Source organism: Microlunatus ginsengisoli, from assembly GCF_039537205.1.
GTDB classification, from domain to species: domain Bacteria; phylum Actinomycetota; class Actinomycetes; order Propionibacteriales; family Propionibacteriaceae; genus Microlunatus; species Microlunatus ginsengisoli.
Genome location: NZ_BAABAB010000014.1, coordinates 186,119 through 243,284, shown reverse-complemented (window position 1 = coordinate 243,284; position 57,166 = coordinate 186,119). Strand labels below are relative to the sequence as shown.

General features: G+C 69.9%; 52 protein-coding genes (2 of these 52 cut by a window edge). 31 read left to right on the top strand and 21 right to left on the bottom strand.

Annotated elements, in window-relative coordinates; all coding sequences use genetic code 11:
• Positions 1-2,914: the 5' portion of a PLL family lectin gene (locus ABD747_RS10425; protein ID WP_344804127.1), read on the bottom strand. Its footprint begins 476 nt before the window's first position; the window shows 2,914 of its 3,390 coding nt (coding positions 1-2,914); its start codon is at positions 2,912-2,914; its stop codon lies off the left edge, out of view.
• A gap of 224 nt (positions 2,915-3,138) precedes the next feature.
• On the bottom strand, positions 3,139-3,978 hold the full coding sequence (locus ABD747_RS10420) for an NAD(P)H-binding protein (protein ID WP_344804124.1): 840 nt from the start codon (positions 3,976-3,978) through the stop codon (positions 3,139-3,141).
• Between the two features lie 97 nt (positions 3,979-4,075).
• Here ABD747_RS10420 and ABD747_RS10415 point away from each other — a divergent pair, with 97 nt between their 5' ends.
• A complete protein-coding gene (locus tag ABD747_RS10415; protein ID WP_344804122.1) occupies positions 4,076-4,351 on the top strand; it encodes an Lrp/AsnC family transcriptional regulator in 276 nt (91 codons plus the stop codon).
• Positions 4,344-4,499 (top strand): hypothetical protein, encoded by a 156-nt coding sequence (locus tag ABD747_RS10410; RefSeq protein ID WP_344804120.1) that lies wholly within the window; start codon positions 4,344-4,346, stop codon positions 4,497-4,499. The genes ABD747_RS10415 and ABD747_RS10410 overlap by 8 nt, the downstream gene beginning before the upstream one ends.
• 57 nt (positions 4,500-4,556) lie before the next feature.
• On the opposite strand, the gene ABD747_RS10405 is transcribed toward ABD747_RS10410, so the two are convergent.
• Both ABD747_RS10405 and ABD747_RS10400 read right to left on the bottom strand, forming a co-directional pair.
• Positions 4,557-5,411: a rhomboid family intramembrane serine protease gene (locus ABD747_RS10405; RefSeq protein WP_344804118.1), complete on the bottom strand. Its 855-nt coding sequence runs from the start codon at positions 5,409-5,411 to the stop codon at positions 4,557-4,559.
• A complete protein-coding gene (locus tag ABD747_RS10400) occupies positions 5,408-5,923 on the bottom strand; it encodes a peptidylprolyl isomerase (RefSeq protein ID WP_344804116.1) in 516 nt (171 codons plus the stop codon). The genes ABD747_RS10405 and ABD747_RS10400 overlap by 4 nt, the downstream gene beginning before the upstream one ends.
• A gap of 149 nt (positions 5,924-6,072) precedes the next feature.
• On the opposite strand from ABD747_RS10400, the gene ABD747_RS26695 reads away from it, so the two are divergent.
• The 3 genes from ABD747_RS26695 to ABD747_RS10380 all read left to right on the top strand — a co-directional run bounded on the left by ABD747_RS26695 (position 6,073) and on the right by ABD747_RS10380 (position 8,810).
• Complete coding sequence (locus ABD747_RS26695) at positions 6,073-7,350, top strand: DUF5324 family protein (RefSeq protein WP_425562507.1); 1,278 nt, start codon at positions 6,073-6,075, stop codon at positions 7,348-7,350.
• Positions 7,351-7,528: 178 nt separating this feature from the next.
• Positions 7,529-8,092, top strand: coding sequence for a hypothetical protein (locus ABD747_RS10385; protein WP_344804114.1), 564 nt, complete (start codon positions 7,529-7,531; stop codon positions 8,090-8,092).
• Positions 8,093-8,135: 43 nt separating this feature from the next.
• Positions 8,136-8,810 (top strand): A24 family peptidase, encoded by a 675-nt coding sequence (locus ABD747_RS10380; protein WP_344804112.1) that lies wholly within the window; start codon positions 8,136-8,138, stop codon positions 8,808-8,810.
• Here ABD747_RS10380 and ABD747_RS10375 read toward each other — a convergent pair.
• Entirely contained in the window at positions 8,777-9,202 is a 426-nt protein-coding gene (locus ABD747_RS10375) for a pilus assembly protein CpaE (RefSeq protein WP_344804110.1), read from the bottom strand. The two genes, ABD747_RS10380 and ABD747_RS10375, sit on opposite strands and share 34 nt — an antisense overlap.
• Before the next feature lie 93 nt (positions 9,203-9,295).
• On the opposite strand from ABD747_RS10375, the gene ABD747_RS10370 reads away from it, so the two are divergent.
• Complete coding sequence (locus tag ABD747_RS10370) at positions 9,296-10,249, top strand: DUF2510 domain-containing protein (protein WP_344804108.1); 954 nt, start codon at positions 9,296-9,298, stop codon at positions 10,247-10,249.
• Between the two features lie 40 nt (positions 10,250-10,289).
• On the opposite strand, the gene trpD is transcribed toward ABD747_RS10370, so the two are convergent.
• Together trpD and ABD747_RS10360 are read right to left on the bottom strand one after the other, a co-directional pair.
• Positions 10,290-11,324 carry an anthranilate phosphoribosyltransferase gene (gene trpD / locus ABD747_RS10365; protein ID WP_344804106.1) on the bottom strand — a complete coding sequence of 345 codons (1,035 nt, stop codon included), beginning with the start codon at positions 11,322-11,324 and terminating at the stop codon, positions 10,290-10,292.
• A gap of 25 nt (positions 11,325-11,349) precedes the next feature.
• Positions 11,350-11,781 (bottom strand): DNA-binding transcriptional response regulator, encoded by a 432-nt coding sequence (locus ABD747_RS10360; protein WP_344804104.1) that lies wholly within the window; start codon positions 11,779-11,781, stop codon positions 11,350-11,352.
• A 247-nt stretch (positions 11,782-12,028) separates the two neighbouring features.
• Between ABD747_RS10360 and ctaE the strand changes: the two genes are divergently transcribed.
• From ctaE to ABD747_RS10330, 6 genes are all read left to right on the top strand, one after another.
• Positions 12,029-12,742, top strand: coding sequence for an aa3-type cytochrome oxidase subunit III (gene ctaE, locus ABD747_RS10355; protein WP_459077224.1), 714 nt, complete (start codon positions 12,029-12,031; stop codon positions 12,740-12,742).
• 135 nt (positions 12,743-12,877) lie between these two features.
• Positions 12,878-13,693 (top strand): cytochrome bc1 complex diheme cytochrome c subunit, encoded by an 816-nt coding sequence (qcrC, locus tag ABD747_RS10350; protein WP_344804102.1) that lies wholly within the window; start codon positions 12,878-12,880, stop codon positions 13,691-13,693.
• Positions 13,690-14,832: a cytochrome bc1 complex Rieske iron-sulfur subunit gene (gene qcrA / locus ABD747_RS10345; RefSeq protein ID WP_344804100.1), complete on the top strand. Its 1,143-nt coding sequence runs from the start codon at positions 13,690-13,692 to the stop codon at positions 14,830-14,832. The genes qcrC and qcrA overlap by 4 nt, the downstream gene beginning before the upstream one ends.
• The gene (gene qcrB / locus ABD747_RS10340; protein ID WP_344804098.1) at positions 14,832-16,628 is read left to right on the top strand and encodes a cytochrome bc1 complex cytochrome b subunit; all 1,797 of its coding nucleotides are present in this window, start codon (positions 14,832-14,834) and stop codon (positions 16,626-16,628) included. The genes qcrA and qcrB overlap by 1 nt, the downstream gene beginning before the upstream one ends.
• 172 nt (positions 16,629-16,800) lie before the next feature.
• Positions 16,801-17,637 carry a hypothetical protein gene (locus tag ABD747_RS10335; protein WP_344804096.1) on the top strand — a complete coding sequence of 279 codons (837 nt, stop codon included), beginning with the start codon at positions 16,801-16,803 and terminating at the stop codon, positions 17,635-17,637.
• Between the two features lie 491 nt (positions 17,638-18,128).
• Entirely contained in the window at positions 18,129-19,160 is a 1,032-nt protein-coding gene (locus ABD747_RS10330; protein WP_344804094.1) for a LacI family DNA-binding transcriptional regulator, read from the top strand.
• A gap of 99 nt (positions 19,161-19,259) precedes the next feature.
• Here the strand turns inward: ABD747_RS10330 and ABD747_RS10325 are convergent, their stop codons facing one another.
• From ABD747_RS10325 to ABD747_RS10295, 7 genes are all read right to left on the bottom strand, one after another.
• The gene (locus ABD747_RS10325) at positions 19,260-19,898 is read right to left on the bottom strand and encodes a LutC/YkgG family protein (protein WP_344804092.1); all 639 of its coding nucleotides are present in this window, start codon (positions 19,896-19,898) and stop codon (positions 19,260-19,262) included.
• Positions 19,895-21,388 (bottom strand): LutB/LldF family L-lactate oxidation iron-sulfur protein, encoded by a 1,494-nt coding sequence (locus ABD747_RS10320; protein ID WP_344804090.1) that lies wholly within the window; start codon positions 21,386-21,388, stop codon positions 19,895-19,897. The genes ABD747_RS10325 and ABD747_RS10320 overlap by 4 nt, the downstream gene beginning before the upstream one ends.
• Positions 21,381-22,130, bottom strand: a complete 750-nt coding sequence (locus ABD747_RS10315) for a (Fe-S)-binding protein (RefSeq protein ID WP_344804088.1) — start codon at positions 22,128-22,130, stop codon at positions 21,381-21,383. The genes ABD747_RS10320 and ABD747_RS10315 overlap by 8 nt, the downstream gene beginning before the upstream one ends.
• A gap of 4 nt (positions 22,131-22,134) precedes the next feature.
• Positions 22,135-23,595, bottom strand: a complete 1,461-nt coding sequence (locus ABD747_RS10310) for a rhamnulokinase (RefSeq protein ID WP_344804086.1) — start codon at positions 23,593-23,595, stop codon at positions 22,135-22,137.
• An 87-nt stretch (positions 23,596-23,682) separates the two neighbouring features.
• Positions 23,683-25,719 (bottom strand): bifunctional aldolase/short-chain dehydrogenase, encoded by a 2,037-nt coding sequence (locus tag ABD747_RS10305; RefSeq protein WP_344804084.1) that lies wholly within the window; start codon positions 25,717-25,719, stop codon positions 23,683-23,685.
• Between the two features lie 216 nt (positions 25,720-25,935).
• Positions 25,936-27,102, bottom strand: coding sequence for an L-rhamnose isomerase (gene rhaI, locus ABD747_RS10300; RefSeq protein ID WP_344804082.1), 1,167 nt, complete (start codon positions 27,100-27,102; stop codon positions 25,936-25,938).
• Between the two features lie 160 nt (positions 27,103-27,262).
• On the bottom strand, positions 27,263-29,536 hold the full coding sequence (locus tag ABD747_RS10295; RefSeq protein ID WP_344804080.1) for a family 78 glycoside hydrolase catalytic domain: 2,274 nt from the start codon (positions 29,534-29,536) through the stop codon (positions 27,263-27,265).
• A gap of 89 nt (positions 29,537-29,625) precedes the next feature.
• Here ABD747_RS10295 and ABD747_RS10290 point away from each other — a divergent pair, with 89 nt between their 5' ends.
• Positions 29,626-30,411, top strand: coding sequence for a nucleotidyltransferase domain-containing protein (locus tag ABD747_RS10290; RefSeq protein WP_344804078.1), 786 nt, complete (start codon positions 29,626-29,628; stop codon positions 30,409-30,411).
• Positions 30,412-30,429: 18 nt separating this feature from the next.
• On the opposite strand, the gene ABD747_RS10285 is transcribed toward ABD747_RS10290, so the two are convergent.
• The 4 genes from ABD747_RS10285 to ABD747_RS10270 all read right to left on the bottom strand — a co-directional run bounded on the left by ABD747_RS10285 (position 30,430) and on the right by ABD747_RS10270 (position 35,340).
• Entirely contained in the window at positions 30,430-31,263 is an 834-nt protein-coding gene (locus ABD747_RS10285) for a carbohydrate ABC transporter permease (RefSeq protein ID WP_344804076.1), read from the bottom strand.
• A complete protein-coding gene (locus ABD747_RS10280; protein WP_344804074.1) occupies positions 31,260-32,180 on the bottom strand; it encodes a carbohydrate ABC transporter permease in 921 nt (306 codons plus the stop codon). The genes ABD747_RS10285 and ABD747_RS10280 overlap by 4 nt, the downstream gene beginning before the upstream one ends.
• Before the next feature lie 121 nt (positions 32,181-32,301).
• Positions 32,302-33,645, bottom strand: a complete 1,344-nt coding sequence (locus ABD747_RS10275) for an ABC transporter substrate-binding protein (RefSeq protein ID WP_344804072.1) — start codon at positions 33,643-33,645, stop codon at positions 32,302-32,304.
• Between the two features lie 231 nt (positions 33,646-33,876).
• Positions 33,877-35,340 (bottom strand): cellulase family glycosylhydrolase, encoded by a 1,464-nt coding sequence (locus ABD747_RS10270; protein WP_344804070.1) that lies wholly within the window; start codon positions 35,338-35,340, stop codon positions 33,877-33,879.
• Between the two features lie 61 nt (positions 35,341-35,401).
• Here ABD747_RS10270 and ABD747_RS10265 point away from each other — a divergent pair, with 61 nt between their 5' ends.
• Together ABD747_RS10265 and ABD747_RS10260 are read left to right on the top strand one after the other, a co-directional pair.
• Positions 35,402-36,973: an apiosidase-like domain-containing protein gene (locus ABD747_RS10265; RefSeq protein ID WP_344804068.1), complete on the top strand. Its 1,572-nt coding sequence runs from the start codon at positions 35,402-35,404 to the stop codon at positions 36,971-36,973.
• A 37-nt stretch (positions 36,974-37,010) separates the two neighbouring features.
• Positions 37,011-37,667, top strand: coding sequence for a GntR family transcriptional regulator (locus ABD747_RS10260; protein WP_344804066.1), 657 nt, complete (start codon positions 37,011-37,013; stop codon positions 37,665-37,667).
• Positions 37,668-37,781: 114 nt separating this feature from the next.
• Here ABD747_RS10260 and ABD747_RS10255 read toward each other — a convergent pair whose 3' ends face one another.
• Positions 37,782-38,360 carry a FumA C-terminus/TtdB family hydratase beta subunit gene (locus tag ABD747_RS10255; protein WP_344804064.1) on the bottom strand — a complete coding sequence of 193 codons (579 nt, stop codon included), beginning with the start codon at positions 38,358-38,360 and terminating at the stop codon, positions 37,782-37,784.
• Positions 38,357-39,199, bottom strand: coding sequence for a fumarate hydratase (locus ABD747_RS10250; RefSeq protein WP_344804062.1), 843 nt, complete (start codon positions 39,197-39,199; stop codon positions 38,357-38,359). Before ABD747_RS10250 ends, ABD747_RS10255 begins: the two co-directional genes overlap by 4 nt.
• 53 nt (positions 39,200-39,252) lie before the next feature.
• On the opposite strand from ABD747_RS10250, the gene ABD747_RS10245 reads away from it, so the two are divergent.
• The 12 genes from ABD747_RS10245 to ABD747_RS10190 all read left to right on the top strand — a co-directional run bounded on the left by ABD747_RS10245 (position 39,253) and on the right by ABD747_RS10190 (position 50,976).
• The gene (locus ABD747_RS10245) at positions 39,253-40,401 is read left to right on the top strand and encodes a CaiB/BaiF CoA transferase family protein (protein WP_344804060.1); all 1,149 of its coding nucleotides are present in this window, start codon (positions 39,253-39,255) and stop codon (positions 40,399-40,401) included.
• Between the two features lie 115 nt (positions 40,402-40,516).
• Positions 40,517-41,281, top strand: a complete 765-nt coding sequence (locus ABD747_RS10240) for an SDR family NAD(P)-dependent oxidoreductase (protein ID WP_344804058.1) — start codon at positions 40,517-40,519, stop codon at positions 41,279-41,281.
• Positions 41,282-41,296: 15 nt separating this feature from the next.
• Positions 41,297-42,421: an MmgE/PrpD family protein gene (locus ABD747_RS10235; protein ID WP_344804056.1), complete on the top strand. Its 1,125-nt coding sequence runs from the start codon at positions 41,297-41,299 to the stop codon at positions 42,419-42,421.
• A complete protein-coding gene (locus ABD747_RS10230; protein ID WP_344804054.1) occupies positions 42,418-43,545 on the top strand; it encodes a mandelate racemase/muconate lactonizing enzyme family protein in 1,128 nt (375 codons plus the stop codon). The genes ABD747_RS10235 and ABD747_RS10230 overlap by 4 nt, the downstream gene beginning before the upstream one ends.
• Before the next feature lie 42 nt (positions 43,546-43,587).
• Positions 43,588-44,601 (top strand): alpha-ketoacid dehydrogenase subunit beta, encoded by a 1,014-nt coding sequence (locus ABD747_RS10225; protein ID WP_344804052.1) that lies wholly within the window; start codon positions 43,588-43,590, stop codon positions 44,599-44,601.
• Positions 44,594-45,649, top strand: a complete 1,056-nt coding sequence (locus ABD747_RS10220; protein WP_344804050.1) for a thiamine pyrophosphate-dependent dehydrogenase E1 component subunit alpha — start codon at positions 44,594-44,596, stop codon at positions 45,647-45,649. Before ABD747_RS10225 ends, ABD747_RS10220 begins: the two co-directional genes overlap by 8 nt.
• On the top strand, positions 45,646-45,882 hold the full coding sequence (locus ABD747_RS10215) for a biotin/lipoyl-containing protein (protein ID WP_344804048.1): 237 nt from the start codon (positions 45,646-45,648) through the stop codon (positions 45,880-45,882). Before ABD747_RS10220 ends, ABD747_RS10215 begins: the two co-directional genes overlap by 4 nt.
• Positions 45,883-45,955: 73 nt before the next feature.
• Positions 45,956-46,984, top strand: coding sequence for a LacI family DNA-binding transcriptional regulator (locus ABD747_RS10210; RefSeq protein WP_344804046.1), 1,029 nt, complete (start codon positions 45,956-45,958; stop codon positions 46,982-46,984).
• Positions 46,985-47,096: 112 nt separating this feature from the next.
• Positions 47,097-48,212 (top strand): mandelate racemase/muconate lactonizing enzyme family protein, encoded by a 1,116-nt coding sequence (locus tag ABD747_RS10205; protein ID WP_344804043.1) that lies wholly within the window; start codon positions 47,097-47,099, stop codon positions 48,210-48,212.
• Positions 48,213-48,228: 16 nt separating this feature from the next.
• Complete coding sequence (locus tag ABD747_RS10200) at positions 48,229-49,308, top strand: Gfo/Idh/MocA family protein (protein WP_344804041.1); 1,080 nt, start codon at positions 48,229-48,231, stop codon at positions 49,306-49,308.
• Positions 49,305-50,198 (top strand): amidohydrolase family protein, encoded by an 894-nt coding sequence (locus ABD747_RS10195; RefSeq protein ID WP_344804039.1) that lies wholly within the window; start codon positions 49,305-49,307, stop codon positions 50,196-50,198. Before ABD747_RS10200 ends, ABD747_RS10195 begins: the two co-directional genes overlap by 4 nt.
• A 1-nt stretch (position 50,199) precedes the next feature.
• Positions 50,200-50,976, top strand: a complete 777-nt coding sequence (locus tag ABD747_RS10190; RefSeq protein ID WP_344804037.1) for an SDR family NAD(P)-dependent oxidoreductase — start codon at positions 50,200-50,202, stop codon at positions 50,974-50,976.
• 117 nt (positions 50,977-51,093) lie between these two features.
• Here ABD747_RS10190 and ABD747_RS10185 read toward each other — a convergent pair whose 3' ends face one another.
• Positions 51,094-52,311 (bottom strand): glycoside hydrolase family 99-like domain-containing protein, encoded by a 1,218-nt coding sequence (locus ABD747_RS10185; RefSeq protein WP_344804035.1) that lies wholly within the window; start codon positions 52,309-52,311, stop codon positions 51,094-51,096.
• 359 nt (positions 52,312-52,670) lie between these two features.
• On the opposite strand from ABD747_RS10185, the gene ABD747_RS10180 reads away from it, so the two are divergent.
• The 4 genes in view from ABD747_RS10180 to ABD747_RS10165 are tightly spaced (at most 24 nt apart) and all read left to right on the top strand, a layout consistent with a single transcriptional unit that may run on beyond the window.
• Entirely contained in the window at positions 52,671-54,029 is a 1,359-nt protein-coding gene (locus tag ABD747_RS10180; RefSeq protein WP_344804033.1) for an ABC transporter substrate-binding protein, read from the top strand.
• A gap of 13 nt (positions 54,030-54,042) precedes the next feature.
• Complete coding sequence (locus ABD747_RS10175; protein WP_344804031.1) at positions 54,043-54,981, top strand: carbohydrate ABC transporter permease; 939 nt, start codon at positions 54,043-54,045, stop codon at positions 54,979-54,981.
• The gene (locus tag ABD747_RS10170) at positions 54,978-55,796 is read left to right on the top strand and encodes a carbohydrate ABC transporter permease (RefSeq protein WP_344804030.1); all 819 of its coding nucleotides are present in this window, start codon (positions 54,978-54,980) and stop codon (positions 55,794-55,796) included. The genes ABD747_RS10175 and ABD747_RS10170 overlap by 4 nt, the downstream gene beginning before the upstream one ends.
• A gap of 24 nt (positions 55,797-55,820) precedes the next feature.
• Positions 55,821-57,166, top strand: partial view of an alpha-amylase family protein gene (locus ABD747_RS10165; protein WP_344804028.1) — the 5' end (the start) only. Its footprint extends 1,525 nt past the window's final position; 1,346 of the gene's 2,871 nt are visible here — the first part of the coding sequence; its start codon is at positions 55,821-55,823; its stop codon lies beyond the right edge, outside the window.

The following is a 57,166-nucleotide window of genomic DNA, read 5'->3' as shown; positions in this document are numbered from 1 at the left end:
TCCAGAACACGTCCACGTGGTTGGGCGTACGGCCGACCGACGTCAGTCCGGACCCCGGGCCGGCGGCACCCGGCGGGGTGACCGGGAAGGGCTGGTGGTCGCCCCAGCTCTGCCCGGCCGCTGCGTTCCACCAGGTCGACCCGATGGCGCCGTCCCCGCCGATCCAGAACAGGTCGAGCTGCCGCGGGTCTCGGGACACCGCGGTCAGGTCCGATCCCGGCCTGGCCGCGCCGGCCGGGGTGACGGTGAACGGCTGGTGGTCCCCCCAACCGCAGCCGGGCGCGGAGTCCCACCAGGTCGACGCGATCGCACCGTCGGGGGCGATCCAGAACACGTCCAGGTGGTTCGGCGTCCGGCCGACCGCGGCGACCGGCGAGTCGGCGCGGGCCGCGCCGGACGGGGTGATCGGGAAGGCGTTGTGGTCGCCCCAGCCGCAGCCGGGCGCGAGGTCGAACCAGTTGGACGCGATCGCCCCGTCCGCACCGACCCAGAACACGTCCAGGTGGTTCGGCGTCCGGCCGACAGCGGCCACCCGTCCGCCGGCGACAGCGGCACCGCGGCCGGCCACCCCGAACGGCTCGTGGTCCCCCCAGCCCTGGCCGGGCGCGGCGTTCCACCAGGTCGAGGCGACGGAGGCGTCCGGGTCGGTCCAGAACACATCGAGCTGGTCCGGGTCCCGGGCCACGGCGAAACCTGACGGGGTTCCGATCGGTGAGCCCGGACCGATCGCCGCGCGTGGCGGGGTGACGGCGAACGGCTGATGGTCGCCCCAGTGCGACCCATCGGCCGAGTCGTACCAGGTGGACCCGATGGCGTGGTCGCCGCCGATCCAGAAGACGTCGAGATGCTCGGGCGTCCGGGCGACGGCAGCGAGATGGGACGCGGGCTCGGCCGAGCCGGGTCCGGCGATCGTGAACGGCTGGTGGTCGGCCCAGCCCATCCCCTGGGCGGAGTCATACCAGGTGGTCCCGATCGAGCCGTCGGCACCGACCCAGAACACGTCCAGGTGATTGGCCGTCCGGCCGACCGCGGCCAGCGGCGAGCCGGCCTGGGTCGCACCGGGCGGGCTGATCGGAAACGGCTGGTGGTCACTCCAGTTCTGGCCGGCGGCCGCGTCCCACCAGGTCGACGCGATCGCGCCATCCGGACCGATCCAGAACACGTCCAGGTGAGTGCCGGTCCGTCCCACCGCGGCCAGCGCCGAGTCCGCCCGCGCCGCGCCGGGCGGGCTGACCGGGAACGGCTGGTGGTCACCCCAGTTCTGCCCGGCCGCGGCGTTCCACCAGGTGGAGCCGACAGCGCCGTTGGCACCGACCCAGAACACGTCCAGCTGGTCGGCCGCCCGCGACACCGCCGTCAGTCCGGACCGGTCTCCGGCGGCTCCAGGCGGAGTGATCGGGAACGGCTGGTGGTCGCCCCAATTGCAGTTCGGCGCCGCGTCCCACCAGGTCGACGCGATCGCGCCGTCCGGGCCGATCCAGAACACGTCGAGGTGATCCGGACTGCGGTTGATAGCGACCACCGGTGAGCCGGCCCGAGCCGCCCCGGGCGGGGTGATGGCGAACGGCTGGTGGTCGGCCCAACTCTGCCCGGCCGCCGCGTCCCACCACGTCGACGCGATGGCGCCGTCCGGACCGACGCAGAACACGTCCAGGTGCTGGGCGGTGCGGCCGGCCGAGGTCACCCGGCCGCCGGGGACCGCCCAACCGGGCGGGGTGATCGCGAACGGCTGGTGGTCGCCCCAGCTCTGCCCCGGCGCCGCGTTGTAGAAGGTCGAACCGATCGCCCCGTCGGGCCCGACCCAGAACAGGTCGAGCTGGTCCGGATCGCGGGCCACCGCGCCGAGCGAGCTCTCCGAGTGCGTGGTCAGCGTGATCGGCGGTGTCCGCTGCTCGTAGCTCTGGGTGAAGAAGCAGTTGATCGACCCGCCGACGTTGATCGTGCTGGCCACCGGGATCAGCTGCTGGTCGGTGCGGGAGATGTCGAGACTCATCGTGACGTCGTCGCCGCCCGGCGTGTTCGGGTCGTACACCCACAGGGTCAGCTGTTGTCCCCGCAACTGGTAGGCGTACACGCAGACCTGGTGACCCATGTGCGTGACATCGGGCAGGTGCCCGATCACGATGCCGATCGGGCACGGGTGCCCGCTGTCGATGATCGTCCGGATGCCGGGCCAGCTGGTGTGGGCCATCACCCAGTCCCGGCCGTCGCCGGTGATGTCGTCGGTGTTGGGATAGAGCGGGTCGGCGTACTTGACGAAGTCCGCGGCGTCACCGACGTTCAGGCTCTGGCCGAGCCGCTGCACGATGTAGTCGAACAGCGGGTCGCCCTCGCCGCCGGGGTTGACCGACTGGACCGGCGAGGGCCGGCGCGCCTCGAAGTAGTCCCGGGACGCGAACGACATCCCGCCGCACAGCCCCCAGGACGCGTTGCCGATCAGGATGTCGCCGAACGGGTCGGGCAGCGTGATCGATGTGATGTGTTCAGCGGGCCACTTGTTGGGGAAGTGGTAGCCGTAGATCGACGGCAGATAGCCCGGCACCGCGATCCGGCCGTCCCCGATCAGGTGATAGATCGCCTCGGCGTTGTTGCCCTTGCCGCCCTCGAAATAGAAGCCGTACGGCCCGCTGATGCCCTGCTCGTAGAAGTTCGTCCCGGCGTACGGGTTGTCCCAGTGGATGTCGAACTGGCCACCCCCTTGAGGATCGGTACCGATCCGGTACGCGGCCCGGCCCTCCGTGCCGGTGGCCACGCCGTCGGACTCCGACTGCCACCAGACCACGGCCCCGGGCGGAATGGTCGCTGGCGGCGTCAGCGGATCGGTCCACTCGCCGTGGTCCAGGGAGTCGCTGAGATGCGTCAGCGTCTGCGACGTCTCGTTGTGAATCGTGACCCGTGTCGACCGCGCCGCCATCTGCCCCCGCCTCTCCCCGAGCCCATAGTGCACCTATGGATCTCGGTCGGGAAGCCTTTTGTTGGCCGGCCGAGCCGGACTACCCCCGCCGTGCCGACTTGGCGCGGCGAAGCGCTGCTTCGCGCGCCGTCGCCGGTGCGCGAGGTCGCGGTTGAGTGAGCGAAGTGGTGGCGCCGGTTCGGATCGAGGCGGGACCGGACGGAATCAGGGCTGACCGGACGGAATCAGGGCTGACTGGACGCCAGCGCCTCCTCCAGGGTCCGGGCCGGATGCCCGGTGAGCCGCTCGACGTCGCCGCTGACCGCGGCGACCTCGCCGTCAGCGATGGCGACGTACGTGCTCACCCAGGCGTCGAGCTGCCAGCGCTCCGCACCGAACCGGGCCCGGGACGCGTACGCCTCCTCCACCGTCTCGTCGTGGTAGCTCAGCTCCCGGCCGAGGAACGCACCCGCCCGGGCGGCGATCTCGGCCATGGTCAGGGCCTCCGGCCCGGTCAGCTGGTACGTCGCGTCCCGGTGTGCGGCGGGGTCGCGGAGCACGGTCGCCGCCACATCGGCCACGTCGGCCCGCGCCACCGCCGCTACCCGACCGTTCCCCGCCGGCCCACGGATCACCCCGGACTCGTCGGCGAAGTACGGCAGCAGATCGGAGTAGAAGTTGTCCCGCAACAACGTGAACGCCATCCCGCTCTCCCGGATCGCCACCTCGGCGTCGCCATGGTCACGGCCGAGGGTGAACACCGCGTCGGGGGAGGCACCGACGAAGGAGGTGTAGACGATCTGCCCGACCCCGGCGTCGGCCGCCGCGGCGATGAAGGACCGATGCTCCTCGCGCCGGGTGCGCGACTCGGCCGCCGAGACCATCAGCAGGACGTCCACCCCTGCCAGCGCGGCCAGCGACGCCGCACGATCGCCGTACGAAGCCGTCGCCACCTGCGCTCCCGGCAGTTCCGGCGCCCGGGCGGGGTCGCGGACGATCAACCGGAGGTCGGCGGTTCCGGCGAGCAGGTGGGCCACCCGGCCCCCGACATGACCGGTCGAACCGGTGATTGCGAGCAACGTCATGACAGAGTCAAGGTGTCGCGCGGCCGGCTCATTCCCCGACAGCGCGGTCCCGCGGGGTTCGGCCGGGAGCGCGGCGGGGTCGCCCTACGATGAGGCCATGGTGACCGCGATCGTCTTCGTCAAGGCCGAGGTGGCCAAGATCCCCGAGGTGGCCGAGGAACTGGCCGCGCTGCCCGGGGTGAGCGAGGTCTACTCGGTCACCGGCGCCATCGACCTGATCGTCATCGTCCGGGTCTCCAGCCACGACCAGGTGGCCGAGGTCGTCGCCGACCGGCTGAACAAGGTGCCGGGCGTGCTCAGCACCGAGACCCATATCGCCTTCCGGGCCTACTCCCAGCACGATCTCGAGGCGGCGTTCTCGCTCGGTGGCTGAGTCCCGCCGGCGGGTTCCGGACCGCATGCTGTGGCTCGGTCTGGGGATCGCCGTCGCACTGCTGATCGCGGCCGTGGTGGTCGCGATCCTCAGCTACGTCAATCCCGACGTCGCCCCGCTGGACCTGCCCACGGCCAGCAGCCGCTGACCGCGACCGCTCGAATCCCGGCACGATTCAGCCCGGCACGATTCAGCCCAGCACCATTCAGCCCAGGGCGATCTTCGCGACCACCGCGACCAGGCACAGCAGCACCACGGCCAGCAGGCCGAATGCCTGGATGGCGGTGCGGCTCTGCCGCGGCGCGTAGGCCAGGATCGCACCGGACAGCGCACCCACCAGGGCGCCGCCGATCATGCCCAGCCAGCCGAAGCTGGAGAAGCCGATCAGGATGTTGTAGAGGATCAGCAGCACCAGCAGGCTGATGTCGCCCCGGATGTCCTCGTGCGACTTCAGCTTGCCGATCGCGTTGGCCGCCAGCAGGCCGATGATCGAGAACGCGGCCCCGCTCGCGGTGACCAGACCGGGCGGGCCGAGCAGGAAGCACAGTGTGGTGCCGCCGAGCCCGGCCGCCGTATACAGGGCGACGAACCGCCAAGCTCCGAGCTCGCTCTCGATCGCCCGCCCGACCAGCCACAGGATGAGCAGGTTCAGCAGGGTGGCGAACAGCCCGACCCCGGCGAACGAGGACGTGATCAGCCGCCAGAACTGGCCCGCGGCAACCGCCTCGTTGCTCATCACCAGCAGCCCCGCCACGAGCCCGCGGGTGACCAGGTTGAGGACGTACGTCACCGCGAGGACGCCCATCAACACCTTGGTCGCCGAGCCGCCCCCGGGCCGCAGCGCGGCCCCGAACATCGTCTTCGGCGCCCGGACCCTGGCGCTGCCCGACGAGACGCACTGCGGACAGTGGAACCCGACCGACGCCGGACGCATGCACTCCCCGCAGATCGGGCGGTGGCAGCGCTGGCACTTGATCCCGGTCTGCCGATCGGCGTGCCGATAGCAGGCCACGAATCCCGGCGCCTCGAACTCCGGGCCCGGCGCGGCCGACGAGCTCACTCCGAGATGTCGACCGAGGTGATCACGACCGGGTCGACGGGACGGTCCGCGCGGCCGGTGCGTACGGACGCGATCTCGTCCACCACGGCCTGGCTGGCCGGATCGGTCACCTCGCCGAAGATCGTGTGCCGCCGGTTCAGGTGCGGCGTCGGTCCCACGGTGATGAAGAACTGCGAGCCGTTGGTGCCGGGCCCGGCGTTGGCCATCGCCAGCAGGTAGGGCTTGCTGAACACCAGGTCGGGGTGGAACTCGTCGGCGAACGTGTATCCCGGGCCGCCGGTCCCGGTGCCCAGCGGGCAGCCGCCCTGGATCATGAAACCGTCGATCACCCGGTGGAAGGTCAGTCCGTCGTAGAACTTGCCCTTCGTCGGCTGGCCCGTCTCGGGATCGCGATATTCCTTCGTGCCCGAGGCCAGACCCACGAAGTTGGCCACGGTCTTGGGCGCCTGATCCGGGAACAACTCGATCACGATGTCGCCGTGGTTGGTGTGCAAGGTAGCCGTCTGAGCCACGAAGAAGGGCCTTTCTGCCGTCGATGCCGATCAGGTCGGGAGCCATCCTGTCATGCGGGTCCAAGCCCGCGGCGCCACGACGTGTGACGGGCGGTAAGTTGGGGAACTGCTGCGGTAGAACCGGGATCCGGGCACTCTTACGGAGGATCATGAAGCGCAAGATCGACAAGCAGGTCGAGGCCGTCGCCGAGCCTGCCGAGGACTTCGTCCACACCGTCGCCGACCGGGTCAGCCCGATCGTGCACGGCGCCGCCGATCGGGTCGGCCCACTGGCCCAGACCGCCGCGGACAAGGTCGGCGCTGCCGCGGATCAGGTCGGACCACTGGCTCATGCCGCGGCCGACCGGGTCGGGCCTCTCGCCCAGTCGGCGGTCGAGCGGGTCGGCCCCTACGCGCACTCCGCCGTCGACAAGATCAGTCCGTATGCCCAGTCCGCGGTCGACACGGTGAGCCCGTACGCGCAGAGTGCGGCGGACCGGATCGGGCCGTACGCGCACCAGGCCGCCGACTACATCGGGCCGCTGGCCAGCACCGCGAAGCGGCGAGGCGCCAAGGCAGCCCACGACGCGGTCGAGGTCCTGGGGCCCCGGCTCGAGGACGCCCTGGAGCGGGTTCCGCCGGCGGTCGACCTGGCCCGCGAGAAGCTCGCCGACGATGTCTTGCCGAAGTTGTCCGAGGTGCTGGCGGCTGCGGCCGCGACCCCGCTGGTGGCGGAGGCGAGCAGCCGCGCGAAGTCGACCGTGGCCGCGGCCAAGGGCGACCTGGTGCTGCCCGAGCCGAAGAAGAAGGGGCGCTGGATCAAGCGGATCGCGGTAGTCGCGATCATCGGTGGCGTCGTCGTGGTGGTGGCCCGAAAGGTGCTGGGCGGCGGCAAGGAGTCCGACTGGCAGGCCGCCAGGCCGACCACGCCGTACGCGCCGCCCAAGCCCGCGGACGCCAAGCCGAGCCCGTGGAAGGAGGCCACCGATTCCGCCGCTGCCGCTGCCGGCGCGGTGAAGGACAAGGCCGCCGACCTGGCCGGCGCGGCCAAGGACAAAGCCGCCGATCTCGCCGACGCAGCCAAGGACAAGGCCGCCGACCTGGCCGATGCGGTCCAGGACACGGCCGAGGACGCCAAGGATGCGGCGCAGGACGCCGCCGACGCGGTCCAGGACAAGGCCGGGGACGCCGCCGACGCGGTGCAGGACAAGGCCGAGGACGCCGCCGACGCCGTCCAGGACAAGGCCGAGGACGCCAAGGATGCGGCGCAGGACGCCGCCGACGCGGTCCAAGACTCGGCCGGGGACGCCGCCGACGCGGTCCAGGACAAGGCCGAGGACGCGGCCGACGCCGTCCAGGACAAGGCCGAGGACGCCAAGGATGCGGCGCAGGACGCCGCCGACGCCGTCGAGGACAAGGCCGAGGACGCGAAGGACAAGACCGACTGACGCATTGAGACCGACCCGCTTCTGACGAGAGTGGTCGCAGCCGACAATTCGGGGCATCCGAACGTTGTCGGTTGTGACCACTTTCCGCGTTCGGGAGAAAAGTCGCGTGCGCCGCTAACATCCGGGCCGCTGCGAGGGCCTTCTAGGGATAGAAGGCAATTTCGCAGAAAGGCCGCCGATGACCGCGCTGATCCTCGACCCGCTCCCCCAGACCACCGAATCGCACCCTCGAGCGGTCACCACCGTCACCGGACCGGAGACCGGCTGGCTCGAACCGGCGCCGTTCCGCGCCCATGTCGTGCACCTGACGGCGAGCTCGGGGCTGACGCCGCGCGAGCTCGCCGCCCTGGCCCGGGTCTCGGTCCGGCTGATCCAGCGGCTGGTCAACGGTCGGGACGGCCGGCCGATGCGCCGGATCGATCCGATCAGCGCCGGTCGGCTGCTCGCACTCACGCCGCTCGAGGCGGGGCTGGTGCGCAGCCGGCTGGTGCCGGCCGAGCGGAGCCGGAGCGTGCTGTTGACACTGCGGAGCCGAGGACGCAGCGTGGCGTCACTGGCGCGGCTGACCGGGACCACGGCCACGGAGGTCGAGGGGCTGGCGGCCGGCCGGCTGCCCCGGTGTGCCCAGTTGGTAGAGCTGCGGCTGATCGCGGCGCTGGCCGAGTCGGACGCGCGGATGGCCGCTCGGCCGGCCGCAGGCGAGATCGCCGCGGAGCGTGGCTGGCTCGCGGACGCCGCGTGAGCGTCGGTCCCGCCCGGCCGACCCGGCCCGGCCGGACGAGCCGGTGAGCGGCCCGTGGGTGGCGCTGCTGCCGGCGGCAGCCACCGCCGTGCTGACCGGGCTGGCCGCCGGGCCGATCCTCCGCAGGATGCCGGAGCCGCCCGCCGGCGAGCCCGATGTCGATCGGAAGCTGCCCTACGCGGCTCTGGCCGACGGGCGGTTCGCGCTCGGCTGTGCGCTGGTCGCGCTGGCGCTGGGGTGGACGTCGTGGGCGCTGCTGCCGCCGCGGGCGCAGCCGCCGTGGGTGGTCCTGGCCAGCGTGGGGACGATCCTCGCACTGGTCGACCTGCGCACTACCTGGCTACCGCTGCGGCTGACCCGGATCGGCTGGCTGGCGATGCTGCTGGCCGTCTTGCTCGTGGCCGGGCTCGCCGCAGACCCCGCCATCGCCGCGCGCGGACTGGTCGGCGGGTTCGCCGCCGGCGCGCTGTATGCGATCGTCTGGGCGGTCAGTCGCGGCGGGTTCGGCTTCGGCGACGTACGTTTCGCGCTGCTGATCGGGGCCGCCGCCGGCACCGTCTCGTGGCCGCTGTTGATCTGGGCGCTGTTCCTCGGCAGCGTGCTCGGTGGCGTGATCGGGCTGGTCCTGCTCGCCCGCGGCCGGCGGCAGGGGTTCCCGTACGCGCCCGCGATGCTGCTCGGCTGCTACCTCGCGCTGGCCGTACTGACGCTCGGCTGATCGAGCACGTAGATCAGTGCCAGGGCGTACGCGTCGGCCGCGTCCGCCTGCGGCTCGGTGTGGAAGGCCCGGGCCGGGCCGCTGACAGTGACCACGAAGCCCGCGGAGGAGAAGTCGAGGGACAAGAAGTACGCGCCGATCAGCTCGCGCAACTGGTCCTCGCGTGGCAGCCAGACCACGGCGCTCGACTCCACCGAGTCCAGCGCCCACTCGACGGTGCCGTTGAAGTGGAACCGCGACTCACCGTCGCGGTTCACCAGCTCGACCACCATGTCGCTGACCGTGAACACCGACTCGGCGATCTCGGGCCGCGGGATGTAGAACCGATCTCCGTTCGCCGGCTGCCAGGTGAGAAACGGCGACAGTCGCTCGGCCAGCTCCCGGGAGATCATGCTCGCCAGTATGTCGCGCAGGTGGCGCCGATCGCGGCGCCGACCCCGGGTCGAACTCCGGGCGGGTTACCGAGAGCCGACTACGCTCCAGGCGTGAGCGGCGCCAGACCCGGGTGGTATCCAGACCCCGGTGGCGCCCCGGGATACCGCTGGTGGGACGGCACGGAATGGACCGACGCCGTCGGGGACTCGCGGCACGCACCCGAGCCGGTCGGCGCGCTGCCCGTCCGGACCCAGCCGGCCGAGAACCAGCCCACCCAGAACCAGCCAGCCCAGAACAAGCAAGGCGTGGGCACCCCATCCGTTCCCGGCCAGATCACGACCGGCCAGCCCACGACCGGCCAGCCCACGACCGGCGGGCGAGCTCGGCTGCACCAGGCGACGGCCTGGACGATCGGGGTCGCGGTGCTCGCGGTCGCCGGTGTCGTCCTGGGCCTCGTGATCTGGCACGAGCCGACCTCGGCGGTGGACCGGGCCAAGGCCGGCGCCGCCCCGCGGCCCGCGGCCACCGGCGCCGAGGGCGAGCTCGACCAGGACAGCCGACTGGCCAGGATCGGTGGGGCGTCGATGACCCTGCCCGACGACCCGTACCGCGTCCGACCCGATCCGATGCGGGCCAAGGGACTCTTCGACAGCTATTTCGTCGGCGTGGCGATCGTGCACGAGAACTATCACGATCGCCATGACTGGGCCGCGCTGGTCGGGCTGGCCCATGTCGCGAGCGGCGTCGCGAGCAGCGATCCGGAGACGACCGCACGGGCCGTCACCGACGGCATCGCCGCGCAGTTCTTCGACCGGCAGCCGGTCACGATCGGTGCCGTCTCGCTCGCCGATCATTCCGTCGACGGCTGCTCGGGAGTGCTGGTCAGCGCCGAGGTCCGCTATCGGATCGCCGGTCTGGCCAGCCGGGCCGACCGGCTGACCGTCGTCGTGGTCCGGCTGGACGACGGAACCGAGGTCGCCGCCTTCAGCTCGGTGCCGACCGACGCCGACCAGGCGCTCCGCGACCTGGCCGCCACCTCGCTCGACTCGTTGCACGTCGACTGACCGTCCGCCGCGAGGCACGGCGAGAGCGCGTACGGAACCGTCAGCCGGCCGCGGATCGCGTCGCCTCGACCCAGTGCGCGAGCTTGGCCTTCGCCGCCCCGTCGTCGACGGCCGCGGCCGCGCGCGCCAGCTGCGGCGCGAGCTGGTCGTTCAGCGGCCGGTCGTCGAAACCGTCGTAGGCGAGCAGCGCCGCAGCGGCGTTGAGCAGCACGATGTCGCGCACCGGGCCGGGCCGGCCGTCGAGCAGAGCGGTCGCGACCGCGGCGTTGACGTCTGCGGTGCCGCCCACCAGGTCGGCCCGGACCCCGCGCGCGATGCCGAGCTCCAGCGGCTCCAGCTCCGCGGTGCGGACGGCGCCGTCTCGATAGAGCCAGACCTGCGACGGCGCGGTCGTGGTCAACTCGTCCAGACCGTCGCCGCCGTGCACCACCAGGCCCTGGTTGCCGCGGGCGGCGAACACACCGGCCATCAGCTCCGCCATCCGGACGTCCGCCACGCCGACGGCCTGCGCCACCGGCTGGGCCGGGTTGGCCAGCGGGCCGAGGAAGTTGAACGTGGTCGGGATGCCCAGCTGGCCGCGAACCGGCCCAGCATGGCGCAGCGCGGGGTGATAGAGCGGCGCGAACAAGAAGCCGATCCCGACCCGATCGACGACCGCTACCTGCTGCTCCGGCCTCAGGTCGAGCACCACGCCGAGCGCCTCCAGCACGTCGGCCGCGCCGCACGCCGAGGAGGCAGCCCGGTTGCCGTGCTTGACCACGCGCGCACCGGCTGCCGCCGCCACGATCGCGGCCATGGTCGAGATGTTGACGGTGTTCGCCCGGTCCCCACCCGAGCCGACCACGTCGACCGCGTGATCGGAGATCTCGATCGGCGTGGCGAACTCGAGCATGGTGTCGGCGAGGGCGGAGAGCTCGGCGATCGTCTCCCCCTTCGCCCGGAGCGCGACGGCGAACGCGGCCAACTGGGCCGGTGTCGCCTCACCACCCAGGATCTGCCGCATCGCCCACGCCGCGTCGTCGCGGTCCAGGTCCTCGCCCGCGACGAGCCGGCCCAACACCGGTGCCCAGCTCATCGGGTGCCACCGGCCTCGGCCGGGTTCATGCGCCGCCGGCCCGGGACGCCGCACCGGCACGCAACAGCCCCGCCACCGCCTCGGGCAGCCGGACCGGGTCGACCGGGTGCGGGACGGCACCGTCGGCACGGGACCAGGTCGCCAGCCAGGCATCGTCCGGCCGGCCCGTGAGCAGCAAGATCGGTGGGCACTCGTGGATCTCGTCCTTCAGCTGGCGGGCCAGCCCCATCCCGCCCGGCACGGCCTCGCCGTCCAGGATGACCAGGTCGATCCCGCCGGCGTCCAGCTGGGTGAGCACGGCGGGCTGGGTGGCGACCTCCAGCACGCGGACCGGCGGCAGATCGGCGGCGACGGTCCGGCCGAGCACGAAGCGTACGTTCTCGCGGACCGACCGATCCGACGCGTACAGCAGGATCGTCAGCACCCGGTCCCCGGTCTCGGTGGTCTGCTCGCTCATCGCTCTCCTCGTGCCCAGCTCGCCGGCCCGACCGCTCGGGCCGGCCTCGTCCACACCCTCGGCGCCCGATCGTATCGGCCGGTGCCGAGGCGACGTACGAAGCTCACCCGACGACCGCCGCGACGGCGCCGCCGGCACACCCCGGAGCCAAGATCAACTACTTAGGCTCACCTGAGCTCCAAAACGTGATCATCGACATCTGATGCCCAGGGGTGACCTGCCGAGACGTTGCGGCAATAATGACCCCGTGGCTCTACACACACATGCCGCCAGCGGCTCGCTGACCAGGCCCGCAGGGTCGCTGCACCCGATCCCGCAGACCCGATTGCACGGCCGCGACGACCGGCCCGACCCGGTCGCGGTCGGCGTGATCGTCTGGCTCGCGTCAGAACTGATGTTCTTCGCGGCGCTGTTCGCGGCCTACTTCACGATCCGCAACGTGACCAACGAGCAGGCCGCGGTGCTGGGCACCCCGACGCTGTGGGACGAGTCGACGGCGCTGCTGAACATCCCGTTCGCCATCGTCAACACCAGCGTCCTGGTGGCCAGCTCGTTCACCTGCCAGATGGGCGTGTTCGCCGCCGAGCGGGGGCAGGTCAAGCGCACCGGCGGTCTCGCCAACATCCGCGGCTGGGGCCTGCGCGAGTGGTATGTGCTGACGTTCTTCATGGGCGCGTTCTTCATCGGCGGCCAGGTGTACGAGTACGCGTCGCTGTTCTCGGAGGCGGGCCTGACCATCTCCTCCAGCGTCTACGGCTCGGTCTTCTTCCTGGCCACCGGGTTCCACGGCCTGCACGTGACCGGCGGCCTGATCGCCTTCTGCGTCCTGCTGGGCCGGACCTTCCTGGCCCGCACCTTCACCCACGAGCAGGCGGTCGCCTCGGTCGTCGTCTCGTACTACTGGCACTTCGTCGACGTGGTGTGGATCGCCCTGTTCGGTGTGATCTACATCCTGCGCTGATCGGTGGCGGTGCATCCAGCACCGTCGCCGGAACCGAACACACCCGGAGAGCCTCCGGGGACAACTGAACAGCACGACCGAGCCGCAGTGAAAGCGCTCGGCCACCCGACACCAAGACCTGAGAGGGCTCACCACGTGAGGTTCCTGTCTTCCAGACGGCGCCACCCGGCGGCGAAGCTGCTGCTGCTGGTGGCCGGCCTGTTCGTGATGGGTGCGTCCTGGGCGTTCCTGGCACCGTCCCAACAGGTCTCCGCCGACACCAACACGACCCAGCAGATCGCCCAGGGCAAGGCTCTCTTCGCCGTCGGTTGCTCGTCCTGCCACGGCCTGAACGGCGAGGGCCAGGTCACCGAGCACATCCAGGGCCCGCCCCTGGTCGGCGTCGGTGCGGCGTCCGTGGAGTTCCAGGTCAGCACCGGCCGGATGCCGATGTCCAAACCAGAGGCTCAGGCCCCGGTGAAGCCGACCCGCTACACCGAGGAGGAGGTGCTCGCGCTCGCGGCGTTCGTCCAGTCCCTCGGTCCCGGACCGGAGATCCCCACCGAGGAGATGGTGGATCCGGGCAACCTGAGCGACGAGGACCTGTCTCGCGGCGGTGAGCTGTTCCGCACCAACTGCTCGGCCTGCCACAACTTCGAGGGCGCCGGCGGCGCCCTGCCGAACGGCAAGTACGCACCGTCGCTGCGCGGGGTGTCCAACCTGCACCTCTACGAGGCGATGATCACCGGTCCGCAGCAGATGCCGGTGTTCTCCGACCAGGTGCTCACCCCCGACGACAAGCGGGCGATCATCGGCTACCTGAACACGCTGCACGCGAAGCCCAACCAGGGTGGACTCGCGCTCGGCGGGCTCGGCCCGGTGAGCGAGGGTCTGTGGGCGTGGGTCCTCGGCCTGGGGATCGTCATCTGCTTCGGCATCTGGATCGCGGCCAAGGGAGCGAAGGCACGATGAGCCACGGAACACACGAGGGCCACGGAACCGGCTCTGGTCACGGGACCCACGAGGGTCAGCCCGAGCTGGAGAGCGCGTCGCACGGCGAGCTCGCGGTCGCCTACGACCCGGAGCGGTTCCCGGTCCCGGATCCGGGTCTGGAAGAGCACCTGCCGCGGCTGGCCGACGTCGACGAGAAGGCTGCCGACCGGGCGACCCGGCAGGTCGCCACCATGTTCGGCCTGGTGCCGCTCCTCTGCGTCGCCTTCGTGGTGGTCTACTTCGCCGTCCCGAGCAACGTCACGATCGACTTCGGCCCGCTGCACTCCAACGCGCAGCACGTGCTGTTCGGTCTCACCCTCGGGTTCGCCATCCTGCTGCTGGGCATGGGCGCGATCCAATGGGCCCGGACGCTGATGGGCGACAAGGAAATCGTCGACATCCGGCACCCGATGGTCTCCACCGACGAGGCCCGCGAGTCGGTGATGGAAGACGTCAACGAGGGCCTGGCCGAGACTCAACTGACCCGCCGCAAGGTGATCGGGCGAAGCCTCATCGGTGCAGTCGCGGCGCTCGGTCTGCCGATCTTGGTCGGGCTCGCCGATCTCGGCCCGTGGCCGACCAAGGGTGAGCGCGAGCGCACCATCGAGGACACCATCTGGGCGCCCGGCATCCGGCTGGTCAACGACGTCACGTACACCCCGATCAAGGCCACCGACCTGGTCATCGGCCAGCTGGTCAACGGCCAGCCGGAGAACCTGCAGGACCTGCACGGCACCGAGTTCCTGCAGGCCAAGGCCAAGTGCTCGATCATCGTCGTCCGGATGAACCCGAACACGATCAAGATCCCCAACTCCCGCCGCGACTGGCAGGTTGGCGGAATCCTCTGCTACTCCAAGATCTGCACTCACGTCGGCTGCCCGATCAGCCTGTGGGAACAGCAGACCCATCACCTGCTCTGCCCGTGCCACCAGTCGACGTTCGACCTGGGCGACTCGGGCGTGGTCGTCTTCGGCCCCGCCGCCCGAGCCCTGCCCCAGCTGCCGATCACCACCGACGCCGAGGGTTACCTCATCGCGCGGAGCGGCTTCACCGTGCCGGTCGGCCCGAGCTATTTCGAGCGCGACTCGCGTAACGACTTCGTTGAGGGTGACAACTGATGGCCAAGCCAGTGCCCACCTCCGGCGACGACTCCACAGCCGTCCCGGCCCAGACCCCGCCGCAAGAACTGGGGCCCGTGTTCAAGAAGCTCGCCGGTCCCGCCAAGTGGGCCGACGAACGGCTTGGCCTGGCCACCCTGGTCCGCAACGACGGCAAGAAGGCCTTCTACCTGCGCAAGGTCTTCCCCGACCACTGGTCGTTCCTGCTCGGTGAGATCGCGCTCTACTCCTTCATCGTGCTGCTGCTCACCGGCGTCTTCCTGACGCTGTGGTTCAAGCCGTCGATGGGCGAGGTCGAATACCAGGGCAGCTACCAGCTGCTCCGCGGCCTGGAGGTCTCCGAGGCATACGACTCCACGCTCACGCTGTCCTTCGACATCCGCGGTGGACTGCTGATTCGGCAGGCGCACCACTGGGCCGCCATGCTGTTCATCGCCGCCATGCTGGTGCACAGCCTCCGCATCTTCTTCACCGGAGCCTTCCGCAAGCCGCGTGAGATCAACTGGCTGATCGGTGTCGGCCTGATCGCGATCGGCCTGATCGAGGGCTTCGCCGGCTACTCGCTGCCGGACGACCTGCTGTCGGGCACCGGCCTGCGCTTCGTCGACGGCCTGATCCGGGCGATCCCGCTGATCGGCACCTGGGTCGAGTTCTTCGTGTTCGGCGGCGAGTTCCCGGGGTCGCTGATCATCCCGCGGCTCTACATGGCCCACATCCTGCTCATCCCGGCCATCATCCTGGGTCTGATCGCGGCGCACCTGGCCCTGGTCTTCTACCACAAGCACACGCAGTACCCGGGTCCCGGACGCAACGACAACAACGTGGTGGGCTATCCGCTCTACCCCGTCTACATGGCCAAGGCCGGCGGCTTCTTCTTCATCGTCAGCGGCGTGATCGTGCTGATGGGCGGCCTGATGCAGATCAACCCGGTCTGGACGTACGGCCCGTACAACCCGGCCGAAGTGACCGCCGGCTCCCAGCCCGACTGGTACATGGGCTTCGTCGAGGGCGCCATCCGGATCATGCCGAACTGGGAGTCGCACATCGGCCACACCACGTGGTCGTGGAACGTCGCCATTCCGGGTCTCGGGCTGATGGGGCTGATGTTCACCGCGATGGGCCTGTACCCGTTCATCGAGCGCTGGGTGACCGGGGACAACGCCGAGCACCACGTGCTCGAGCGGCCGCGCAACGCGCCGACCCGGACCGCGTTCGGGGTCGCCGCGATGACCGCCTACGGGCTGTTCTGGATCGCCGGGGGCAACGACCTGGTCGCCACCCAGTTCCACGTCTCGCTGAACTCGGTGACGTACTTCATGCGGGTGGCGGTGTTCGTCGGACCGGTGCTCGCGTTCCTCATCACCAAGCGGATCTGCGTGGCCCTCCAGCGGGTCGACCACGAGCGGTTGCTGCACGGGGCGGAGAGCGGCGTCATCGTCCGCTCGCCGTCGGGCGGCTACCACGAGCGGCACCGGCCGATCACGCAGGAGGAGGCATTCACGCGTACGCAGCACCTGGAGCACGATCCGCTGCTCCCGTTGGCCGCCGGCCAGCTGCCCGAGAAGCAGCTGAAGAAGGAGAACCGCCGGCGCAAGGCGACCCGGTTCTGGTTCCTTGACTCGCTCCGCAAGCCGACTCAGGAAGAGCTCGAGGACGCGGCGCATCATCACGGCGAGATCCACGACGACGCCGGCTACGCGACCGAGGACGCCGTCGTCGGCAGCAGCCATCACCACGAGATCACCTCCGACGGTTCGGAGATCGACGACCCGACGGAGTTCCGGCCCGCGCGCTGACGCCGGCCACCGGCCTCGTTCCACACCCCCTTCCGCCCTTGGCGGAAGGGGGTGTGTGCTTTCTCACTCTTGCCCGGATCGGCGAATATCCCGGGCGTTCGTACGTTGGCACCTGGTGGAAGATGCCGCGCGTCGCCGGGTGGCACCCGTCCCCGACCGATCCACGAAGGCCATGAGTACCGATCTGAAAGCCCCGCAGAATCCGCAGCCCGACGAAGCCGAGGAGGCGACGGAGAAGAAGAAGGTCCTTGATCTGTCGCTGACCCAGGTCGTCGGCGGCGCCCTGGCCGCGATGACGGCAGCCGCGCTCGGGTCGACCCTGGGTGTCGGCGGCACGATCGCCGGCGCCGCGCTCGCCAGTGTCGTCGCCGGTGTGGCCGGCTCGCTGTACACAGCATCCCTGCGGACCGGCCGGGAGAAGGTGCGGACCGTGTTTCGCGGCGGCACCGACGCCGCGACCGCGCCGCCCGCACCCATCGATCCGACCACCACGGTCACCGCGACCGGCCGGGCGATCGAGGAGACCCAGGTGCTCCCGGTCTGGGATCCGCTCCCGTTGGAGCAGCCCTCCCGGGGTCGGACGTCAGCCGGCCGGACGTCGTCCGGCGCCAAGGCGCGTGCCCGATCCGCCGGCGGCTTCCCGTGGAAGCGCGCCGTCGCGATCAGCCTGTCCGTCTTCGCCCTCGCGGCGGTGCTGATCACCGGCTACGAGCGGGTCAGCGGTCAGCCACTCTCCGGCGGCAGCGGGACCACCGTGTCGCAGGTGCGCAGCGACACCCCGAGCTCGGACAACAAGGACAGCTCGGGTTCGGACTCGACGCCCAGCCCGTCCGCGCCCTCCTCTTCGCCGTCGGCGACCGAGACCGAGAGCACCCAGCCGAGCGCGGAGCCGTCGGCGACGGAGTCGGAGAGCCCGTCGGCCAGCCCGAGCGAGTCGCAGCCCACCGCCACCCCGTCGACCGACGCCGGTGCCGCCGCCCAGTCCGGCGCCGCCCTCCCCGCCGGCTGACCCCTCCCCCGGAACTCGGATCCCCTGGAGCACTTCGGATCCGCTGTAGGGGATCCGGCGACGTACAGAGGATCCGAGATCCGGCGGGACCTGACCTCGGATCCCCTCTTGCACCTTGGATCCCCCACCGCCGCCCGGATCCCCCACCGCAACTCGGATCCCCTGGAGCACTTCGGATCCGCTGTAGGGGATCCGGCGACGTACGAAGGATCCGAGATCCGCCGGGACCTCGCCTCGGATCCCCTATTGCACCTTGGATCCCCTACCGCAACCCGGATCCCCTACCGCAACCCGGATCCCCTACCGCAACTCGGATCCCCTATGACGACTCGGATCCGCTGCAGGGGATCCGGCGGCGTACAGAGGATCCGAGACCCGGGTGGCCACGCCGGCCTGAAACGAATCAAAACTGCGCTACATCGGACCGATTCTCGCGTGGCGCGCTGCTGTAACGCTTCAGGATTGCTGTGAGTGCATGCCACAATGTGCGCATGGCGGGCGGGCAGGTCAGCATCAAGGACGTCGCCGAACGGGCCGGTGTGGCCCTCGGCACCGTCTCCAACGTCCTCAACCGGCCCGAGAAGGTCGCCGAGCCGACCCGGGCGCGGGTGCTGGCGGCAATCGAGCAACTCGGCTTCGTCCGCAACGACGCCGCCCGCCAGCTGAAGGCCGGGAAGAGTACGTCGGTCGGCTTCATCCTGCTGGACGTACGCAATCCGTTCTTCACCGACGTCGGCCGCGGCGCCGAGCAGCAGGCCGCCAAGCACGGGCTCAGCGTGCTCCTGGCCAACAGCGACGACCAGCCCGATCGAGAGCACGCGTACCTCGACCTGTTCGAGCAGCAGCGCGTCCGCGGGCTGCTGGTCTCGCCGCTCGGCAATGTCTTCGACCGGCTGGAGCGCCTCCGGACGCACGGCATCGTCACCGTCCTGGTCGACCGGGTCGCCGACGGCCGGCCGTTCTCGTCGGTGTCGGTCGACGACGTGGCCGGCGGGCACCTCGCGGTGACCCACCTGATCGAGCAGGGCTGCCGCCGGATCGCTTTCATCGGCGGCCCGGTGACGATCCGCCAGGTCGCGGACCGGCTGTTCGGCGCAAACAAGGCGGCTGCCGAGCACCCGGACGTCGAGCTGGAGGTGTTGCTCAAGGACGGGCTCACCGTGCAGCACGGGCGCGCGGCGGCGGACGCCATCGTCCAGCGCCCGCCGGGCCGCCGCCCGGACGGCGTGTTCTGCGCCAACGATCTGCTGGCGGTCGGCGCACTGCAGTCGTTCACGATGCTGAACGGCCGGATCGACGTGCCGGGCGACATCGCGCTGATCGGTTACGACGACATCGACTTCGCCAGCGCCACCGTCGTGCCGTTGAGCTCGATCCGGCAGCCCTCGGTGCTGATGGGACGCACCGCGATCGACCTGCTGCTGGAGCAGATCGAGGCCGAGCCCGGCAACCCGGTGGAGCCGCGAAGCGTCGTCTTCCAACCGGAGCTCATCGTCCGGGACTCGACCCGCCGCCTCGCCTGACCCGCTCGACCTCAGTTCCCACCCGGAAACTGTGCGCGTCCTGCAGCGACACGCCGGCGGCGGGTGCAACAGCTGCACAGTTTCCGGGGGCCGGCGGCCTCAGCCGACGACGATCACCTCGAGGGTGCGTGGGCCGTGCACCCCTTCGACCCGGTTGAGCTCGATGTCGCTGGTGGCGCTCGGCCCGCTGATCATGGTCAGCGGCCGGGTCGGGTCCATCCGGGCGATCATCTCGGGTACGTCGGGAACGATCACGCCGCGCTCCACCACGCACAGGTGGTAGTCGGGCACCAGGGTGATCGCGCGCCGGCCCTGGTCGGGTGAGGCGTCAAGCACGAGCGTTCCGGTCTCCGCAGCAGCGACGGCGCAGCCGGTGACGACGCCGTCGACCGCGTCGAGGTCGGCCACCGTCAGCGGTGCGTCCGGCCGGTCGACCCGGAGCTCGACGTCCAGCCCGTCGCTCCACTCGGTCGGCAGCCCGAACGGGACCACCAGAGTGCACGCACCGCGCTCGGCGATCGCCGCCGCGATCGTGCTGGCCAGCTCGTCCGGAGCGCACCGCCGGACCAGCGCCCGGTAGTCGACCAACCGGTCGACCAGCAGCTCGACCACGTCGTCCAGCGAGCGGGTCGGCTGGTCGCGGTAGGCCCGATCCACCTGCTCGTACGCCGGTGCGGACGGCGGCGCCAGCTCGTGCGCCTCACGGATCCGGTTCAGGATCTGCTGCCGGGCGTTCACGAGGTCTCCCGGTCGTGTTCGGCGGCCCACCAGTCGCGGAAGGACTGCTTCGGGGGTCGTGGGACGTCCCGCGAACCGGTCCAGGCACTGGCCAGCGGGAGCGGCAGGGGCCCGATCACGCCACGCTTTCGCCCCAGCACCCTGCCGGCCCGGGCGCCGCGCACCGCGGCGGTCCACCGCGACTCGTCGCTCATCACCCAGGCCGCGGCGGCCATGACCGCGCTCTCGGCGGTGGGCAACCGGTGCTCGGCCCGGTGGGTCTCGACGTGCGCGGCGCGGAGATGGACCAGCATCGACGGGATGTCGATCTTGACCGGGCAGGCGTCGTAGCAGGCGCCGCACAGCGAGCTCGCGTACGGCAGCGACGCGTTGTCCTCGATGCCGGTCAGCTGCGGCGACAGCACCGCGCCGATCGGGCCCGGATAGACCGAGCCGTACGCATGGCCGCCGGCCCGCTCGTAGACAGGGCACACGTTCAGGCAGGCACTGCACCGGATGCAGTTCAGCGCGTCCCGGCCCTGCTCGTCGGACAGCACCGCTGTCCGTCCGTTGTCCAGCAGCACCAGGTGGAAGTCTTGGGGTCCGTCGCCGGGGGTGATACCGGTCCACATCGAGGTGTACGGGTTCATCCGCTCACCGGTCGACGACCGGGGCAGCAGCTGCAGGAACACCTCCAGGTCGGTCCAGCTCGGCACGAGCTTCTCGATCCCCATCACGGTGATCAACGTCTGCGGCAGGGTCAGGCACATCCGGCCATTTCCCTCGGATTCCACCACCCCGAGCGTGCCGGTTTCGGCGATACCGAAGTTCGCGCCGGAGATCGCCACCCGGGCCGACAGGAACTTGCGCCGCAGGTGCTTGCGGGCCGCGCCGGCCAGCACCGCCGGCTCGTCGGTCAGCCCCGGATCCGCGTCCGCCATCTCCCGCAGGAAGATCTCCCTGATCTCCGCCCGGTTCCGATGGATCGCCGGCACCAGGATGTGCGACGGCTTGTCGTGGCCCAGCTGAACGATCAGCTCGGCCAGATCCGTCTCGATCGCGGCGATGCCCTGCGACTCCAGATGCTCGTTCAGCCCGATCTCCTGGGTGGCCATCGACTTGACCTTGACGACCTCGTCGGAGCCGGTGGCCTTGATCAGGTCTGTGACGATCTCGTTGGCCTCGGCCGCGTCCCGGGCCCAGTGCACCGTCCCGCCACGCGCGGTCACGTTCTCCTCGAGCTGGACCAGATAGCGCTCCAGGTTCGCCATCGTGTGCACCTTCAACTGCCGACCCGCCTCGCGCAGCGCCTCCCAGCCGGGCACCTCCCCCACCACCTGGGCTCGCTTGGCTCGGATCGTCTGGGTGGCATGCCCGAGGTTCGCCCGCAACTGGGCATTGCCCAGCGCCGCCCGGGCAGCGATCGGGAACGTCTCGTCGCCGCGGAGGTTCCCCACTCCGCGGGGCGAGGTCGGCGGCGTCGGCATCCCCAACAGCACCGGCTCAGCCATCCGTCGGACCGCCGTCCCGAGTCTGGGCGAGGATCTCGGCCAGGTGGATCGCCCGGGTGCCGGTCCGCAGCCGGGACAGCCCACCGCCGATGTGCATCAGACACGAACTGTCACCGGCCGAGCAGAACTCGGCGCCGGTGTCCAGCACGCTTCGCATCTTGTCCGCCAGCATCGCTGTCGACGTATCCGCGTTCTTGATCGCAAACGTCCCGCCGAACCCGCAGCACTGATCCGCGCCCGGCAACTCGACCAGCCGGATCGCGTCCACGTTCCGGAGCAGCTGCAACGGCTTGTCCCCGACCCGCAGCATCCGCAGCGAGTGGCAGGTCGGGTGATACGTCACGCGGTGCGGGAAGTACGCCCCCACGTCGGTCACCCCCAGCCTGTCGACCAGCAGCTCCGACAGCTCGTACGTCCGCCGCCCCAGCTGCTCGGCATCCTCGGCCAGGGCGGTGCTGCCGAACCGGGATGCGACCAGCGCGTGCTGGTGCCGTACCGACCCGACACAGGACCCGGACGGCGCGACGATCGCGTCGTACGGCTCGAACGTGCGAACGTACCGCTCCACCAGCGGCAGTGCCTCGCGCTGATAGCCCGTGTTCACGTGCATCTGGCCACAACAGGTCTGCTCGGCGGGAAACACCACCTCGTGCCCCAGCCGCTCCAGCAGGCGGACCGTCGCCCGACCCACCTGCGGAAACATCGTGTCCGCCAGACACGTGATGAACAGCGCGATCTTCACCGGATCACCTCGCCTTCGACGATAGTGCCCCACTCCGATCGGACGACGGCTGGTACTCCCGAAGGGTCAGTCCTGCGCGCTCGACCGCCCGCAGCGCCTCGAGATCGCCGGTGATCGCCCCGGCGGCACGCGCCTGGACCATCACGTTGCCGAGCGCGGTCGCCTCGACCGGACCGGCCAGCACCGGAAGACCGGACAGGTCGGCGGTCAGCCGGCACAGCAGGACGTTCTGGCAGCCGCCGCCGACGATGTGGATCGCCGACACCGTGCGGCCGGCGAGCCGCGCTCCCTCGGCGACGGTCCTCGCATAACCCACCGCCAGGGAATCCACCACGCAGCGCACGATCTCGGCCCGGGTCTGCGGAACCCGCTGGCTCGAGTCGCGGCACGCGGCCTGGATCCGGGCGGGCATGTCGTCCGGAGCAATGAACGACGGGTCGTCGATGTCGATCACCGGGCCGCCGTCCGGCAGCTCGCCGGCCTTCGCCAGCAGGTCGGACAGGTCCTGCTCCGCGCCGTCGCTCGACCACTGTCGCAGCGACTCCTGCAGTAGCCAGAGACCGCCGACGTTGCGCAGGAACCGGACGCGACCGTCGACGCCGCCCTCGTTGGTGAAGTTCGCCGCTCGGGTGTCGGTGGTGATCACCGGCTCGTCCAGCTCGAGACCGACCAGCGACCAGGTCCCGGACGAGACGTACGCGAACTCCCGATCCAGCGCCGGCACGGCGACCACCGCCGACGCGGTGTCGTGGGTGCCGACCGCTACCACCGCGGTCGTCGCCGGCAGCCCGGTCCGGACGGCGATCTCGTCCGTGATCGTGCCGACCGTCTCGCCGGGTCGGATCAGCGCCGGGAACAGGTCGGGCGGCAGCCCGAGGGCATCGAACGCCTCGGCCGACCAGGACCGGCTCCGGGCGTCGAACAGGCCGGTGGTGGAGGCGTTGGTCGCCTCGGTCCGCAACTCGCCGGTCAGCCAGTACGCGATCAGGTCCGGCAGCAGCACCGCATGCGCGACCTGCGTCCAATGTGCCGCCGTCCGTTCCGCAGCCAGCTGATACAACGTGTTGAACGGCAGGAACTGGAGCCCGCTGATCTCGTACTGCCGCTCGCGGCCGAGCACCGCATCCACCTCGGCGATCACCGCGTCAGTCCGGCTGTCCCGGTAGGCCACCGGCTCGGCGATCAACCGTCCCGCCGCGTCCAGCAACCCGTAGTCGACCGCCCAGGTGTCGACGCCGATGCTGATCACGTCCGGGTACCGGGCGGTCAGTGCCCGCAAACCCTTCTGCACCTCGGCGAACAGCGAGGTCAGGTTCCAGCGCAGATGCCCGTCGGCCTGCCGGACACCGTTCGGGAACCGGTGCACGATATCGGTCCGGAAACCTTGCCCGTCACGGATCCCGGCGACCACCCGGCCGCTGGACGCACCGATGTCGATCGCCGCGAACACCGTCGAACCAGTCATGGCAGCACCAGTCTTCCGGTCATCTGTGGAGCCTCTCGGGAGCACAGGACCACGCACGGAGCGCGGAGCGCGACCATCCAACACCACTCAGCGCAGGAACGCGGCGGCGACGCCGGCGTCGACCGGGATGTGCAGGCCTGTGGTGTGGGACAGGTCGGCGGAACAAAGCACGAACACGGCGTTGGCGACGTGCTCGGGCAGCACCTCGCGCTTCAGCAGCGTGCGCTGTGCGTAGTACTTGCCGAGATCCTCCTCGGCCACGCCGTACACGGCCGCCCGCTTCGCGCCCCAGCCACCGGCGAAGATGCCGGAGCCGCGGACCACGCCGTCGGGATTGATGCCGTTGACCTTGACGCCGTACTCGCCGAGCTCGGCGGCGAGCAGCCGAACCTGGTGGGCCTGGTCGGCCTTGGTCGCGGAGTACGCGATGTTGTTCGGTCCCGCGAAGATCGAGTTCTTGGAGGAGATGTACACGACGTCGCCGCCCAGCCCTTGTTCGATCAGCACCCTCGCGGCGGCCCGCGAGACCAGGAACGACCCCTTGGCCATCACGTTGTGCTGCAGGTCCCAGTCGGCGACCGTGGTGTCCAGCAACGCCTTGGACAGCGACAGACCGGCGTTGTTGATCACGATGTCCAGACCACCGAAAGCCAGCACGGTCGCGTCGACCGCCGCCTGCACGGCGGCCTCGTCGGTCACGTCAGCGGCGATCCCCACCGCCACATCCAGATTGCCGATCTCCGCGGCGGCACGCTGCGCCTTGGCCTCGTCCAGGTCCGCGATCACCACACATGCGCCCTCGGCGGCGAGCCGGGTCGCGATCGCCTTGCCGATTCCCGACGCCGCACCGGTGACCAGCGCGATCCGGGTGGCCAGCGGCTTCGGCGTAGGCATCCGCGCCAGCTTCGCCTCCTCCAGCGCCCAGTACTCGATCCGGAACTTCTCGGCCTCGTCGATCGGCGCGTAGGTCGAGACACCCTCCGCACCTCGCATCACGTTGATCGCATTCAGATAGAACTCGCCCGCCACCCGCGCGGTCTGCTTGTCCTTGCCGTACGAGAACATCCCCACACCCGGAACCAGGATGATCGCCGGATCCGCCCCGCGAATCGCCGGGCTGTCCGGCGTCGCGTTCCGGTCGTAGTAGCCCTGATAGTCGGCCCGGTAGGCCTCGTGCAACTCCCTCAACCGGGCGACGCTGTCCTCGACACTCGCGTCCGCCGGCAGATCCAACACCAGCGGCTTCACCTTCGTCCGCAGGAAATGATCGGGGCACGACGTGCCGAGCGCCGCCAGCCGCGGATGCTCCGCCGAGGCCAGGAACTCCAGCACCCGCGGGTCGTCGGTGTAGTGACCCACCACCGGCTTGTCCGCCGATGCGATCGAGCGCAGCGTCGCCGCCAGCGCGGCCGCCTTCGCCCGTCGCCGGTCATCCGGCAGTGCACCGTAGCCGTCCAACGCCGGGCCGAACGGCTCCGCCTTGCCGTGCTCGTCGATGTACGCCGCCGCGGTGTCGATGATCCACAGCGAGTTCCGTTCGGACTCCTCGCTCGTCTCGCCCCAGGCGGTGATCCCGTGGCCGCCGAGGATGCAGCCGACCGCCTGCGGATTCTCACTCTTGATCTTGGCGATGTCCAGTCCCAGCTGGAATCCGGGCCGCCGCCACGGCACCCAGACGACCCTGTCGCCGAAGATCTCCTTGGTCAGCTGCTCGCCGTCCGCGGCCGTCGCGATGGCGATCCCCGAGTCCGGATGCAGGTGATCGACATGCGCCGCATCCACCAGGCCGTGCATCGCGGTGTCGATGCTCGGCGCCGCCCCACCCAAGCCATGCAGGCAGAAGTCGAAGGCGGCCACCATCTCGTCCTCCCGGTCCACACCCGGATAGACGTCCACCAGTGCCCGCATCCGATCCAGCCGCAACACGGCCAGACCCTTCTCACTCAACGTGCCCAGGTCACCGCCCGAGCCCTTCACCCACACCAGTTCGATCGGCTCACCGGTCACCGGGTCGGTCTCGGTCCCCTTCGCCGACGTGTTCCCGCCCGCATAGTTCGTGTTCTTCGGATCCGACCCGAGCCGATTGCTCCGCTCGATCAGCTCCGTCACTGCCTGGTTCGTCACTGGTCTTTCTCTCTCTCGGGCTGCCAGCAGCCCATCGTCTGCGATCGGTCGGTGGTGGAAGGGTGGTCAGGGATGCCGGTCGCGGCAGCGGCACGAGGCTCGGGCCTCGGAGGTGCCGCGTAGGACGTGGCGGGTCTGGCGGGAGCGCGAGCCTGCGAGCGCGGATGGTAGTCCGAGCGGCACCTCCGAGGACCGAGCCGGAGCGCGCACGGGGAACTATGCGCCCCAGCCCGCCTGGGTGCCGCCGACCCGCTCGGTCTCGATGGTCTTCTGGTAGCCCGATTCCGCGTACGCCTTGAGCGGGTCGGCCGGCAGCCCGCGGCTCTCCCGCCAGGTGGCCAGATCGGGACGTACGTCGGTATAGAACGCGTCCATGAAGATCGCGTTCGCACCGAGCACGTCGCCGGCCTGCTGCGCGGCGAACAAGGCATCGGTGTCCACCAGCAGAGCCCGCGCCGTCATCTCCTGAACGTTCAGCACCGACCGGATCTGACCGGGAACCTTGTCCTCCACGTTGTGGCACTGGTCCAGCATGAACGCCACACCTGCGTCCGGATCCAGCCCACCGCCACGGATCACCTCGTAGATGATCCGGAACAGCTGGAACGGATCGGCGGCACCGACGATCAGGTCGTCGTCGGCATAGAACCGGGAGTTGAAGTCGAACGAGCCGAGCTTCCCCAGCCGCAACAGCTGCGCCACGATGAACTCGATGTTCGTGCCCGGCGCGTGATGACCGGTGTCCAGGCAGACCACGGCGTTCTCGCCCAGCGCCGCCACCTGCGCGTACGACGTGCCCCAGTCCGGCACATCGGTGTGATAGAACGCCGGCTCGAAGAACTTGTACTCCAGCACCAGCCGTTGCTCGGGCGAGATGCGCGCATAGATCTCGGCCAGGCTGTCGGCCAGCCGGTCCTGCCGGCCGCGGATGTCACCCTGGCCCGGGTAGTTCGTGCCGTCGGCCAGCCAGATCTTCAGATCACGCGAGCCGGTCTGGTTCATGATCTCGATGCACTCGTAGTGGTGATCGATCGCCTTCCGGCGGACCGCCGCATCGACATGGGTCAGCGAGCCGAACTTGTAGATGTCGTCCTGGAACGTGTTCGAGTTGATCGTGCCCAGCGAGACCCCGAGATCCTCGGCGTACGTCCGCAGGGCGGCATAGTCGTCGACCTTGTCCCACGGGATGTGCAACGCGACCTTCGGCGCCAGCGCGGTCAGCTCGTTGACCTTGGCTGCATCGGCGAGCTTCTCCTCGACCGTGCGCGGCGTGCCCGGGGTGGCGAAGACCTTGAACCGGGTGCCCGAGTTGCCGAACGCCCACGACGGGAGCTCGATGACCTGCTCGGCCAGCTGATTCAGGATGCCGTCGTTGAGTCCCATGACTCGATCCTCACTTTCGTCGTTCTCCGACCTCCACCGGCCCGGCCGCTGGTCCGAAGCGGTGTCGTCACTCTAGCTGATCTTTGAAAGGTTTCACAACACCTGTCCATGACTTTTCACGCCTCCCCGAGAGAGATGAGGCATTGTGAATCGAAACATTTCAATTCCGCGCGTGCGTCCGCGACCGCACATGCCGGCCCGGACCGAGAACGACCGGCTCGGCGCCCGGTAGCACCAGGTCCGCCGCCGTCCCCGCCGGCACGTCTGCCTCGATCTCCAGCCCGTCCTCGGTCAGCTCCCAGCGCACCGTCACCCGTCCGTGCGGCGTCTCCAACGACGTCCGGGCCCAGGTCAGCCCGCCGCCCGGCTGCGGCGCGATCCGGATCCGGCTGTAGCCGGGCTCAGCCGCTGCCAGGCCGCCCACCACCCGGTGCATCCAGTCGGCCACCGCACCGAGCGCGTAGTGGTTGAAGCTGGTCATCTCGCCCGGATTGATAGTGCCGTCGGGCAGCATCGAGTCCCAGCGCTCCCAGATGGTGGTCGCGCCCATCGAGACGGGATACAGCCAGGATGGGCACTCCCGCTCCAGCAGGATCTGGTAGGCGACGTCGAGATGACCGGTCGCGGTGAGCGCGTCGCTGATGTAGGGGGTGCCGGCGAAGCCCGTGGCGATCCGGTGTCCGTTCTGGCGGACCAACTGGACCAGCCGGTTCCCCGCCCCGGTGAGCTGCGGTTCGTCCAGCAGCCCGAAGGTGATGGCCAGCGCATAGACCGTGGCGCAGTCGCTCTGCACGCGGCCGTCCTCGCTGACGTAATGCTCGTCGAACGCTGCCTTGGTTCGTTCGGCCAGCTCGGCGAACGATGCCGCGTCCTCGTCGTGATCGAGGACGGTGGCGAGCTCGGCCAGCAGTGAGGCGCTGCGGAACAGGCACGCGGTGGCTACCACGCCCTTGTCCGCCCGGGCGTCGCCCGGGCGGTCGGGCGGCGCGGCCGGATCCAGCCAGTCGCCGAACTGGAAGCCGGTGTCCCACAATCCGTTCTCGCTGGTCAGCCGCGCGGTTCGGCGGACATGCGCGACCATGGCCGGATAGGCCGCGGCGAGCCCGTCGCGGTCGCCGTAGGCCTGCCACAACGCCCACGGCACCCATACGGCCGCGTCGCTCCAGATCGCGGCCGTCTCCGGCTTCGGCCACTTGCCCTCGTGCGGGGCGTACTTCAGCACGTCGGGGATCACGAACGGCACCTGGCCGTCGGCATGGACCTGCTCGAGGTCGAGGTCGACCAGCCAGTCCCGGAGGAAGCCGTTGACGTCGAAGAGGAAGGCGGCTGTCGGCGCGAACACCGCGAGGTCACCGGTCCAGCCCAGCCGCTCGTCGCGCTGCGGGCAGTCGGTGGGGACGTCGACGAAGTTCCCGCGCTGACCCCAGACGACGTTGCGGTGCAGCTGATTCAGCTCCTCGTCGCTGCACTCGAACTCTCCGATCCGGCGCAGCTCGGACGACACCACCACTGCCACCAGCGAGTCGGGCGTGAGCTCACCCGGCCACCCTTCGAGCTGAGCGTAGCGAAAGCCGTGGAAGGTGAACGTCGGCTCGAAGTGATCGATGCCGCCGCTCAGGATCAGCCGGTCGGTCGCCAGCGCCGTGCGCAGCGGCCTGGTGCCGAGTTCGTCGTGCTCGAGCACTTCGGCGTGCTTGATCGTGATCGCGCTGCCGGCCTCGCCCTGCACGCTGAACTCCAGCCAGCCGACGAGGTTCTGGCCGAAGTCGACCAAGGTATGGCCGGCCGGCGAGGTCCAGACCGCCACCGGCTCGATCCGCTCGTGCCGGACGACGGGCGGACCGATGTACGGCGCCAACTTGGCGGTGTCGAAGTCGACCGGCCGGACGCCGTCCCAGCCCTCTCCGGAGAATCCCGGCGCCAGCCAGGCGTCGGAGGCCAGCCGGGCGTCGATCGTCTCGCCGTCGTAGATGTCGTTCTCGACCACGGCCGAGGGACCCGCCGTCCAGTTCTGATCGGTGATCACGGTCTGCATGTGCCCGTCGGCGAAGGTGATCTCGAGCTGGGCGATCGCGGCGACATCGTCTGCATAGACGTTGCGCAGGCTTTTCCAGGTCAGCCGGCCGTGGCTCCAGCCGCTGCCGAGCGCCAGGCCGAGCACCACGGGACCGTCGACGGCGGCCAGGGCGTCGGTGACGTCGTAGTCGCGGTAGCGGATCCGCCACTCGTAGCTCGACCAACCGGGGCTGAGCACGTCGGCACTCACCGGCACGCCACCGAGGTAGGCCTCGAAGACTCCCTGGGCGCTGACCAGCCAGCGAGCCGACGCGAGCTCGCCGTGGCCGTCGTCAAGGGAGAATTCCGTGCGCAGCAAGGGTGCATCGTGGTCGATCACGGGCGCGATCAGCTGGGCGGACCAGGTGGGCTCGGACATCTTTTCCTTTTCGGGTTGGAAGATCGGGGTCAGAAGGTGGGTGCTCGGTGGCGAACAGCCCTGATGATTGCTTTGTAGGCTGTCGGCCCGTGCGACATCACGAGGAGACGATCGAGGGCTTCACCGCATCGCTGGCATCGACGGCCGACGTCCTCGGTCTGGTCGTGGTCGGATCGGTCGCGCGCGGCGACGAGCGAGCCGACTCCGACGTTGACGTCTATCTGGTGCTCAGCGACGAGGGCTATGCCGAGGCCGAGCGGGCGGGCCGGATCGCGTACGTCAGTTCCGACGGCGTCTGTTACGAGGGTGGGTACGTCGACATCAAGCTGTGCGGCCCGGCCTACCTCGCGGACGCGGTGCAGCGGGCCGACGACCCGACGCGGGCGTCGTTCGTCGGTGCTCGGGTGGTGCTGGACCGGCTCGGTGGTCTGCCCGAAACGGCTCGGGCGATGACCCGGTTGCCGGACGCCGTTTGGGACCGCCGGGTGCACGCGTACCGCTCGCAGGTCGCGCTCTACGGCGGCTACTTCCTGCGCCAGGCGTACGAGCGGGGAGACGCGTTCCTGCTCCGCCACTCGGCCGTGCACACCGCCTTGGCCGCCGGCCGAACAGCGCTGGCTCGGCACCGGCAACTGTTTCGCGGTCAGAAGTACCTGAGCAAGGACCTGGCCGGCATCACCGAGCTGCCCGGGACGTTCCGGACGGCCTGGTGGGCGGTTCTCGACGACCCGTCGCCGGCCACCGCCCAGGCGATCATCACCGAGCTGGACGCCATCACGGGCGGCCCGCTGGGCCTGGACGAGACGTTGTCGACCTTCATCGCCGACAACGAGCTGGCCTGGCTGCACGGCACGATCCCACCCGAGTTCTGGTGAGCTGAGCATCGCCGGACCTCAGCCCTTGACCGCTCCGCTGGTCATCCCGGCTACGATCTTGCGGTTGAAGAAGATGTACATGATCAGTGGCGGGATGGTGATCAGCAGGATGTCGGTGAACAGCAGGTTCCACTGGTTCAGCGTCTGGCTCTGGAAGTTGTAGAGCGTCAGCTGGACGGTGACGCCGGCATTGCCCGGCAGGAAGTACAGGGGCCCCTGGAAGTCGTTGAACACCGCGACTGCCTGGACCACGATCACGGTGATCATCACCGGCCGCAGCAGGGGCATGATCACGGTGAAGAACAGCCGCAACGGTCCGGCGCCGTCCACGATGGCCGCCTCGTCCAGCTCCTTGGGGATCGTCGACACGAACGCCCGGAACAGCAGGATGCAGAAGGCGAGGCCGAAGGTGACCTCGATGAAGATCATCCCCGGCATGGTCTTGTAGAGGCCGATGCGCTGCAGCACCCAGACGGTGGGCACCACGGCGGGTGGCACGATCAGCCCGGCCAGCACGAAGAAGTTGACCACCGCGTTGATCCGGGAGCGTCGACGCTGGAGGACGTAGCCGGTCATCGCGGCGAAGACGACCATGATCGCCACACTGACCACGGTCAGGGTCGTGCTGTTGATGAACGCGCGCACGACCACGTAGTCGTAGCCGGTCAGTACGTCGTGGATGTTCTGCAGCAGCATCCACTGGCTCGGCGGGGCCAGCTTGAAGTCGGCGGCCTCGGTGGAGGTCTTGGACGCCATGAAGAGGATGAACACGAACGGGATGATGAAGATCACGATCGAGACGGCGATCGCGATCAGCCCGACGATCCACGCTTTCCTACGCTCGCGCTTCACTGTGCCACCTCCCGCCGGGTCAGCCACCAGTTGAGCGGCACCACGATCGCGGTCACCACGAGGAACAGCACCACGTTGCCCGCGGTGGACAGGCCGTAGAAGCCGGCTTGGTATTGCTTGTAGATCACCGATGCGATCACGTCGCTGCTGAAGCCGGGGCCGCCTCCGGTGGTGGCCCAGATGATGTCGAACGACCGCAGGCCGCCGATCAGGGCGAGCAGGATCACCGTGGCCGTCGCCGGTCGCAGCAGCGGCAGGGTGACGCTCCAGAAGATCTGCCAGTTGCTCGCACCGTCCACTCGGGCCGCCTCGTAGTACTCCGACGGAATCGCCACGATGCCCGCGATGAAGATCAGGGTGGCGATCCCGACCCCCTTCCAGATGTCGATGCCGGCCAGGCTGAACAAAGCGATGTCGGGATTGGTGAGCCACCCGGGCCCCGTGATCCCGATCCTTGCCAGCGCGGCATTGACCGGGCCGTGGAACGGGTTCAGCAGGATCTGGAAGGTGAAGCCGACGCCGATCGCCGAGACCAGCACCGGGAAGAAGATCACTGCACGCAGATAGCCCCTGCCGATCAACGGCGAGGTGAGCAGCACGGCGAGCGCGATCCCGACGACCACCTTGGCGAAGCAGGTGATGAAGGCGTAGATCAGGGTGTGGATGAAGCTGGAGTAGAGCGTCTCCTCACTGAAGAACTGGACGAAGTTGTCCAGTCCGATGAACTGCGTGTTGAACAGGGTCCACCGGGTGAGGCTGAAGTAGAACGACGTGAAGGTCGGCAGCGCGAAGAGCACCAAGAACAAGATCGCGGCCGGGAGATAGAACCAGAGCGGGTAGGAGCTCTTCCTGCGCTTGCGGCTGGAGGCGCGCTCCGTGCTGCGAACGACGGGCTGGCTGGCGGTGGTCGAGGCCATGCGGCACTCCCTACGAATCACGAACGAAACCGGCGCCGCAGGCTGGCGACCGGGTGTGAACGAGTGGCGGAAACAGACCGGGGGACGGCGCTGGTGTCAGCGGCCGTCCCCCGTCACGTGGCTACCAGCCGGGCAGTCCCAGCTGTTGGGCCTGCTTCTTCACATCGGCGTCATAGGACGCCGCGCCCTGTTGAGCGGTCTTGATGCCGGAACCGACCTCGACGGTGATCTGCGACAGGTTCGGGCCCTTGATCGGGGAGATGAACTCCAGGGCCGGGCCGGACTTGCCGTCCTTGAGGTAGACGTCGAGATCCTTGACGGCCTGCGGCACGTCCGTCGGGAGGGTGCAGGTGCTGATCGCATACGGACCGGCTGCCGCTCCGGTGTCGTTCTGGACCTTGCAACCGGCCGGCGAGTTGACCCAGGCCAGGAACTTCTTGGCCGCGTCGAGCTTGGCACCTTCGGTCGTCTTCGGGATGTACAACGCGTTGGGCAGCCAGATCGTCGCCCTGGTGTCGGCGGCGTCTTGCGCGGGCAGGGCGAAGAAGCCGACGTCGTTGATCTCGTCCGGAGAGTTCTGGACGATGGTGGAGAGTGCCCCGGTCAGCATCGGGTAGTGGGCCGCGGTTCCGTCCGCGACCGCCTTCATCGCGGCTTCGAAGGTCGCCGATGCATAGTCCTTGTTGTAGAACCCGTCGTCATGGGCCTGCTGCTGGTTGATGAAGCCCTGCAACGCCGGCTGGTCGACGTACTTCGCCTTGCCGGCGGTGTAGTTCTCGGCGAAGCTCGGATCCTGGGCCGCGACGTTGGCGAAGTCGCCGAGCACGAACAGCTGCGCGGTCCAGGTGAACTGAGAGGAATAGCTCTGGAAGATCGGGGTCACCTTGCCGGCGGTCTTGATCTTCTCGTTGTTCGCCCGGAACTCCGCCCAGCTGGTCGGCACCTTCAAGCCGAGGTCCTCGTACACCTTCCTGTTGTAGAGCACACCGCCGGATGAGGTGGTGCCGATCGGCGCACCATAGGTGCCCTTGTCGGTGCTGACCACGGCCTTCATCTCCGGAGACATGTCCTTGACCCAGGCCTCGTCGGTCACCGGTTGCAGGTTGGTGTCGGGGTTGAGTGCCTGGAACAGCGAGCCCGGGTTGTAGAGGAAGACGTCGGACATCTCACCCGTGGAGAGCTTGGTCTTCGTGAGATTGTCGCCGTCGACGCCACCGGGTTGGGTCTCGGAGGTGATCTTGATGTTCGGGTTCTCCTTCTCGAACCCTTCGATCAGCGCCTTGCCGCGGGCCTGAGTTGCCGCGTCGTTCTGGTACAGGAACGAGATCTCGGTGGTGCCGGCCGAACCGCCGCTGTTGTTGCTGTCGCCTCCGATCGATCCGACCGAGCAGCCGGAGACCACGACGACGAGTGCGGCTGCGGCCGCGAGTGGCCGGGAGAGCCGGCGGGAGCGTGCTGAGAGCACTCTTTACCTCCTTGTAAAGGTGAGTGAGTCCTTGTTGTAACGATTCACGCACGGATTACGCTAAGCGCACCACCCCGGCTCGTCAAGAGAACTCGATGAATTGTGATGGTTCGGAGGTCGCCAGAACGTCGGTCCGTTAGCACCGGTCACCAATCACCGTGTAACGATTCGCAGCAGCTGACGTGTCCGAAGCTGAGAAAACTCGGCACCAGATCGGCGCGGCCCACCCGTTCATGACGTCAGCTCGAGCAGCAGGTCCTCGACGAAATCAACTGTGAAGCGACCGTCATCGTCCGGCACGAGCGACGCGACCTCGCTGCCGTCGGCCGGCCTGAACGCCCGGATCTCGCGCACGTCGGCGGAGGCCTCGAATGTGCACGAGACGGGTCCGATCGACGGGTGGCGACGAGTCCCCTCGGCCGCGTCGGCCAGATAGAGCAGCACTCGCTCGTTGCCGATCGACCCCACGCTGCGCGCGACGGCGACGACAGATCCGTCGACCAGCCGCGGTCCTTCCGCGGGCACCGCCGCGGCGATCCCCCAGCGGTCGCAGGCTGCGCCGAGGAAGCGGGTCCAGCTGCGCAGATCGGTGCCGGCGGCGGGCGATCCGAGCGGCAGCCCGGGCCGGATCGTGAAGTCGATCAGGTCGTAGTGGCAGCCGCTCAGCGCGGCCACCCAGGCCCGCTTGCGGTGGATGGTCCAGCCGAAGTGCTCGGTGTACTGGCTCGCGGTGTTGTCCTCGTCCAGATTGACCGGCTTCGGGCCGGCGGCCGCGGCCGCACAGAAGTCGCGCACCTCGGCCAGGGCGAGGTCGCCGGACATGAATCGGCCCAGCTCGTACGTCCGCCCGCCGAGCGACGTGCCGGGCAGCGGATGGACATTGACGATGTCGACGTCCATCGCCGTCATCGAGCGATCCAGCGGCTGCTCCCACGGCTGATAGCGAAACGCCTCCTGGCCGGCGATCAGGTGGCGGCCGTCGTCGGTGCTGCGAATCCGGGCGATCAGGAGGTCGAGCCAGGCATTCACCTCCGCCTGCGTCACCGCGACCACGGGCGGCTCGACCGGTGCGCCGGCGCCGGGCTCGTTGCACGGCTCGAAGATCACGTTCGGATGATCCCGACACTCGGCGACGATCTTGTCGACCAGCGCGAGCTGGCGCTCCAGACGATCGGGATCACGGGCGGTGATGTGTTCGGTCCAGTGGATCGGGCACAACCCGTTGACATTGTTGGCATGGTGCAACGGATTGAGCTCCCAGATCGCTTCGGCGTAGGTGTTGCTGAACAGGGTCAGCTCGACCGTCACACCGAGCGTCGCGGCCCGTCCGACGAAGTCGTGCAGGCGCTCGAAGAACCGGTCGTCCCAGCGGTCGAGGTCGAAGCGCGGCTGTCCGTCCAGCGCGGTTGGATCGTCGCGGCCGGCGTCGGTCCGAGGATACGGAGCGAGATAGTCGATCGACTCGGGCTTGCAGGTCGAGTACGGGTTGACCGCGCTCTGCAGCTCGCGGAACAGCACGAAGGTCCGGGTGAGGTTGCCGCCCGACCCGGCCAACAGGTCCAGATAGGCCACGTAGTCGAAGGCGCCATTGAGGATCGCGCCGTAGTGCTCGGTCGCCGTGCGCAGCACGACCGGCCGGCCGTCCCGGAGCACCCGGGCCCGGTCGCCGATCATCGCCGTGGACAGTCCACCCATCGGGCACCCTTTCCGGCTCACTTGGTAACGTTTCCACCGTACCGGATCGTCAGGGGTGTGGATGAGTCTTCCGCGGGGTGTTCGCGAACTGTTGCTGCCCGAGCTGCCGCCGGGGGCGGCCGTGACCCTCACCGATCCCGGCGGCGTACGGCCGTTGCTCACCTTCATCGGAGCTGACGGCAGGACCAGAGTCCGGGTGCGGACCCACCGGGCGGGCGACTATTCCGTCGCGGTCCCCGACGGATCCGCGATCGGCTGGCGGGTGGAGCAGAACGAGCATCCGGGTGGCCCGCTGCTCCGACGGTCGGGTCGGCGTCTGGTCGACGAAGAAGGCATCCCGTTCTTCTGGCTCGCCGACACCTGGTGGTTCACGCTGTGCGACCGGGTGTCGACCGACGAGCTGCGCGAGCTCGCCCGGCTTCGGGTCCGGCAGGGCTTCACGGTGGTCCAGGTCGTGGCGGGGCTGCTGCCCGAGGTGGACGCGTTCGACGAGCTGGGCGACCTCGGTGGGCGCTGGCCGTGGACGCCGGAGTTCGGCGACATCGACCCGCGCTGGTGGGACGATGCCGAGCAACGGCTGGCGATCATCGTCGAGGAGGGGCTGACGCCGGCGGTGGTGGGCGGCTGGAGTTACTACCTGCTGGACGCAGGCCCGGAGCGGATGCGGCGGCACTGGCGGGAGGTGCTCGCCCGTTGGGCGGCCTTTCCGGTGGTCTGGTGTGTCGCGGGCGAAGCCGGGCTTCCGCACTACCACCAGCTGGACGAGCCGCGCCTGGACGACGTCGTCGCGGGGCTGAGCGCTGGCTGGCGTGAGATCGCCGCCGAGGTGCGCACCCTGGACGGCTACCGGAGTGTCGTCACCGTCCACCCCTGTCCGGCATTCGCGCACTTCAGCAGTACCGACGCGATCGGCAGCGCGGACGATCTCGACCTGATCTGGCTGCAGACCGGACACGCCGACCGGTCCTCGATCGACGACTCGCTGATCGCCCTCGACCGCGAGCTGGCGGCTCCGCACGGACTACCTGTGATCAACAGCGAGGTCTGCTACGAGGGCATCGCGGCCGGTTCGTCGGCAACCCTGCAACGGTTCCTGTTCTTCAGCCACGTGCTCTCTGGTGCCGCCGGGCACAGCTACGGCGCGCAAGGTCTCTGGGCGTTCCGCCGGTCCGAGGATCCCGGGCCGGGGATCATGTGGGGTGACGCGACCTGGCAGGAGGCGGCCGCGTTGCCGGGTTCGGCGCAGCTCGGGCGCTGCGCGACGTTCCTGCGCAGCTTCGACTGGGCAGCCCTGGTGCCTGCACCGGACGCGCTGTCGGTGCACGCCTCGGATCGGTGCCGGGTGCTTCCCTACGCGGCCCGGGTGGGTGACGCGCTGATCGCGTACGTCCCCGCGGTGAGCCTGCTGCCGGCCGACCGCGGGATCAGCCGGGCACTTCGCGACCTCACCTTCACCGGCCTGAGGCCGGGCAGGTGGCGGGTCGACTACTGGAATCCGCGGCACGAGGACGCGCAGCGCGGATTCGAGAGCGACGTCGGCGACGACGGGCGGCTGCCGTTGCATGCGGCCACCCGGCAGTCGGCCGTGCCGAGCATGGAGGACTGGGTGGTCGTGGTGTCACCGATCGGCTGAGGCCGGGCGCGATCGGCCGTCGGCGATAATGACCGCGATGGCCGGCAGCACGAAGAGCGAGGAGATCGCGCAGGAGATCCGGCGGCGGGTGCTGTCCGGGGACTATCCGCGCGGTGCCAGGCTCCGCCAGGACCGCTTGGCGGCCGACTTCGGGGTCAGCATCACCCCGGTCCGCGAGGCGCTGCGGGTCCTCGAGTCCGAGCGGCTCCTGGTCGCCGAGCCCCATCGCGGCGTCCGGGTGGCCGAACTGATCGACGTCGACACCATCCGGGCGGCCTACGTCGTCCGCCGGCTGACCGAGACCTTCGCCGTTCGCCGGGCCGCGATCCGGCTGTCCCGACACGATCTGGCCGTGCTGCGCGGACTGCTGGACGCCGGCGACCCGGGCGGTGACTCCGCCGACCCGCAGGAGGCGAATCACGCCTTCCACTTCTACTTCTATGCCCGGTGCGGGGTGCCGGGGCTGGCGGACCGGATCGAGCAGCTGTGGGCGACCTTCCCGTGGGACGTCATGCTGTCCGACCCGGGCCGGGCCAGGGCGTCCCACGCCGAGCACCGGCGAATCCTGACCGCTGCCCGCTCCGGCGACGCGGATCGGCTGGTGGCCGCCTTCGAGCGGCACCTGGCCGCCGGCATGGCGGCGCTGGCGATAGCCCTCGGCGCCCCGACCGACGACCCGTTCGACACCGACTGAGCCCCGCCACGGAAGTGGACATTCGGCCCCATCTGATGTGTTGTCCGCGGCGAGTCGCACTCGGATGTGGACACTCGGCCGATTCCGACGAGCGAGGTTTGCCGGGCGAGGCCATCAGCCCTGTCGCCAGCGGGCCTGCCCCTCCAGATAGAGGTCGCCGCCGTACAGGTCGTTCACCACGAACGCGGGGAAGTCGACCACCCGCAGCCGACGTACGGCCTCGGTGCCGAGATCGTCGTAGGCGATCACCTCCGCCGCCGTGATGCACTTCGACAACAACGCGGCCGTGCCCTCCACCGCGCCGAAGTAGACGCAGCCGTGCTGCCGCATGCTCTCCTTGACCGCGTCGGAGCGACGACCCTTGCCGATCATCGCGCGCAGCCCGCGCTCGATCAGCAGCGGCGAGTACGGATCCATCCGGGACGCGGTCGTCGGGCCGGCGGAGCCGATCACGTGACCGGGCCGCGCCGGGGTCGGGCCGACGAAGTAGATCGTCGCACCGGCGACGTCCACGGGCAGCGGCTCGCCGGCGGCGATCGCCCGGGCGAAGCGCTCGTGCGCGGCATCCCGCGCGGTGAGCACTTCGCCGGAGATGAGCACCGCGTCGCCGGATCGCAGCTCGGCGAGCTCGGCCGGGTCGAACGGGGTCGGCAGCCGTCGCGGCCGCCCGACTTCCGGGTCAGCGCCGCTCACAGCACGGCCTCCCCAACCCGGTGCGAGTGACAGTCGAGGTTGATCGCCACCGGGTAGGCGGCGATGTGGGTCGCCATCGTCTCGATGTGGACGGCCAGTGCGGTGACCGTACCGCCGAAACCGGCCGGCCCGATGCCGGTCGCGTTCACGGCGTCCAGCACCCTCCGCTCGAGCTCGGCAATCTCCGGATCGGGGCTCGGTTCGCCCGAGCGCCTGGTCAGCGCCCGCTTCGCCAGCGCCGCGGCACGATCGAACGTGCCGCCCAGCCCGATCCCGATGGTCACCGGCGGGCTCGCACTCGGACCGGCCCGCTCGATCGTCTCGACCACGAAGTCGATCATGGCCGGCGTGCCCTGGGCCGGGGTGAGCATCCGCAGCGCGCTCATGTTGTCGCAGCCGGCACCCTTGATCAACACGGTGATGGTGACGCCCTCCCCCGGCACCAGGGTGAGATCGATCATGGCCGGGGTGTTGTCGCCGGTGTTGACCCGGTCGACCGGGGTGCGCACCAGCGAGGCCCGCAGGTAGCCGTCGCGATAGCCCTGGCCCACTCCCCGGTTCACCGCCTCGCTGAGGCTCCCGCCGACGAAGTGCACGTCCTGCCCGACGCTCAGGTAGACCACCGCATAGCCGGTGTCCTGACAGAACGCGATCCGTTCGGTCCGGGCGACCTCGGCGTTGCGCAGCAGCGAGTCGAGCACCTGGCAGCCGATCGGCGACCGCTCCTCGGCGCGACCGCGACGCAGTGCGGCCAGATGGTCCTCGCGGATCTCCAGGTTTGCCCGGACGCAGAGCTCACGGACGACCTCGGTCACCTCCGCAACGTCGATCTCACGCATCCGCACCTCCGACAGATAATGCATTATTTGAGATGATTGTGCATGATATTGCCATGCTGCTTCCCCTCGACGGTGTTTTGGTGGTCTCCTGTGAACAGGCGGTCGCTGCGCCGCTGGCCAGCCGCCAGCTGGCCGACCTGGGCGCTCGGGTGATCAAGGTCGAGCGTCCCGGCGGTGGGGACTTCGCCCGCCGCTACGACCGCACCGTACGCGGCTTGTCGAGTCACTTCGTCTGGCTGAATCGGTCGAAGGAGTCGATCACGCTCGACCTGAAGGATCCGGCCGACCGGGCGGTGATGCAGGACCTGATCGAGCGCGCCGACGTGTTCCTGCAGAACTACGCCCCGGGCGCCGCGGAACGACTCGGGCTCGGCGCGGACCAGCTCCGCGCCGCCCGGCCCGAACTGATCCACTGCTCGATCTCCGGCTACGGCACATCCGGACCACTGCGCGACGCCAAGGCGTACGACCTGCTGGTCCAGGCCGAGACCGGACTGGTCTCGATCACCGGCAGCGAGGACGCGCCGGCCAAGAGCGGCATCCCGGCGGCCGACATCGCGGCCGGGATGTATGCGTTCTCCGCCGTCCTCGCGGCGCTGTATCAACGCGCGACGACCGGGACGGGAGCGACGCTGCACGTGAACCTCTTCGACTCGCTGCTGGAGTGGATGGGCTATCCCCTGTACTACACCCGGTACGGCGGCACGCAGCCCCGGCGGGCGGGCACCAGCCACGCCGCGATCGCCCCTTACGGCACCTATCGGTCCGGCGACGCGACGGCGGTGGTGCTGTCGGTGCAGAACGAGCGCGAGTGGCAGCGGTTCTGCGAGATCGTGCTGGACCGCCCCGAGCTGATGGCCCGGCCCGACTTCGCTACCCAGGCCGATCGGGTCGCCCATCGGGCCGAGCTGGACGAGCTGATCGACGCGGCGTTGTCCGGACTGGACGGCGGCGAGCTGCTGCGCCGGCTCGACGCGGCCGGGATCGCCAACGCCCGGCAGCGGGAGCTCGCCGACGTGATCGACCACCCGCAGCTCCTCGGCCGGGATCGCTGGACGAGCGTCGACACCCCGGCCGGCGAGGTCCAGGCGCTCCGGCCACCGATCGAGTGGTCCGGTGTCGCGGCCCGAATGGACCCGGTGCCGGCGGCGGGAGAGCACACCCGGTCGATCCTGGCCGAGTTCGGCCACCCCTCGTCTTGACCACCACGACTTCCTTGGTAACGTTTCCAGAAGCCGCACGTCCGCCCGCACCCGCCGCCCGGGCGGGCGCGCGAGAAGATCACCGGGGGCGCACCGATCGGCGAAGGAGGCGATGATGGCCTGGGATCTGGGAGCCGGCCTGGACGGCCGCGTCGTCGTGGTCACCGGTGCGAGCGGTGGCATCGGGTCGGCCACCACCGCTGCGTTCGCCGCCGCCGGCGCCCGGGTCGTGGCGGTCGACCTGGACACCGACCGGATCGGCGCGGCGCTGGCCCGCGAGCAGGTCGAGCCCGCGCTGTCGATCGCGGCGGACCTGAGCCGGATCGACAGCCATGCCGACCTGCTGGAGCAGGTCAGCGCGCTCGGCCCGGTGTACGCACTGGTGCACTGCGCGGCGGTGCTGCGCCGGCGCGCCGACGTCCGCGACATCACCGAGGAGGACTGGGACGTCCAGCTCGACACCAACCTGAAGGCGTCCTTCTTCCTCTGCCGGTCCGTCGCGGAGTCGATGCGAGCGGCGGGGACCCAGGGTCGGATCGTCACGTTCTCCTCCCAGGGATGGTGGACCGGCGGCTTCGGCGGGTCGGTCGTCTATGCGGCCAGCAAGGGCGGGATCGTGTCGATGAGCAGGGGTCTGGCCCGGACGTACGGGCCGTTCGGGATCACCGTGAACACGATCGCACCGGGCCAGGCCAAGACCCACATGCTGCTGGACGGCATCCAGCCCGAGGTGCTCGACCGGATGACCGCGGAGACCCCGCTGGGCCGGATCGGCGAGCCCAGCGAGGTGGCCGGCGTCGCTGTCTTCCTGGCGAGTCAGCACGCTTCCTTCGTCTCCGGCGCCACGCTGAACGTCAGCGGCGGCTTCCTGATGTACTGAGCGGCCCAGCGACCGATGCCCACCACCGTCCTGGAGTCCTTCGCCTCCGCGTTGCGGAGCCGGGCCGCCGAGCCCGCCAGCGGCGACGAGACGCACCGCGCCGCCGTGCTGCTGGCGGACCAGCGGCACTGCCTCGAGACGGCGAGCCCGATCGCATCTGAGCCAGTCTGGTCGGACTCGCCGGTCGAGCGCGCGGCCGACGCCGCGCTCGCCACCCGGCAGACCGACCGCGACGATGTGCACTGGGCCAGCCTGACCCACCCCGGCTCGGTGGTCTGGCCGATCGTCTCCGAGCTCGGCCCGGCCATCGGGTCCTCCGGCCCCCGGCGTCTGGCGGCGGCCCTCACCGGTTATGCGGCGATCGCCGCGCTCGCCGCCGCGCTGGGCCCCGAGCACGGCGCGATCTACCACTCCACCGCCACGGCCGGCACGGTCGGCGCGGCGGCGGCGACGGCCGTCCTGATCGACCTGCCCGGCGACCGCTGGCCGCACGCCCTCGGTCATGCGCTGTCGGTGCTCGGCGGCTCCCGCGGCGCCATGCTCGAATACAGCGGAACGCGCTGTTTCCACAGTGCCCACGCGATCCGCACCGGGATCGCGTCGACCCTGGCCGCGGCCCGCGGGCTGGACGCGACCACTGCAGATCTCGACCGACGGCAGGGCGCGCTGGCCGGCCTCGACCCGGACCGGTTGACCGCCGGCGACCATCGGGCCCTGGTGGAGAGCTCACTGCGCGTGTTCCCCACCTCGGGCTGGAACCAGACGGCCTACGAGGCGGCGCTGGAGGCGGCCAACCGAGTCCGCGGCCGGATCGATGCGGTGATCATCCGCACCCCGGCGGCCGCACCGCCGGCGGTCGCCGAGGCCGTCGCCGCCGCGATCGTCTCCGCGGACGGGCACCGCTCCCCCGCCGACCTGCCGGCCCTGATCGAGCTCCAGCCGGACGCCGGGGTCACCGCGGTCCGGATCGACGCAGCAGAACGGTCCGCCGAGTCGACGGTCGACGTACCGCTCGATCACCCCCGACGCCCGGCCGCCGTGGCTCAGCTCGCCGTGCTGAAGTGGCACCAGGCGCCCGCCGAGGCGGCCGAGCGGATCGCCCGCCTCACCGCCCAGCTCGCCGGAGAGGAGATCGCGTGAAGGTCCGGACCATCGAGGCGATTCCGCTGGCCTACCCGGAGCCGAACGACAACGGCGCGACCCGGCACCTGTGTCTGGTCCGGCTGACCACCGACGACGGGGTGGTCGGCTGGGGCGAGTCGATCACCCAGTGGCCGGAGGCTTCCCGCGCGACCCGCGAGATCATCGACGGGATGGCGCCGCTGGTGATCGGCCGGCCGGTGACCGACGTGATCGGGATCTGGCACACGCTGGTCGACCACGCCTGGTGGTACGGCTGGCGGGGCGGGATCGCCTACAACGCGATCGCCGCGATCGACATCGCGCTGTGGGACGCCAAGGGCCGGACGCTCGGAGCGAGCCTGCTGGAGCTGCTCGGCGGACCGGTTCATGATCGACTACCGGCCATCGCCTCCTGTCACGCGTTCAAGCCCGCGCTGGACGATCTGGTCACCGACATGGGTTCCTGGGTCGCCGCCGGGCTGCACGGGGTGAAGGTCGGCTTCGGCAAGAAGGGCGACTCCCGCCTCGGCTACGGCCACGACCGGGACGTCCGGTTCGTCCGGCTGCTGCGCGAGGCCATCGGCCCCGACGCCGAGCTGATGGTCGATCTCGGGGTGGCCGTCTACTGGGACCCGCCGACAGCGATCTCGCGGGTGCACGCCTTCGCCGAGCACGACCTCAGCTGGATCGAGGAGCCGCTCGGCCCCTGGGATCCGTCAGGCTATGCCCGGCTGCGGGCGGCGACCGATGTCGCGATCGCCTGGGGCGAACGGGAGTGGGACGCTCGCGGCTACGACGAGGTGCTCGGCACCGGCTGCGTGGACGTGGTCGGCGTCGATCCCGGCCGGGTCCGCGGCATCACCGGCTTCCAGCAGATCGCCGCCCGGGTGGAGGCGGCCCGGCGCACGCTCAACGCCCATGCCTGGTCGAGCGCGATCGTCTCCGCGGCCAGCCTCGCGGCGTCGTTCGCCAGCCCGGCCGCGCGGCTGTTCGAGCTGAAGCCGTTGCCGAATCCGATGCAGGACGAGCTGGTCGAGCACCCGATCATCCACCAGGGTGGCTGGATGCTCCCGCCGGCCGGCCCCGGGCTGGGGGTCGAGGTGATCCCGGACGTGGTCGAGCGATACCGGCTCGACCGATGAGGCTCGACCGATGCGATCGATGATGCGGAAGAGGAGTCGACGATGACGAAGATGAGGATGAACAAGGCGATCGCCTCGGCGATCGCCGACGAGATGCGCAGCGACGAACGGGTGCTGCTGCTCGGTGAGGACGTCGGCGCCGCCGAGGGGGTGTTCAAGACCTCGGAGGGGCTGCTGGCCGAGTTCGGCCCGGAGCGGGTCCGGGACACCCCGATCGCCGAAATGGGCTTCCTCGGCCTGGCGGTCGGCGTGGCCGCGGCCGGCTTCCGGCCGGTGGCGGAGATCATGTTCGCCGAGTTCTTGGGCGTCGCCTTGGACCAGGTGGTCACCGAGGCGGCAAAGCTGCGCTATCTGTCCCGCGGCGACTTCCCGGTTCCGCTGGTAGTGCGGGCCTCCTCAGGTCCGGGGCTCGGCTTCGGCGCTCAGCACTCGCAGACCCTGGAGACCTGGTTCGCCAGCACGCCGGGTCTGAAGGTCGTCGTCGCCTCCGGCGCGAACAGTGCGTACGGCCTGCTTCGGGCCGCGATCAGGGACGACGATCCGGTGGTGTTCTTCGAGCCCCGCGCTCTGTACGGCGACCGCGAGGAGGTCGACACCGACCCGTCGGCGCTGCCAGCGCTGGGCCGGATCCGGACCGTCCGGTCGGGCGACGAGGTGACCGTGGTGGCCCTCGGCCAGACGGTGAGGACCGCGCTGGCTGCGGTGGAGTCGGCCGGCCTGGACGCGGAGGTGATCGACCTGTCCACCCTCGTGCCGTGGGACGTCGACGGCGTGCTGGCGTCGGTAGAACGGACGGGCCGGCTGGCCACCGTGGAAGCGAACCCGTACACCGGCGGCTGGGGCACGATCGTGGCCGCCGAGATCGGCAGCCGGGCCTTCGGCCGGCTCCGCGCCCCGATCACCCGGATCACCGCCCCGGACGTACCCGTGCCGTATGCGAAGAACCTCGAGGCCGCGTACGTCCCCGGCCCGGACTACGTCGCCGCCCAGCTGAGCGCGCTGGTGAGCTCGGATCGAACACCGTCGCCGTGGTGGAAGGAGACCGCCGATGTCTGACTCGGATGTCCAGACCGACGGCAATGCCCCTCGACAGGCTCAGGGCACGTCCCGGGACCAGTCGGAGCTCGACCGGCGCGAGCAGCTGTCCGACCCCGTGCAGCGACTGCGCCGGATGATGGAGATCCGGTCGTGCGAGGACCTGATCAAGGGCCTGTTCGCCAGCGGCCTGGTGGCCGGCTCGACCCACACCTGCCAGGGACAGGAGGCGGTGTCGGTCGGCATCGCGGCCAGCGTCCGCCCGAGCGACGCCGTCTGCTGCACCTATCGCGGCCACGGTCACGCAATGGCGCTCGGGATGGCGCCGGAACAGGTGGTTGCCGAGATCCTGGGCCGGACCAGCGGCTGCGTGGGTGGGGTCGGCGGCTCGATGCACCTGTCCAGCAAGGCGATCGGGCTGATGCCGACGATGGCGATCATCGGCGCCGGCATCCCGATCGCGGCCGGGGTGGCCTGGGGCGCGCAGCTTCGCGGTGACGACACCGTCGCGGTGTCGATCTTCGGCGACGGCACCGCCAACATCGGCGCGTTCCACGAGGGGCTCAACATCGCCGCGGTCTGGCGGCTGCCGGTGATCTTCGTCTGCGAGAACAACCTGTACGGCGAGTACAGCCCGCTGGCCAGCACCACCGCGGTGAAGGACATCGCCGAGCGGGCGACGTCGTACGCGATGCCGGCCTCGGTCGTCGACGGCCAGGACCTGGACGCGGTGATCGCGTCGATGGCGATCGCCGTCGACCGGGCCCGCTCCGGCGGCGGCCCGACCCTGCTGGAGATGAAGACGTATCGCTATTCCGGGCACTCCCGCTCCGACCCGGCGAGCTATCGGCCCGAGGGCGAGCTCGACGAGTGGCTGGCCCGGGACCCGATCGACATCTACGCCCGGCGGCTGGAGACCAGCGGGGCGATCGACGCCGACGGCGTCGCGGCCCTCCGGCGCGAGGTCGACGACGCTGTCGACGCCGGCGTCGAAGCGGCCAAGGCCGGCGCCGAGCCCACCACGGCGGACATGTTCGCCCACGTCTACGCGTCGGGTGTGGCGAGATGAGGACGACCCTGACGCTGCCGAAGCTGGCGGAGACGACCGACGTGATCGTGATCGACGAGTGGCTGGTCGCCCCCGGCGACGCCGTCGACGAGGGTCAGGCACTGGCGAACGTGGAGACCGACAAGGCGATCGTCGAGCTGCCGAGCCCGAGCGCCGGCACCGTCGTCGAGCTGCTGGTGCCGGCCGGTGAGGAGGCGAGCACCGGCGACGACATCTGTGTGATCGAGCAGTAGCGGCTGGGTAATGCATTAGGGTCACCCCACGAGACGCCGGTGCATGCGCGCGTCCGGCGGAGAGGAGAGTCGAATGGCGACTGATCCTCCCCCGATCGGCCATCCCGAGGGCCCCGAGGCCAAGGTCACCATGCGCGAGGTGGCGATCCGGGCCGGCGTCGGGCTCGGCTCGGTGTCCCGCGTGCTGAGCGGCCACCCCGCCGTCAGCGAGTCGCTGCGCCAGAAGGTGCTGCAGGCGGTCGCCGAACTCGACTACGAGCCCGACTTCACCGCGATGAGCCTGCGCCGCGGTTCGACCATGACGGTGGCGTTCCTCGTCCGCGACATCGCCAACCCGCTGTTCTCCGACATGGTCAAGGCCGCGGAGGCGATCCTGCACCCGGTCGGCTACTCGGTGCTGCTGCTGAACTCCGACGGCGACCCGGCCCGCGACGCCGCCCACATCCGGTTGTTCGCGCGCCGCCGGGTGGACGGTCTGATCGCCAGCCTGGCGACCGAGGTGCATGCCGAGTCGCTCGCCGCCCTGCGCGCGTTCAAGGCGCCGGTCGTGCTGGTGGACCGGCACGTCCCCGAGATCGAGGCGAGCGTGGTCAGCTCCGACCACTACAGCGGCGTCCGGGCCGCGGTGAAGCACCTGGCCGGGCGCGGCCACCGGCGGATCGGGTTGATCACCGGTCCGCGCGAGGTGCTCGCCTCGCGCGAGCGCACCCGCGGCTACAAGGCAGGCCTGCGCTCCGCCGGGATCCACTACGACGCCGGCCTGCTGCAAACCGGCGCCTACGACGCGGACTTCGGCACCGACAAGACCACCCGGCTGCTCGAGACCGACGATCCGCCGACCGGGATCATCGCCGGCGGGTTGATGGTGGGGTACGGCTCGCTGCGGGCCATCCGGGCGCTCGGGCTGAGCGTCCCCGATCAGGTGGAGCTCGTCCCCTGCGACTCGTGGCCCTTCCCCGAGTTGTTCGCACCGTCGCTGTCCTTCGTCCATCGCGATGCGTCCCTGATGGGTCGGACGGCCGCCGAGCTGTTGCTGGAGAGCATCCAGGACGGCACCAACCGCGAGGTCATGCTGCCGACGGAGTTCGTCACCGCAGACTGATCGGACCCGATCCCGGCCCCGATCCCTTCACCGGCTCGATCCTTGACGCTCGGGCCGATCCGAAGGTAGTTTCATGGAAACGTTACCAAGCTCGCGTGCAGGAGAGGCAGCCTTGACCGTCATCGATGCCATCGAGACCATCCCGATCCGGGTACCGCTGGAGCAGCTCTACCGCGGCAGCTACTACAAGATGCGGAACCGCTGCACGATCATCACCACCGTCCGGACGTCCGACGGCGCGTTCGGCACCGCGTACAACGCCGACTCAGACGAGGAGCAGGACGAGATCGTGGCGATCGTCCAGGACGAGATCGCGCCGCTGGTCAAGGGCCTCGACGTGATGGCGACCGAGCGGGTCTGGGAGGCGATGCTGCCGGTCACCTTCGATCAGCTGCGCGACCGGCGGCTGGCCATGCAGGCGATGGCCTGTGTCGACACCGCGGTCTGGGACTGTGTCGGGCGGATCCTCGGCCAGCCGTTGTGGCGGTTGTGGGGCGGCTACCGCGACCGGATCCCGATGATCGGCATCGGCGGCTACTACGGCACCAGCGAGGCCGACATCGCCAAGGACATGGCGTTCTTCGCCGAAGAGCACGGCATGGTCGGGATGAAGTTCAAGATCGGCGGGAAGCCCCCCGAGACCGACGTCGCCCGGCTGGTCAATGCCCGTTCCTTCGTCGACGACGACTTCGTCTTCGTCGTCGACGCCAACCAGGGCTACACCGTCCGCGAGGCGCTCGACTTCGTCCGCAAGCTGCCCGACGATCTGGAGCTGCGCTGGTTCGAGGAGCCGACCCGCTGGCACTCCGACCTCGCCGGACTCCGGGACGTACGGCTGAAGGGCAATGTCCGGGTCGCGGCCGGGCAGAGCGAGATCTCCCGGGTCGGCATGCGGGCCATGATCACCAGCGGCGCCATCGACGTCTGCAACTACGACGCGTCCTGGGGCGGTGGCCCGACCGAGTGGCGCCGGGTGGCGGCGATGGCACTGACCTACGACGTCGAGCTCGGTCATCACGAGGAGGGCCAGGTGTCCTCCCATCTGCTGGCGTCGGTGCCGAACGGCACCTATGTCGAGGCGTTCACACCGCAACGCGACCCGATCTTCTGGGAGATGGTGACCAACCGCAAGCCGCTCGAGGACGGCAGACTTGTGCTCCCGACCGAGCCCGGGCTCGGCTGGGAACTGGATCCCGAGTTCGTCGAACGCTTCCGCGTCGACCGCTGAGAGGAGAGTCGCTGAGGTGGCCAAGCTGAAGCTCGGCGTGATCGGGGCGGGCTCCTGGGCCGTCGCGTCGCACCTGCCGAACCTCGCGAAGCGTCCGGAGGTCGAGTTCACCGCCGTCTGCCGGCACGGCGCCGAGGCCCTCGACCAGATCAAGCGGGACTGGGGGTTCGCCTACGCGAGCGAGGACTTCACCGTTGTCCTCGACGCCGCGCCGGACATCGTGGTGGTTTCCAGCCCGGGCGCGCTGCACTACACGCACGCCAAGTCGGCGTTGTTCGCCGGGGCGCACGTGATGGTCGAGAAGCCGTTCACCCTGACCGCTGCGCAGGCGTGGGACCTGGTGCATACGGCCGCGGCGATGGACCGCCATATCGTGGTCGCACTCGGTTACAACCACAAACCGATGGTCGCGGCTGCAGCCGCCTTCATGGCCGAGCCGTACGGGGTCGGCCGGGTCGAGCATCTGGCCATCGGCATGTGCTCGGGCACCCGGACGCTGCTGACGGACGCGGGGGCCTATGTCAAGGCCGCCAAGGGCTTCGCCCCGGAGCCGGGCACCTGGACCGACCCGGCGATCTCCGGCGGGGGCTATGCGCAGGCCCAGCTGAGCCACGCACTCGGGATCGCGCTGTATCTGACCGGCCTCAGCGCCCGCGAGGTGTTCGCCCTCACCTATCGCCCCGACGGCGCCCGGGTCGAGATCAACGACGCGGCCGTGATCGGCTACGACGGCGGCGCGATCGGCACCCTGTCGGGCGCCTCCGCTCATCCGGGCTATCTCGCCGAGCGGGACCTCCTGCGGGTCAACATCGTCGGCGACGCGGCGCAGCTGGATCTCGACTTCCAGTCCGACACCGTGTCGTGGCACTCTCCTACCGAGGGCACCCGGCGCGCCGAGCTTCCCCCGGAGGCGGGAAGCTACGACTGCGACGGACCACCGAATCGGCTGGTCGATCTGGCCCTCGGCCGGACCGAACTGAACCCCTCGCCGGGAGAGCTCGGGGCCCGCTCGGTGGAGATCGTGGAGGCGCTGTACACCAGCGCCGCGGAGCGCCGACCGGTCCAGATCGGTCGCCCAGGGAAGGAGACCCGATGAATACGGTCGCGGGCGCTCGGGCCTTCATCGACACCCACGTGCACTTCTGGGACCTGAAGCATCCCGAGCTGACCTACGGTTGGCTCGCCCCGGACGCGATCCACCCGATCCTCGGCAACATCGACCCGATCAAGTCGGTGCGCTTCGACTCCACCGCGCTGTGGGCCGAGGCCCGGTTCACCGGACTGGCCGGAGCCGTTCACGTCCAGGCCGCGGTCGGCACGCCGGACCCGGTGGTGGAGACCGCCTGGTTGTCGGAGCTGGCGGCGACCAGTCCGGTGCCGTTCCTGATCGTCGCCTCACAAGACCTGACCGCGACCGACGTCGAGGCGCAGTTGGACCGGCACCGGGCGTACCCGCTGGTCCGCGGCATCCGCGACTTCGGCACCGGCGACTTCCTGGTCGATCCGGCCTTCGACGCGGGTGTCGGCCTGCTGGCCGAGCGAGAGATGATGCTCGACCTGGACTGCGCCTGGCAGGACATGGGCAAGGCCCGCGAGCTGGCCGGCCGGCACGAAGACGTGGTGATCGTGCTGGAGCACATCGGCTATCCCCGGGACACCACCGATCCGGACTACTTCGCCGGCTGGCGGGAGGGGATCAGCACACTGGCCCAAGCGCCCAACGTGTATTGCAAGATCTCCGGCCTCGGCATGAACCGCGCCGGTTGGACGATCGAGGGGCTGCGCCCGTGGGTTGAACACTGCATCGAGCAGTTCGGGCCGGGGCGATGCCTGTTCGGCACCAATTGGCCGGTGGACCGGCTGTGGGCCTCCTACGGTGACTATGTGGACGCCTTCGAGACCTTGATCGCAGGGTATTCCGCCGACGAGCAGCAGGCGATGCTGATCGACAACGCGCGCGCCGTCTACCGCTGGCCGGCCGGCTGAAGTGGGGCTGACCGCTGCGCCGGGGACCCGGGCGATCATCACCGGCGCGACCGGCACGGTCGGCCGGGCCTGCGCAGCGGCGCTGGGCGCGCGGGGCTGCCGGCTCACGCTGCTCGGCCGCCGTCCCGACGCGCTCGAAGCCGTCGCGGTGGATCTCGCCGCGACCGGGGTCGAGACCGAGACCCTGATCTTCGACCAGCGGACGGACCGGGCGCCGAAAATCCCGCCCCACTGGCGATCCGAGCGACTCGTACTGATCAACGCCGCCGCCGTCTTCGGGCCGCTGACGGCGTTCGCCGACGCCGAGATCGACGCGTGGACGGCCGCAGTCGAGATCGACCTGCTCGGGGCGGCGCGGCTGATCCACGCCGTGCTGCCGATCATGATCGACGCCGGTTGGGGACGCATCGTCCAGGTCAGCTCGGCCGCGGCGCGGGATGTGCCCGGGCCGTTCAACACCGCCTATGTCGTCAGCAAGCTCGGCGTGGACCGTCTGCTGGCCCAGCTCGCGACGGAGCTGGTCGGCACCGGGGTGACGGTCTGTTCGCTGCACCCGGGCGAGATCGCCTCGGCGATGCGCGACGACATCGCCACCCAGGCAGGCGCCGATCGACGGCTCGCCGGCTGGACCGGTTGGGCCGAGCGCACCGCCGACCACGGCGACGATCCCGCCGTCGCGGCGGGGTGGGTCGCCCGGCTGCTGGACGACGAGTTCGCCGCCGAGCTGAACGGCCGATTCGGCTTCCCCCAACACGGCGGTCGAACCGAACCGCTTTAGCGCATCCGTCCTCGCCAGGACTTCGGATCCCCTGTACCGCCTCGGATCCGTTGCAGGGGATCCGACGTCGCGCAGGGGATCCGACGTCGCACAGGGGATCCGAGGTCGCGGCAAGGTCTAGATGCCTGCGCCGGTGGTGGCGAAGTACGTCAGCTGGTCCGCGATGCCGCGGGCGCTGGCGAGGGCCTGCAGCATCCCGTGACCGAAGTCGGTGTCGGGCAGCAGGTACTGGCCCTCGGTCCACTCGTTGAAGCAGCCGACGGTGACGATCCGCTGCCCTGCGGGTCGCTCGTCGACGAACGCCAGTGCGTCCCGGACGAACGCCTCGAAGGCGGCCGGGGTCTCGCCCTGACACAACGGAAAGCCCGGCCACCGGTTCCGGTCGGGCTGCTCGGGCCGCCGGGGCTGCGCCAGCCGGGGCGCGGTGTCCCAGCCGGGCGCCACCGAAGGCCAGTACGGCAGCGGGCTGCCGGCCTGTTGCTCGGCCCAGCCTCGCGACACGACATCGGCGACCACGTCGTCGTAGCGCGGCACCTCCTCGGTGCTGGGCCTGCGGTCGGCCGTGCTCGGGAGCAGGGTGTACGAGCCGAACGAGCTGAACCCCAGCTGCTCCAGCGGGAGATGCACGTCGGCCGAGCCGCCTCCGTCGGGCGGCTCCGGCCGGCCGCCGGACTCACCGCCCAGCGGCGTGTGCAGGTGCAGCCCGGTGTGCCCCATCGCCCGGGCGAGCCGATCCAGCTCCGCGAACAGCCGGCGGACGTTCTCGCCGCCGATCAGTCGCTCCATCCGGCGGACGTCCCAGATGACCAGCACCGGCCTGCCGTCGACCCGCCAATAGTTCGGCTGGTGCAAGTAGCGCGCCAGCAGATAGCTCAGGCTCCGCCACATGTCCTGTGCGGTGTCCGGCGCCGCGAAGGCTTTCGGGAAGCGGGCCGCGCCGTCGGCGAGCGTGGTCGGATAGAGGGTGAGCCAGTGGTGGTTCACCCACATCACGGCGAACGACACGCGGTCGCGATTGGTGGCCGCGAGAAACCCCTGCTCCAGCGCCTCGTGCATGGCGGGCTCGTCGTGATACCAGTACCAGTCCCAGATCAGCGCGTCGATCCCGTGGTCGGCCGCGAGCCGGTTGTAGACCTCCCAGGTCTGCGGCAGCGCCTCGTCCAGTGCGCCGAGCAGCGGATGGCGGGGCTGCCGGTGGCCCGGCCACCAGGGGCGCGCACCACGCATGATCTCGTACTCGGTCCAGCCAGCGGCGTACTGGCGCCGGTAATGCGCCGACGGGTGCCACAACGGACAGGTATAGGCCGCCAGCTGTACGTCGGCACGCGATGTCATTCTCTGCCTCCGGTTCTGAAGCGATTCCATCCTGACCACGGCCAACCCCGATCGAGGTCGAGCATCCGCATCGGGACGGCTCGCTGCCCGGATGCTGCGATCGAGCAAGCACTGTTTCCATTACCACGAAGGGATCCGCACGCCGGGCCGCGGGCACAGCCGACCGTGCGACGAGCTGCCGACCCGTCGCGATTGGAATATTGGAAACGTTACCAAGAATCGTTGACCAAGCACAGAGGGGCGTGGCACATTCGTGTCCAACAAGCCACCCGGATCCAGCGCGAGGTGCTCACATGTCAACCGGTACACCCCTTTCGCCACTCACCGGCTCCCCACTGAGCCGGCGTCGCCTGCTCGGCGTGGGCGCCGCGATCGCCGGGGCCGCTGTCGGCAGCGGCGTGCTCAGCGCGTGCGGCGGGTCGCCCCGGCCGACCGCGGCGTCCAGCTCGAAGAGCGCACCAGCGCTGGTCAAGCCGAACGGCAAGGTCACCCTCACGCTGTGGACCTGGGCCTGGCCCGAGGCACCGGCCGACGCCGAGCTGCAGAAGGCGTTCGAGACAGCGGTGCCCGAGGTCACCCTCTCGGTCAAGAAGTTCCCGTACCCCGACTACACCACCGCACTGCGCACCGGCGTGCCGAACGGGACCGCCGGCGACGTGCTGCATCTCCAGACGGGATCGATGATCAAGCAGTACGCGCAGTATCTGGCGCCGCTGGAGAGCTACACCGCCGAGGCTTTCGGGGAGGACTGGCGATCGCAGTTCCTCTCCGGCTCGGTCGAGGAGATCGAGGCGAGCAAGGTCGGTCTGGTCGCCCTTCCCCAGCAGTTCTCGGTCGGCGGCGTGATGTTCGCGAACAACAAGCTGCTGTCCAGCGTCGGTGGCGCGCTGCCGACCAGCTACGACCAGTACCTGGCACTGAGCCCGAAGCTCGCCCCCAAGAATGCGGTCGCCGCCAGCTGGGGCGCCAAGGACGACTGGCCGAACACCGACTACCTGGTCCAGTTCGCGAGCCAGTGGTCACCGGGCATCGTGGCCAAGGCGGAGGCCGGGGAGGCGAGCTTCGCCGACGACGCGATCGTGCAGGCGATGAAGTTCATGCAGCGCACCCTGAAGGACAAGCTGTGGAACGCCGCACCGTTCGCGACGACCGCCTTCCCAGACGCGTACAACCTCTTCTTCAACGGCAAGGCGGCATCGGCCTCGCTCGGCACCTGGGGCGTCGGTGCGCTGTACGAGGGCAGCCGGCTGGACGACTGGGGCGCCTTCTTGTGGCCCACGCTGCCGGACGCCAACCCGGATCCGTGGCTGCCGGCGGCCAATCCCGAGATGGCCTCGGACACCAGCAAGTCCCCCGTCCGGCCGTGGCGGACGGTGAACGTGGCCACCGCGATGCGCAGCGGGCTGGATCCCGACAAGCAGTGGGCAGCCTGGCAGTTCGTCCGCTGGTCGTGCAGCAAGGAGGGCCAGCAGGCGGGCGCGAAGATCTACTCGCCGTCGCGGGTCGACGTCAAGCCGGAGGGCCTGAACGAGCGCTGGAATGCGCTCTACGACTGGCAGAACTCGTTGTCGAAGTTCGCCGAACGGCGGGAGTTCGACTACCCGGAGACGCGCACCGCGATCCAGACCGCGATCTCGGCCTGCTGTGTGAACAACGCCGATCCCGCAACGGAGCTGAAGCGGGTGGACGCAGCGGCCGAGCGTGCTCGCACGCGCTGAGGCGGGCCTGCGGGTGAGGCCGTCGCACCGGCGGACGCGGGCGACGCGAGCCGGACGGGGGCTGACCGCGGACGCTCGGCCACTGGTCTCACCCGGCTGGTTGTATGTGCTGCCGGCCCTGGTCCTGTTCGGGTTCTTCGTCGCCTATCCGGTGGTCAACACCGTCTATCTCAGCTTCTACGACCTCGACGGCATCTCCGGCTACCAGACGTTCATCGGTCTGGACAACTACCGCGAGATGCTGGGCGGCCTCGACCCGTACTTCTGGCTCGGCGTACGCAACACAGTGCTCTGGACCCTGGTCACCGTCCCGCTCCAGCTGCTGATCGGGCTCTCGCTCGCACTGGTGCTGGACAACGCGGTCCGCGGCCGGACCGCCTACCGGGCCGCGTTCTTCATGCCCGCGGTGCTGTCCTCGGCGGTGATCTCGTTTGCCTGGAGCTGGATCTACAGTCCGCAGGACGGTGGCGCGACCCGGTTCATCCAGGCACTCGGCGGAACCGGGCAGACCTGGCTCGCCGACACGGGGACGGCGATCTGGGCGGCGATCGGGGTGAGCGCGTGGCGCTATTCGGGGCTGATCATGCTGTTCTACCTGGCCGCCATGCAGATGGTGCCCAAGGAGTTGTACGAGGCCGCGGCGATCGACGGCGCGGGCTGGTGGCGCCGGGTCACCAACGTCACGCTGCCGCAGCTGCTGCCGACCACCGTGCTGTTGATCTTGTTCGGGGTGATCGGGGCGCTGCGCGAGTTCGAGGTGATCTATCTGCTCACCCGCGGCGGGCCGGCGCATGCGACCGATCTGATGTCACTGCAGATCTTCGACCAGGCGTTCAACCAGTCCCGGCCGGGCTACGGCGCAACCATCTCCACCGCGCTGCTGCTGTTCACCGCGGTGCTGGCGATCCCGCTGCTCGGCCTGATCGGTTCGGCCCAACGGAGGCGCGGATGAACCCGACCAGCCCGCAGGCGCGCTGGCTGCACCTGTTGCTCCTGCCGCTCGCCGTGATCTGGCTGCTGCCCACGCTGATCTTGATCAACGGCGCGCTGCGCCGGTCGACCGACAGCATCGTCGCGCTCGGACCGAGCACGCTGACCATCGACAACGTGATCGCGGTCTGGCGCGAGACCCCACTGCCCCAGCTGTTCTTGAACAGCGCGATCGTCACCGTCGGCTCCGTGCTGATCGTGGTGATCGTCGCCTCGCTGGCCGGCTTCGGGCTGGTGCACTACCGGTTCCGCGGCTCTGGTCTGGTGATGATCATGCTGTTGTCGGGGATCATGCTGGCGCCGTCGGCGATCATCGTGCCGGAGTACGAGCTGATGGTCCGCTTCCGGCTGCTGAACACCTACGGCGCGCTGATCGGGCCGTACTCCGCCCTCGGCATCGCCGTCTCGATCCTGCTGTTCCGCAACGCGTTCGCCTCGCTGCCACGCGAGCTCGCCGAGTCCGCGCAGATCGACGGCGCATCGAGCTTCGCCATCTATCGCAACGTCTATCTGCCGCTGGCCAGCACTACCACCGTGACGATCGTGATCCTGCAGGGCCTGGCCGCCTGGAACGACTACATCTTCGCCCTGCTGTTCATGACCGACCCGGGCAAGCAGACCGTGCAGCTCGCCTTCATCGCCTTTCAGGGACAGTACTTCTCCTCCCTGCCCAAGCAGTTCGCCGTGATGGCCATGGTCACCGTGCCCGTGGTGATCGTTTTCATCGCCCTCCAACGCGCGTTCGTCAGCGGGCTCACCGCGGGCGCTCTGCGCTGATCGTTCCGACCGAGAGGACTCTCGATGCCCGACGCGCTGGTCCGCCTGCCCCGCGTGCCGCTGACCGACCTCCGCATCGACGACGACGCCGTAACGGTGGTCGTCGCCGGCCGCGAGTTGCGAGATCACCACCCGACCGTGACGGAACTGCCACCGACCGTGCTTCACCTCGGACCGTGGCGGGTCACCCCGGGCGGCGGGCGCGGCGAGCCGGCCGCCACCGAGACCGGCCTGGCCGGCGGCTTCCACCGCAGTGATCACGACGACTCGGCGTGGGCGGTCTGCACGCGGATCAACGAGGTGTCGATCGGGGCGCCCTCATGGGAGAGCGACAGCTTCCGCGGCTGGATCTGGTATCGCGGCGAGTTCGAGGTGCCGGCCGACCGGGCCGGCGCGAACGGCCGGCTGACGCTGGGCTCCCCGACGGAGTGCCGGCGACTCGGCTGGGACGTGTATCTCGACGGCATCCGGCTCACCGACGGGCTGGTCGCGACACCGGTGCTGGACCTGGACATTCCCGCGGCCCAGCTGGGAGCCGGCCTTCATCGGCTCGCCGTGCGCCAGCTGATCGACACCGACGTACCGGCCGATCGCCGCCGAGAACTGGAAGGCTGGCGGCGGATCGACGTCTTCTGCCAGCAGACGCTCACCATCGGTGCCGGCTTCGACCCGGTCGAATTGGTCGAGGCGACACCGACCGACGACGGCGTGAGCCTGTCCGACGCCGCCGGCCGCTGGCGGCTCGACACGCACTACGCGTGCGTTCCCGAGGCAGGAGTGCTGAAGACCTCGACGCTGACCAGGCTCGGCGAGCCGACGATCCTGTCCGACGTCGTGCTCGCCGAGATCGCCGGCGAGCCGACACTCGTTCACCCTGAGGGGTTCTGGGCCGGTCTGACCGACGGCACCGCCGTCGCCGGGGTCGATCCGGCGGCGGTCACCGTGACGTCGGAGCGGGGCATCGCGGTTCGCTGCTGGCCGGGGATTCGGCTCGGCACCGGCGCGTCGCTGGAGCTGCCGGCGGTGTTCCTGGCCGTGGATCCGGACGGGGACCCGCGCGGACCGATCGGCCGGCTGCTCACGCGGCTCGGCCGGCCCCGGGAGGACGTGAGCATCTACGACCCGTACGGCTGGTACCAGATCTCCCACGCCAGCGAGCCGAAGATCGAAATCAGCGACGAGCTGATGGGTCCGATCGGCGACGTGATGGCCCGCGCCCGCGGACTGGGGCTGCGCTTCGACTACGTGTCGCTGGACTGCGGCTGGAACGATCCGGACGACCTGTCCCGGTTCCACCCGGTGAGCTTCCCCGACGGGCCACGATCGGTGCTCGACGCCGTCGCCGCGAACGACACCGCACTGATGCTGTG

What these genes read in the sequence shown, in the direction of transcription:
- ABD747_RS10170 (WP_344804030.1), top strand. Translation starts at nt 54,978, where the DNA reads ATGAACCCGACCAGCCCGCAGGCGCGCTGGCTGCACCTGTTGCTCCTG.
- ABD747_RS10385 (WP_344804114.1), top strand. Translation starts at nt 7,529, where the DNA reads ATGACCGCGCTGATCCTCGACCCGCTCCCCCAGACCACCGAATCGCAC.
- ABD747_RS10225 (WP_344804052.1), top strand. Translation starts at nt 43,588, where the DNA reads ATGACGAAGATGAGGATGAACAAGGCGATCGCCTCGGCGATCGCCGAC.
- trpD (WP_344804106.1), bottom strand. Translation starts at nt 11,324, where the DNA reads ATGAGCTGGGCACCGGTGTTGGGCCGGCTCGTCGCGGGCGAGGACCTG.
- rhaI (WP_344804082.1), bottom strand. Translation starts at nt 27,102, where the DNA reads ATGGGACTCAACGACGGCATCCTGAATCAGCTGGCCGAGCAGGTCATC.
- ABD747_RS10265 (WP_344804068.1), top strand. Translation starts at nt 35,402, where the DNA reads ATGAGTCTTCCGCGGGGTGTTCGCGAACTGTTGCTGCCCGAGCTGCCG.
- ABD747_RS10270 (WP_344804070.1), bottom strand. Translation starts at nt 35,340, where the DNA reads ATGGGTGGACTGTCCACGGCGATGATCGGCGACCGGGCCCGGGTGCTC.
- ABD747_RS10195 (WP_344804039.1), top strand. Translation starts at nt 49,305, where the DNA reads ATGAATACGGTCGCGGGCGCTCGGGCCTTCATCGACACCCACGTGCAC.
- ABD747_RS10310 (WP_344804086.1), bottom strand. Translation starts at nt 23,595, where the DNA reads ATGACTGGTTCGACGGTGTTCGCGGCGATCGACATCGGTGCGTCCAGC.
- ABD747_RS10295 (WP_344804080.1), bottom strand. Translation starts at nt 29,536, where the DNA reads ATGTCCGAGCCCACCTGGTCCGCCCAGCTGATCGCGCCCGTGATCGAC.
- ABD747_RS10245 (WP_344804060.1), top strand. Translation starts at nt 39,253, where the DNA reads ATGCTGCTTCCCCTCGACGGTGTTTTGGTGGTCTCCTGTGAACAGGCG.
- ABD747_RS26695 (WP_425562507.1), top strand. Translation starts at nt 6,073, where the DNA reads ATGAAGCGCAAGATCGACAAGCAGGTCGAGGCCGTCGCCGAGCCTGCC.
- ABD747_RS10415 (WP_344804122.1), top strand. Translation starts at nt 4,076, where the DNA reads ATGGTGACCGCGATCGTCTTCGTCAAGGCCGAGGTGGCCAAGATCCCC.
- ABD747_RS10185 (WP_344804035.1), bottom strand. Translation starts at nt 52,311, where the DNA reads ATGACATCGCGTGCCGACGTACAGCTGGCGGCCTATACCTGTCCGTTG.
- qcrA (WP_344804100.1), top strand. Translation starts at nt 13,690, where the DNA reads ATGAGCCACGGAACACACGAGGGCCACGGAACCGGCTCTGGTCACGGG.
- ABD747_RS10220 (WP_344804050.1), top strand. Translation starts at nt 44,594, where the DNA reads ATGTCTGACTCGGATGTCCAGACCGACGGCAATGCCCCTCGACAGGCT.
- ABD747_RS10240 (WP_344804058.1), top strand. Translation starts at nt 40,517, where the DNA reads ATGGCCTGGGATCTGGGAGCCGGCCTGGACGGCCGCGTCGTCGTGGTC.
- ABD747_RS10320 (WP_344804090.1), bottom strand. Translation starts at nt 21,388, where the DNA reads ATGGCTGAGCCGGTGCTGTTGGGGATGCCGACGCCGCCGACCTCGCCC.
- ABD747_RS10420 (WP_344804124.1), bottom strand. Translation starts at nt 3,978, where the DNA reads ATGACGTTGCTCGCAATCACCGGTTCGACCGGTCATGTCGGGGGCCGG.
- ABD747_RS10375 (WP_344804110.1), bottom strand. Translation starts at nt 9,202, where the DNA reads ATGATCTCCCGGGAGCTGGCCGAGCGACTGTCGCCGTTTCTCACCTGG.
- ABD747_RS10250 (WP_344804062.1), bottom strand. Translation starts at nt 39,199, where the DNA reads ATGCGTGAGATCGACGTTGCGGAGGTGACCGAGGTCGTCCGTGAGCTC.
- ABD747_RS10360 (WP_344804104.1), bottom strand. Translation starts at nt 11,781, where the DNA reads ATGAGCGAGCAGACCACCGAGACCGGGGACCGGGTGCTGACGATCCTG.
- ABD747_RS10210 (WP_344804046.1), top strand. Translation starts at nt 45,956, where the DNA reads ATGGCGACTGATCCTCCCCCGATCGGCCATCCCGAGGGCCCCGAGGCC.
- ABD747_RS10335 (WP_344804096.1), top strand. Translation starts at nt 16,801, where the DNA reads ATGAGTACCGATCTGAAAGCCCCGCAGAATCCGCAGCCCGACGAAGCC.
- ABD747_RS10215 (WP_344804048.1), top strand. Translation starts at nt 45,646, where the DNA reads ATGAGGACGACCCTGACGCTGCCGAAGCTGGCGGAGACGACCGACGTG.
- ABD747_RS10235 (WP_344804056.1), top strand. Translation starts at nt 41,297, where the DNA reads ATGCCCACCACCGTCCTGGAGTCCTTCGCCTCCGCGTTGCGGAGCCGG.
- ABD747_RS10280 (WP_344804074.1), bottom strand. Translation starts at nt 32,180, where the DNA reads ATGGCCTCGACCACCGCCAGCCAGCCCGTCGTTCGCAGCACGGAGCGC.
- qcrB (WP_344804098.1), top strand. Translation starts at nt 14,832, where the DNA reads ATGGCCAAGCCAGTGCCCACCTCCGGCGACGACTCCACAGCCGTCCCG.
- ABD747_RS10330 (WP_344804094.1), top strand. Translation starts at nt 18,129, where the DNA reads ATGGCGGGCGGGCAGGTCAGCATCAAGGACGTCGCCGAACGGGCCGGT.
- ABD747_RS10260 (WP_344804066.1), top strand. Translation starts at nt 37,011, where the DNA reads ATGGCCGGCAGCACGAAGAGCGAGGAGATCGCGCAGGAGATCCGGCGG.